General features: G+C 68.5%; 56 protein-coding genes and 3 pseudogenes (1 of these 59 running past the window's edge). 30 read left to right on the top strand and 29 right to left on the bottom strand.

Annotated features, from left to right (window positions below; all coding sequences use genetic code 11):
• Positions 1-490, top strand: a pseudogene (locus tag ON34_RS21845) (mannosyltransferase); its annotated part reaches 800 nt to the left of the window's first position; the annotation flags it as partial.
• Between the two features lie 228 nt (positions 491-718).
• Here the strand turns inward: ON34_RS21845 and ON34_RS21840 are convergent.
• Positions 719-1,018, bottom strand: a complete 300-nt coding sequence (locus tag ON34_RS21840) for a 4a-hydroxytetrahydrobiopterin dehydratase (RefSeq protein WP_040782319.1) — start codon at positions 1,016-1,018, stop codon at positions 719-721.
• A 50-nt stretch (positions 1,019-1,068) separates the two neighbouring features.
• The gene (locus ON34_RS36835; protein WP_085997124.1) at positions 1,069-1,245 is read right to left on the bottom strand and encodes a hypothetical protein; all 177 of its coding nucleotides are present in this window, start codon (positions 1,243-1,245) and stop codon (positions 1,069-1,071) included.
• Between the two features lie 155 nt (positions 1,246-1,400).
• Between ON34_RS36835 and typA the strand changes: the two genes are divergently transcribed.
• From typA to ON34_RS21810, 6 genes are all read left to right on the top strand, one after another.
• Positions 1,401-3,299 carry a translational GTPase TypA gene (gene typA / locus ON34_RS21830; RefSeq protein WP_040782313.1) on the top strand — a complete coding sequence of 633 codons (1,899 nt, stop codon included), beginning with the start codon at positions 1,401-1,403 and terminating at the stop codon, positions 3,297-3,299.
• A gap of 957 nt (positions 3,300-4,256) precedes the next feature.
• Positions 4,257-5,984 (top strand): ABC transporter family substrate-binding protein, encoded by a 1,728-nt coding sequence (locus ON34_RS21825; protein ID WP_051022954.1) that lies wholly within the window; start codon positions 4,257-4,259, stop codon positions 5,982-5,984.
• Positions 5,966-6,868, top strand: a complete 903-nt coding sequence (mshB, locus tag ON34_RS21820) for an N-acetyl-1-D-myo-inositol-2-amino-2-deoxy-alpha-D-glucopyranoside deacetylase (RefSeq protein WP_245548130.1) — start codon at positions 5,966-5,968, stop codon at positions 6,866-6,868. The genes ON34_RS21825 and mshB overlap by 19 nt, the downstream gene beginning before the upstream one ends.
• A 180-nt stretch (positions 6,869-7,048) precedes the next feature.
• Entirely contained in the window at positions 7,049-8,518 is a 1,470-nt protein-coding gene (locus tag ON34_RS21815) for an amino acid permease (RefSeq protein ID WP_040782308.1), read from the top strand.
• A gap of 36 nt (positions 8,519-8,554) precedes the next feature.
• A complete protein-coding gene (locus ON34_RS36830; RefSeq protein WP_169333890.1) occupies positions 8,555-8,713 on the top strand; it encodes a hypothetical protein in 159 nt (52 codons plus the stop codon).
• The gene (locus ON34_RS21810) at positions 8,710-9,138 is read left to right on the top strand and encodes a hypothetical protein (RefSeq protein ID WP_040782305.1); all 429 of its coding nucleotides are present in this window, start codon (positions 8,710-8,712) and stop codon (positions 9,136-9,138) included. The genes ON34_RS36830 and ON34_RS21810 overlap by 4 nt, the downstream gene beginning before the upstream one ends.
• 32 nt (positions 9,139-9,170) lie before the next feature.
• Here ON34_RS21810 and ON34_RS21805 read toward each other — a convergent pair whose 3' ends face one another.
• Positions 9,171-10,784 carry a PH domain-containing protein gene (locus ON34_RS21805; protein ID WP_040782303.1) on the bottom strand — a complete coding sequence of 538 codons (1,614 nt, stop codon included), beginning with the start codon at positions 10,782-10,784 and terminating at the stop codon, positions 9,171-9,173.
• Positions 10,785-10,851: 67 nt separating this feature from the next.
• Complete coding sequence (locus tag ON34_RS21800; protein ID WP_040782299.1) at positions 10,852-11,349, bottom strand: PH domain-containing protein; 498 nt, start codon at positions 11,347-11,349, stop codon at positions 10,852-10,854.
• A gap of 222 nt (positions 11,350-11,571) precedes the next feature.
• Between ON34_RS21800 and ON34_RS21795 the strand changes: the two genes are divergently transcribed.
• From ON34_RS21795 to pruA, 4 genes are all read left to right on the top strand, one after another.
• The gene (locus ON34_RS21795; protein WP_040782297.1) at positions 11,572-14,172 is read left to right on the top strand and encodes a bifunctional FO biosynthesis protein CofGH; all 2,601 of its coding nucleotides are present in this window, start codon (positions 11,572-11,574) and stop codon (positions 14,170-14,172) included.
• A gap of 207 nt (positions 14,173-14,379) precedes the next feature.
• The gene (gene fdxA / locus ON34_RS21790; RefSeq protein WP_014987978.1) at positions 14,380-14,703 is read left to right on the top strand and encodes a ferredoxin; all 324 of its coding nucleotides are present in this window, start codon (positions 14,380-14,382) and stop codon (positions 14,701-14,703) included.
• Between the two features lie 8 nt (positions 14,704-14,711).
• Positions 14,712-15,821, top strand: coding sequence for a succinyldiaminopimelate transaminase (gene dapC, locus ON34_RS21785; protein WP_040782290.1), 1,110 nt, complete (start codon positions 14,712-14,714; stop codon positions 15,819-15,821).
• Between the two features lie 365 nt (positions 15,822-16,186).
• Positions 16,187-17,821, top strand: a complete 1,635-nt coding sequence (pruA, locus tag ON34_RS21780) for an L-glutamate gamma-semialdehyde dehydrogenase (protein WP_040782288.1) — start codon at positions 16,187-16,189, stop codon at positions 17,819-17,821.
• Between the two features lie 18 nt (positions 17,822-17,839).
• Here the strand turns inward: pruA and ON34_RS21775 are convergent, their stop codons facing one another.
• Positions 17,840-18,703: an oxygenase MpaB family protein gene (locus ON34_RS21775; RefSeq protein WP_040782285.1), complete on the bottom strand. Its 864-nt coding sequence runs from the start codon at positions 18,701-18,703 to the stop codon at positions 17,840-17,842.
• Between the two features lie 167 nt (positions 18,704-18,870).
• Between ON34_RS21775 and ON34_RS21770 the strand changes: the two genes are divergently transcribed.
• The gene (locus ON34_RS21770; protein WP_040782284.1) at positions 18,871-19,503 is read left to right on the top strand and encodes a TetR/AcrR family transcriptional regulator; all 633 of its coding nucleotides are present in this window, start codon (positions 18,871-18,873) and stop codon (positions 19,501-19,503) included.
• Between the two features lie 22 nt (positions 19,504-19,525).
• Here ON34_RS21770 and ON34_RS21765 read toward each other — a convergent pair whose 3' ends face one another.
• Entirely contained in the window at positions 19,526-20,242 is a 717-nt protein-coding gene (locus ON34_RS21765) for a hypothetical protein (protein ID WP_040782282.1), read from the bottom strand.
• 94 nt (positions 20,243-20,336) lie between these two features.
• A complete protein-coding gene (locus ON34_RS21760) occupies positions 20,337-21,188 on the bottom strand; it encodes an oxygenase MpaB family protein (protein WP_040782281.1) in 852 nt (283 codons plus the stop codon).
• A gap of 124 nt (positions 21,189-21,312) precedes the next feature.
• Here ON34_RS21760 and ON34_RS21755 point away from each other — a divergent pair, with 124 nt between their 5' ends.
• Positions 21,313-22,731, top strand: coding sequence for an acyl-CoA synthetase (locus ON34_RS21755; protein ID WP_174372061.1), 1,419 nt, complete (start codon positions 21,313-21,315; stop codon positions 22,729-22,731).
• Between the two features lie 41 nt (positions 22,732-22,772).
• Positions 22,773-23,165 (top strand): PPOX class F420-dependent oxidoreductase, encoded by a 393-nt coding sequence (locus ON34_RS21750; protein ID WP_040782280.1) that lies wholly within the window; start codon positions 22,773-22,775, stop codon positions 23,163-23,165.
• A 32-nt stretch (positions 23,166-23,197) separates the two neighbouring features.
• Here the strand turns inward: ON34_RS21750 and ON34_RS21745 are convergent, their stop codons facing one another.
• Entirely contained in the window at positions 23,198-25,402 is a 2,205-nt protein-coding gene (locus ON34_RS21745; protein ID WP_245548129.1) for an ATP-binding cassette domain-containing protein, read from the bottom strand.
• Positions 25,403-25,420: 18 nt separating this feature from the next.
• Positions 25,421-25,654 (bottom strand): annotated as a pseudogene (locus tag ON34_RS38585) (FHA domain-containing protein); the annotation flags it as partial.
• A 601-nt stretch (positions 25,655-26,255) separates the two neighbouring features.
• On the opposite strand from ON34_RS38585, the gene ON34_RS21740 reads away from it, so the two are divergent.
• On the top strand, positions 26,256-27,182 hold the full coding sequence (locus tag ON34_RS21740) for a DMT family transporter (protein ID WP_063821721.1): 927 nt from the start codon (positions 26,256-26,258) through the stop codon (positions 27,180-27,182).
• Between the two features lie 176 nt (positions 27,183-27,358).
• Here ON34_RS21740 and ON34_RS21735 read toward each other — a convergent pair whose 3' ends face one another.
• Positions 27,359-28,048, bottom strand: coding sequence for an esterase/lipase family protein (locus ON34_RS21735; protein ID WP_040782277.1), 690 nt, complete (start codon positions 28,046-28,048; stop codon positions 27,359-27,361).
• 178 nt (positions 28,049-28,226) lie between these two features.
• Positions 28,227-28,541, bottom strand: a complete 315-nt coding sequence (locus ON34_RS21730; protein WP_040782276.1) for a hypothetical protein — start codon at positions 28,539-28,541, stop codon at positions 28,227-28,229.
• Positions 28,542-28,822: 281 nt separating this feature from the next.
• On the opposite strand from ON34_RS21730, the gene ON34_RS21725 reads away from it, so the two are divergent.
• The 4 genes from ON34_RS21725 to ON34_RS36215 all read left to right on the top strand — a co-directional run bounded on the left by ON34_RS21725 (position 28,823) and on the right by ON34_RS36215 (position 31,358).
• A complete protein-coding gene (locus tag ON34_RS21725; RefSeq protein WP_051022952.1) occupies positions 28,823-30,022 on the top strand; it encodes a helix-turn-helix transcriptional regulator in 1,200 nt (399 codons plus the stop codon).
• A 65-nt stretch (positions 30,023-30,087) separates the two neighbouring features.
• A complete protein-coding gene (locus tag ON34_RS21720; RefSeq protein WP_040782404.1) occupies positions 30,088-30,642 on the top strand; it encodes a flavoprotein in 555 nt (184 codons plus the stop codon).
• 189 nt (positions 30,643-30,831) lie between these two features.
• Complete coding sequence (locus ON34_RS21715; RefSeq protein ID WP_051022951.1) at positions 30,832-31,164, top strand: hypothetical protein; 333 nt, start codon at positions 30,832-30,834, stop codon at positions 31,162-31,164.
• A 20-nt stretch (positions 31,165-31,184) separates the two neighbouring features.
• Positions 31,185-31,358, top strand: a complete 174-nt coding sequence (locus ON34_RS36215) for a hypothetical protein (RefSeq protein WP_157172371.1) — start codon at positions 31,185-31,187, stop codon at positions 31,356-31,358.
• Between the two features lie 168 nt (positions 31,359-31,526).
• Here ON34_RS36215 and dapD read toward each other — a convergent pair whose 3' ends face one another.
• Both dapD and ON34_RS21705 read right to left on the bottom strand, forming a co-directional pair.
• Entirely contained in the window at positions 31,527-32,474 is a 948-nt protein-coding gene (dapD, locus tag ON34_RS21710) for a 2,3,4,5-tetrahydropyridine-2,6-dicarboxylate N-succinyltransferase (RefSeq protein ID WP_040782274.1), read from the bottom strand.
• Between the two features lie 63 nt (positions 32,475-32,537).
• Entirely contained in the window at positions 32,538-32,993 is a 456-nt protein-coding gene (locus ON34_RS21705; protein ID WP_040782272.1) for a MarR family winged helix-turn-helix transcriptional regulator, read from the bottom strand.
• An 87-nt stretch (positions 32,994-33,080) separates the two neighbouring features.
• On the opposite strand from ON34_RS21705, the gene ON34_RS21700 reads away from it, so the two are divergent.
• The 7 genes from ON34_RS21700 to ON34_RS21670 all read left to right on the top strand — a co-directional run bounded on the left by ON34_RS21700 (position 33,081) and on the right by ON34_RS21670 (position 40,729).
• On the top strand, positions 33,081-34,028 hold the full coding sequence (locus ON34_RS21700; RefSeq protein ID WP_040782270.1) for a quinone oxidoreductase family protein: 948 nt from the start codon (positions 33,081-33,083) through the stop codon (positions 34,026-34,028).
• A 199-nt stretch (positions 34,029-34,227) separates the two neighbouring features.
• Complete coding sequence (gene dapE / locus ON34_RS21695; RefSeq protein ID WP_040782399.1) at positions 34,228-35,331, top strand: succinyl-diaminopimelate desuccinylase; 1,104 nt, start codon at positions 34,228-34,230, stop codon at positions 35,329-35,331.
• Positions 35,332-35,582: 251 nt separating this feature from the next.
• A complete protein-coding gene (locus ON34_RS21690; protein ID WP_040782394.1) occupies positions 35,583-36,392 on the top strand; it encodes an LOG family protein in 810 nt (269 codons plus the stop codon).
• Positions 36,389-36,946, top strand: coding sequence for an LOG family protein (locus ON34_RS21685; protein ID WP_040782391.1), 558 nt, complete (start codon positions 36,389-36,391; stop codon positions 36,944-36,946). Before ON34_RS21690 ends, ON34_RS21685 begins: the two co-directional genes overlap by 4 nt.
• Positions 36,947-36,963: 17 nt before the next feature.
• The gene (locus tag ON34_RS21680; protein WP_040782268.1) at positions 36,964-38,733 is read left to right on the top strand and encodes a long-chain-acyl-CoA synthetase; all 1,770 of its coding nucleotides are present in this window, start codon (positions 36,964-36,966) and stop codon (positions 38,731-38,733) included.
• A 176-nt stretch (positions 38,734-38,909) separates the two neighbouring features.
• Complete coding sequence (folP, locus tag ON34_RS21675; protein ID WP_040782267.1) at positions 38,910-39,794, top strand: dihydropteroate synthase; 885 nt, start codon at positions 38,910-38,912, stop codon at positions 39,792-39,794.
• Complete coding sequence (locus tag ON34_RS21670; RefSeq protein ID WP_040782265.1) at positions 39,791-40,729, top strand: glucosyl-3-phosphoglycerate synthase; 939 nt, start codon at positions 39,791-39,793, stop codon at positions 40,727-40,729. Before folP ends, ON34_RS21670 begins: the two co-directional genes overlap by 4 nt.
• Positions 40,730-41,060: 331 nt before the next feature.
• Here ON34_RS21670 and ON34_RS21665 read toward each other — a convergent pair whose 3' ends face one another.
• The 8 genes from ON34_RS21665 to sigE all read right to left on the bottom strand — a co-directional run bounded on the left by ON34_RS21665 (position 41,061) and on the right by sigE (position 47,860).
• Positions 41,061-41,393 carry a hypothetical protein gene (locus ON34_RS21665; protein WP_040782264.1) on the bottom strand — a complete coding sequence of 111 codons (333 nt, stop codon included), beginning with the start codon at positions 41,391-41,393 and terminating at the stop codon, positions 41,061-41,063.
• Positions 41,394-41,612: 219 nt separating this feature from the next.
• Entirely contained in the window at positions 41,613-42,689 is a 1,077-nt protein-coding gene (locus tag ON34_RS21660; protein WP_040782388.1) for an XdhC family protein, read from the bottom strand.
• Positions 42,690-42,777: 88 nt separating this feature from the next.
• Positions 42,778-43,245: a hypothetical protein gene (locus ON34_RS21655; protein WP_040782262.1), complete on the bottom strand. Its 468-nt coding sequence runs from the start codon at positions 43,243-43,245 to the stop codon at positions 42,778-42,780.
• Between the two features lie 593 nt (positions 43,246-43,838).
• Positions 43,839-44,696, bottom strand: coding sequence for a hypothetical protein (locus ON34_RS21650; RefSeq protein WP_040782259.1), 858 nt, complete (start codon positions 44,694-44,696; stop codon positions 43,839-43,841).
• A gap of 52 nt (positions 44,697-44,748) precedes the next feature.
• Positions 44,749-45,165, bottom strand: a complete 417-nt coding sequence (tatB, locus tag ON34_RS21645) for a Sec-independent protein translocase protein TatB (protein WP_040782256.1) — start codon at positions 45,163-45,165, stop codon at positions 44,749-44,751.
• Between the two features lie 33 nt (positions 45,166-45,198).
• On the bottom strand, positions 45,199-46,734 hold the full coding sequence (locus ON34_RS21640; protein ID WP_040782252.1) for a S1C family serine protease: 1,536 nt from the start codon (positions 46,732-46,734) through the stop codon (positions 45,199-45,201).
• 10 nt (positions 46,735-46,744) lie between these two features.
• Positions 46,745-47,143, bottom strand: coding sequence for a hypothetical protein (locus ON34_RS21635; protein ID WP_040782250.1), 399 nt, complete (start codon positions 47,141-47,143; stop codon positions 46,745-46,747).
• A gap of 57 nt (positions 47,144-47,200) precedes the next feature.
• Positions 47,201-47,860: an RNA polymerase sigma factor SigE gene (sigE, locus tag ON34_RS21630; protein ID WP_245548126.1), complete on the bottom strand. Its 660-nt coding sequence runs from the start codon at positions 47,858-47,860 to the stop codon at positions 47,201-47,203.
• A gap of 279 nt (positions 47,861-48,139) precedes the next feature.
• Here sigE and ON34_RS21625 point away from each other — a divergent pair, with 279 nt between their 5' ends.
• The 3 genes from ON34_RS21625 to ON34_RS21615 all read left to right on the top strand — a co-directional run bounded on the left by ON34_RS21625 (position 48,140) and on the right by ON34_RS21615 (position 49,595).
• Positions 48,140-48,778, top strand: a complete 639-nt coding sequence (locus tag ON34_RS21625; protein ID WP_040782247.1) for an O-methyltransferase — start codon at positions 48,140-48,142, stop codon at positions 48,776-48,778.
• 110 nt (positions 48,779-48,888) lie between these two features.
• Positions 48,889-49,122 carry a hypothetical protein gene (locus ON34_RS21620; RefSeq protein ID WP_040782244.1) on the top strand — a complete coding sequence of 78 codons (234 nt, stop codon included), beginning with the start codon at positions 48,889-48,891 and terminating at the stop codon, positions 49,120-49,122.
• Between the two features lie 248 nt (positions 49,123-49,370).
• Positions 49,371-49,595, top strand: coding sequence for a hypothetical protein (locus ON34_RS21615; RefSeq protein ID WP_157172370.1), 225 nt, complete (start codon positions 49,371-49,373; stop codon positions 49,593-49,595).
• Here ON34_RS21615 and glgC read toward each other — a convergent pair.
• Positions 49,592-50,806: a glucose-1-phosphate adenylyltransferase gene (glgC, locus tag ON34_RS21610; protein WP_040782239.1), complete on the bottom strand. Its 1,215-nt coding sequence runs from the start codon at positions 50,804-50,806 to the stop codon at positions 49,592-49,594. The genes ON34_RS21615 and glgC overlap by 4 nt on opposite strands.
• A gap of 137 nt (positions 50,807-50,943) precedes the next feature.
• On the opposite strand from glgC, the gene glgA reads away from it, so the two are divergent.
• The gene (gene glgA / locus ON34_RS21605; RefSeq protein ID WP_040782384.1) at positions 50,944-52,101 is read left to right on the top strand and encodes a glycogen synthase; all 1,158 of its coding nucleotides are present in this window, start codon (positions 50,944-50,946) and stop codon (positions 52,099-52,101) included.
• Positions 52,102-52,116: 15 nt separating this feature from the next.
• Here glgA and ON34_RS21600 read toward each other — a convergent pair whose 3' ends face one another.
• The 7 genes and pseudogenes from ON34_RS21600 to ON34_RS37040 all read right to left on the bottom strand — a co-directional run.
• Positions 52,117-52,992 carry a putative RNA methyltransferase gene (locus ON34_RS21600; RefSeq protein WP_373291959.1) on the bottom strand — a complete coding sequence of 292 codons (876 nt, stop codon included), beginning with the start codon at positions 52,990-52,992 and terminating at the stop codon, positions 52,117-52,119.
• On the bottom strand, positions 52,993-53,160 hold the full coding sequence (locus ON34_RS34820) for a DUF3117 domain-containing protein (RefSeq protein WP_011211259.1): 168 nt from the start codon (positions 53,158-53,160) through the stop codon (positions 52,993-52,995).
• A 156-nt stretch (positions 53,161-53,316) separates the two neighbouring features.
• Complete coding sequence (locus ON34_RS21595) at positions 53,317-53,895, bottom strand: DNA-3-methyladenine glycosylase I (protein WP_040782237.1); 579 nt, start codon at positions 53,893-53,895, stop codon at positions 53,317-53,319.
• Positions 53,892-54,212 (bottom strand): DivIVA domain-containing protein, encoded by a 321-nt coding sequence (locus ON34_RS21590; protein WP_040782234.1) that lies wholly within the window; start codon positions 54,210-54,212, stop codon positions 53,892-53,894. The genes ON34_RS21595 and ON34_RS21590 overlap by 4 nt, the downstream gene beginning before the upstream one ends.
• A 50-nt stretch (positions 54,213-54,262) precedes the next feature.
• Positions 54,263-55,399: an Mrp/NBP35 family ATP-binding protein gene (locus ON34_RS21585; RefSeq protein ID WP_040782231.1), complete on the bottom strand. Its 1,137-nt coding sequence runs from the start codon at positions 55,397-55,399 to the stop codon at positions 54,263-54,265.
• Between the two features lie 19 nt (positions 55,400-55,418).
• On the bottom strand, positions 55,419-56,282 hold the full coding sequence (locus ON34_RS21580) for a lytic transglycosylase domain-containing protein (RefSeq protein ID WP_040782229.1): 864 nt from the start codon (positions 56,280-56,282) through the stop codon (positions 55,419-55,421).
• 506 nt (positions 56,283-56,788) lie between these two features.
• Positions 56,789-57,203 (bottom strand): annotated as a pseudogene (locus ON34_RS37040) (hypothetical protein); the annotation flags it as partial.

Below are 57,203 nucleotides of genomic sequence, written 5' to 3'. Positions count from 1 at the left end.
CGCACTGAGCCGGATCCTCGGTCACGACGTGGAATCCGGGCCGTGGTGGATCGCGGCCGTGCTGCTGGTCGCGGTGCTGGGATTCCTGGCCTGGCGCGCCTTGGCGCCGGACGACCGGCTCGGCACCTTGATCGTGGTGCAGCTGTTCGGGCTGATGATCTCGCCCATCTCGTGGTCGCATCACTGGGTGTGGCTGCTGCCGACGGTGCTGTGGCTGGTGTACGGGCCACTGCGTTCGGTGGCAGGGGCGCGCGTCATCGCGGGATTCTGGGTGGTGACCATGCTCGTCGGCGTGCCGTGGATGCTGTCCTTCTTCCAGGACTCGATCTGGACCATCTCGCGTCCGGGTGCGCTGGCCTGGCTCGGCGCCGTCGACGTGCTCGGTGTGCTGGTCTTCTACCTCTGGGTGATCCGCTCCGGGCGCCACCGCGTGCGGGCGGCCCCGGAGGACATTCGCGTATCCGCGGAAGGCCGGGCGCGCGGCGCATAGACACAGTCGCCTGCGGCCGGGCGCGGCACCAGTTCCCGCGGGAAGTATCCAGGGTTTGCGCCGCGAATACGACATTCCGGCCCGACCACTCGAGTGAAGTGAGGGCGAGCGGCTACCGTCCCGGCTCGCGTCCGAGTGGTCGAGGCGCAAGCGACGAAGTCGCACGGGGCGGTCACTCGGACACGCGCAAGTGGGCCGCGAACACGCGGCGATGAGATCGCTGTGAATCTACATAATTCGTGCTGCCAGACGATCGATCTCGCGCGCCAACGCGACATCCAGCGCGGTGAGCCCGCCCGCCGAGTGGGTGGACAGGGTGAAGGTGACGTTGCGCCAGCGGATGTCGATGTCCGGATGATGGTTGGCGGTCTCGGCGACCTCGGCGACCTGCCGCACGAGTTCGATGCCCGCGGGAAATGTGGGCGCTTTCACGGTGCGGACCAGGCTGTCGCCTGATCGAGCCCACTCGGGCAGCTCGGTGAGGGCCTCGGCGATTTCGATATCGGAGAGCAGTGTCTGCTGCGCCATAGCTCCTTTACTCCTCGCATCGGGCCGCCCCGAAAGGGTCGCGGCGCTGGTCAGGCTGCGCGCGCCTGCTTGAGTGCCTTCTTCAGATCCTTGCCGGTGATCCCGGCGGCTTCGCACTTCTTCATCCGCATGATGACAACGGGGCACTTCAAGCAGCGCGTCTTCTTCCGACAGCACTTCTTCTTCGGTTTCAGACTGGAAACCTTCTTCGCTTTGACCTTGCCCACGGCGGTTAGCATACCCTTAGTACAAAGCCTGAAACGTTGCGGGAACCCGACAGCCGGTAGGGTGTACCTGGCCGCGATGCCCGGTGAGTTTCGATTCTCCACCTGTTTGCAGGGGTCGGCCGAGCACCAACACCTAACAGCAGGAGGATTCAGGCGTGTCGTCTGCACGCGATTTTCGCAACGTCGCCATCGTGGCCCACGTCGACCACGGCAAGACGACGCTGGTCGACGCCATGCTGCGCCAGTCCGGCGCCTTCGCCGAGCGGGCCGAGCCCGTCGATCGCGTGATGGACTCCGGCGACCTGGAGCGCGAGAAGGGCATCACCATTCTCGCCAAGAACACGGCGGTGCACCGCCACCATCAGGACGGTTCGGTCACCGTCATCAACGTGATCGACACCCCCGGCCACGCCGACTTCGGCGGTGAGGTGGAGCGCGGCCTGTCCATGGTGGACGGCGTGGTGCTGCTGGTCGACGCCTCCGAGGGACCGCTGCCGCAGACTCGCTTCGTGCTGCGCAAGGCTCTCGCCGCGTCGTTGCCGGTGATCCTGGTCGTGAACAAGACCGACCGTCCCGACGCCCGCATCGAGGAGGTCGTCGAGGAGAGCCACGACCTGCTGCTGGATCTGGCCTCCGATCTGGACGACGCCGCCGCCGAGGCCGCCGAGCTCGCGCTCGACCTGCCGGTGCTGTACGCCTCGGGCCGGGAAGGCAAGGCGTCCAAGGAGCGTCCGGAGAACGGGCACGCGCCGGACGCGGAGAACCTGGACGCGCTGTTCGACGTGCTGATGGAGTACATCCCCGCCCCCAAGGGCGATCCGGCCGCGCCGTTGCAGGCGCATGTCACCAACTTGGACGCTTCGGCGTTCCTCGGCCGCCTCGCGCTGGTCCGCGTCCACAACGGCGAGCTGCGCAAGGGGCAGAACGTCGCGTGGATGCACGCCGACGGCGTCAAGCAGGTGAAGATCACCGAGCTGTTGCAGACCGTCGGCGTGGAGCGCCAGCCCGGCGAGGTCGCGGTCGCGGGCGACATCGTCGCCATCGCGGGCATCCCGGACATCATGATCGGTGACACCCTCGCCGACCTGGACAATCCGGTCGCGCTGCCGCGCATCACCGTCGACGAGCCGGCCATCTCGGTCACCATCGGCACCAACACCTCGCCGCTGGTCGGCCGGGTGCAGGGACACAAGCTGACCGCCCGTATGGTGAAGGCGCGGCTGGACCAGGAGCTGGTCGGCAACGTGTCGCTGCGCGTGCTGGACATCGGCCGCCCGGACGCCTGGGAGGTGCAGGGCCGCGGCGAGCTGGCGCTGGCAATCCTGGTGGAGACCATGCGCCGCGAGGGCTTCGAGCTGACCGTCGGCAAGCCGCAGGTGGTCACCAAGCAGGTCGACGGCAAGGTGCACGAGCCGTACGAAGAGCTGACCATCGACTGCCCCGACGAGTACCTCGGCGCGGTCACCCAGCTGCTCGCCGCGCGCAAGGGCAAGATGGTGCAGATGAGCAACCACGCCGCGGGCTGGGTGCGGATGGAGTTCATCGTTCCCTCGCGCGGCCTGATCGGCTTCCGCACCGACTTCCTCACCGAGACCCGCGGTACCGGCATCGCCAACGCGGTGTCGCACGGCTACGCGCCGTGGGCGGGGGAGATCCGGGCCCGGCACACCGGCTCGCTGGTGTCCGACCGGTCGGGCACGGTGACGCCGTTCGCCATGATCCAGCTGGCCGACCGCGGCCAGTTCTTCGTCGAGCCCGGCGCGGACACCTACGAGGGCCATGTCGTCGGCGTCAACCCGCGAGCGGAGGATCTCGACATCAATGTCACCCGCGAGAAGAAGCTGACCAATATGCGCAGCTCGACCGCCGACGTGATCGAGACGCTGGCCAAGCCGTTGCAGCTGGATCTGGAAGGCGCGATGGAGTTCTGCGCCGCCGACGAGTGCGTGGAGGTCACACCGGAGGTGGTCCGGGTGCGCAAGGTGATCCTCGGGCAGAACGAGCGTGCGCGCGAGCTGTCCCGGCGCAAGGCGCGCGACCGGGCGGCGCTGTAATCGTTTGCCGTGGAAGGGGATCCGGCGTCGTGGTGGCGCCGGTTCCCCGACCGGGGTTGCATGGTGGAGGCCGACTGCCTGCGTCGGGTCGTCGGTCGAGCGGATACCAGCGAATAGTCGCCTGGTCGCCCTGGGAGGACAATTCATCGCGACTTTCCGCGAAATTCACTATCGAGGACCATTCCGCAATGGTCGGATTGCTTCGTATCCGGATTGCGCTGGTTGGGTAGTCCATTCGCCGGGGATTGGTGAGGCCGGTGTTCAGGTTATTTCGGCGACCATTCGCTTGCTCGAGGGTCCTGCACCGATACGTGCCCTCCTGACTTATTCGAAGAATTGGTTTCGACCGCGGCCGCTGTCTTGCCGGAGCGGCGCGACCGGAATTTGCCGCCGAGTCAATTCGCCGAATAACGCCGGGCTCGGCGCAGCTCGGGAGGCTGTGCGCCGTATATCGGCCACCCATGCCGTGCATCCTGCATGCGGTTGCCTGTTCCACTAGGTGTGATAGCGCTGTTCGGCTCGGGAAACCTTGGTGTGCAAGACGTGTGACAGCCAGGGACCGAGGCGGTGTCTGTGCTGCGACCGCGCATGTGCGCCTGGGTTTCCTTCCCGTTCGCCGTGGCACCGCGATTGTGCACTTTCGCGCGCTGAGCCATCTGCCGACGGCTTGTCGGCGCTATTGCCGTGGATATGGATTGCGCTCGGCACTTGCGATTGCGAATGGCGGCTGTCGCGGATGCGCCGATTATTTGCCCACTGTCGACCGGGTTGGCGTGGCACCGCGTCGCGGATCCGGCGGTGCGCTTGCGGTTTCCTCTGGCCGTGATATCGGATCGGTATCCTCGATCACTCTCGTGACATCAGGAATCTGCAATCGGACCGGACTCTACGGTAGAGTTCCCGAGCGTGAAAGTGGGCGCAGGAAAACGCGCAGCGTGGCGCACGTTGTTGCCGACGATGGCGGTGCTGGCGCTGATCAGCAGCTGCGCGGCCAACCCGCCGCCGCCCATCGAAAGCACCGACAGCCCGAAGACCACGCCGGTCAAGCCCGCGGAGACCACCGTCGTCGTCGCCTTGGACACCATCGGGACGGCCTTCAATCCGCATCTGCGCTCCGACCAGTCCGCCGCCACCTCGGCCATCGCCTCGCTGGTGCTGCCGAGCCCGTTCCGTCCGGTGCCGAGCCCGACCACGCCGGGAGCGACGGCCTGGGTGCCGGACTCGTCGTTGCTGGTCTCCGCCGACGTGACCGCGCAAGAACCGTTCACCATCACCTACAAGTTGCGCAATGAAGCGTCCTGGTCGGACGGCGCGCCCATCGCGGCCGAGGACTTCCGCTACCTGTGGCAGGAGATGATCTCCGAACCCGGCGTCGTCGATCCGGCCGGATACCGGTTGATCTCGGATGTGAACTCGTCGGCGGGTGGCAAGACGGTCACCGTCGTGATGTCGCAGCCCTATCCCGGCTGGCGGGAGCTGTTCACGGATCTGCTGCCCTCGCATCTGCTGAAAGACGCTCCCGGCGGATTCGCTCGCGGGATGAACGGCCAGGTCAACGGCGTCCGGGTGTCCGGAGGCCCGTTCGGGATCCGCTCGGCGGACCCGGGACGCGACGAGATGCTGCTGGAACGCAACGACCGCTTCTGGGGCACCCCGGCCATGCCGGGCCAGATCCTGCTCCGCCGCGGCGGCACGACCGCGCAGCTGGCGGGGTCGCTGCGCACCGGCGACGTGCAGATGGCCCTGGTGCACGGCGGCGTCGCGACGCAGGCGCAACTGGGCGCGATTCCGTCGGTGCGGACCGCGATCATGCCGCAATCTCGTGTGCTGCAGCTGGTGCTCAACGGGCGCAAGGGCGAGCTGAGCGATCCGCGTGTTCGCTCGGGCGTGCTCGCGCTGCTCGACCCCAACCTGCTGGCCACGGTCGGCGCGCAGACCGGCAATTGGGTGGAGCCCGCTCGTGCGCAGGTGCTCGCGCCGTCCGATCCCGGTTACGCTCCGACCGCGCCGCCGCGGCCATCCCCGGACGAGGCGTTCGCGCTGCTCGCCGCCGCGGGATACGGCCGGGCGCCGGAGCCGCCGCCGGCTAGTTCGCCGACCTCGCCCGCGCCGCAACCGCGCACCGTCGGCAAGGACGGCAAGCCGCTGGCCGTGCGCATCGGCGCAGTCGACAAGGACGCCACCGCGCTCGCGGTGGCCAATACCGCCGCGGACCAATTGCGCAGCGCGGGCATCGACGCGACGGTGCGCAGCGTCGCCGCCGACGAGCTGTACGGCAAGGAATTGATCGAGGGCACGGTCGACGCCATCGTCGGCTGGGAGGTGGCCGGTTCGGACCCGGCGACGGTGCTGGCGTCCCGTTACGGATGCCCGCCGCCCGCGCTGCCGGGGATCACCGGCACGGCGCAGGCCATCGCCGAGGCGGCGCAGCGCGCGCCGAGCAACCTGTCCGGCGTGTGTGATCCCACCCTGCAGCCCGCGATCGACGAAGCGCTGCGCGGCGTCGACGTGGGCCGGGTGGTCGCCGAGGCCGAGCCCAAACTGTGGGCCATGGCGACGGTGCTGCCGATCGTGCAGGACAACGCGGTCGCCGCCTCCGGCCCCCGGGTGGACGGCGCCTCGCTCAGCGGAGCCATCCAGGTCGGCATCTTCGGCGACGCGTCCCTGTGGCGCAGGATCCCGTGACCTCGGCGGCGACGGGCGGCCTGCTCCTGGTGCACGCCCACCCGGACGACGAATCGATCACCACCGGAGGGACGATCGCGCACTACCGCCGTCGCGGCGTGCCGGTCACCGTGATCACCTGCACCCTCGGCGAGGAGGGCGAGGTGATCGGCGACGAATGGGCGCTGCTGGCCGCCGACCATGCCGACCAGCTCGGCGGCTATCGCGTCCTCGAACTGACCCGGGCGCTGGCCGCGCTGGACGCGGGCCCGCCGCACTTTCTCGGTGGCGCGGGTCGCTGGCGCGACTCCGGCATGGCGGGCACCCCGGCCGCGAACAAACCGCGGGTGTTCGTGCGCTCCGGAGATGAGGCGGTACAGGCCCTCACCGACGTGGTGCTGCGGTTGCGGCCGCAAGTGGTGGTCGGCTATGACCCCAAAGGCGGGTACGGCCACCCCGACCACATCCGGGCGCACGAGATCACCACATCGGCCGTGCACGCCGCGGCCGACCAGGGCTGGGACACTCCGAAGTTCTATTGGACGGTCACCGACGCGGACATGCTGCGGCTGCACACGGCCGCGCTGGCCCGGCGCACCGTCGAGGGCTTGCCCGGCGCGCTGCCGCCGGGCTGGCGGCTGCCCGCCGAAGGTGAGCTCGCGAGCGTGCCCAGCCACGCGGTGACCACCACGGTCGACGTCTCCGACGTGCTGACGGCCAAGCGTGCCGCACTGCGGGCGCACGCCACCCAGATCACCGTCGCGCCATCCGGGCGGGAATTCGCGCTGTCGAACAATGTCGCTCAACCGGTGCTGCCGGAAGAGCACTTCATCCTCGTGCGCGGGCCGCGCGGGCCGCTCGGGCCGGACGGGCGCGAGCACGACCTGTTCGCGGGTTTGGACTGACGGAATCCAGGCGGGCAAAACACCGCTGATTTCCGCACATTTCGCATAATCCGCCCTCCGGTCCGGAAAACCTCCGCCACGGCGATTTCTCATCGCTGGAGGGTGCCCGCGCGGGCTATTCGTGCGCCGGGTACCGTTCCGGTGATTTCCGGGACAGCGACATGGAGGATCCGGCGTTTCATGACAGCGGTCGGCGACAAGACCCACCTCACTATCGAGGACCACGGATACCACAAGAGCCTGAAGCCGCGACAGCTGCAGATGATCGCGATCGGCGGTGCCATCGGCACCGGCCTGTTCCTCGGCGCCGGTGGGCGGCTGGCCAGTGCCGGACCCGGATTGTTCCTGGTCTACGGGGTATGCGGCTTCTTCGCGTTCCTGATCCTGCGCGCGCTCGGCGAGTTGGTGCTGCACCGGCCATCGTCCGGTTCGTTCGTCTCCTACGCACGTGAGTTCTTCGGTGAGAAGGCCGCTTTCGTCGCGGGCTGGATGTACTTTCTGAACTGGTCGATGACCGGCATCGCCGACACCACGGCGATCGCGCAGTATTTTCACTACTGGTCCGGATTCACCCATATTCCGCAGTGGGTGCTGGCGCTCGTCGCGCTGGTCCTCGTGCTGGGCGTCAACCTGATCTCGGTGAAGTGGTTCGGCGAAATGGAATTCTGGGCCGCGTTGGTAAAGGTGTTCGCGCTCAGCGCATTTCTCATCGTCGGCACGATCTTTTTGATCGGCCGGTTCACCGTGCAGGGCAGTCCGACCGGACCGAGCGTGATCGCCGACCATGGCGGGCTTTTCCCGACCGGTCTCCTGCCTCTCGTCGTGGTCGTGTCCGGCGTCGTATTCGCCTATGCGGCAGTCGAATTGGTCGGCACTGCGGCGGGGGAGACGGAGCGGCCCGCCGAAGTCATGCCGCGTGCCATCAACTCGGTGATCGCCCGGATCGCGGTCTTCTACGTCGGTTCGCTGGTGCTGTTGGGGCTGCTGCTGCCGTACACGCACTACACCGCCAAGGAGAGTCCGTTCGTGACCTTCTTCACCATGCTCGGCGTCCCCGGCATCGGCAGCGTGATGAATCTCGTGGTGCTGACCGCGGCGTTCTCCAGCCTGAACGCCGGGCTGTACTCCACCGGACGCATCCTGCGCTCGATGTCGATGAACGGAAGCGCGCCGAAATTCACCGGCGTGATGGGCCGCAATGGCGTTCCCTACGGCGGCATCCTGCTCACCAGCCTGATCGCGCTGGTCGGCATCGCCATCAACGGCGTCGTCCCGGACCGCGCCTTCGAGATCGTGCTCAACATGGCCTCGTTGGGCATCGTCGCGTCATGGGCCACCATCGTTCTGTGCCAGCTGCGACTGTGGCGCTGGTCCACGCAGGGGCGCATAGAGCGTCCGGCGTTCCGCATGTTCGGAGCGCCCTACACCGGGCTGCTCACGCTGGTGTTCCTGGTCTTGGTCGTCGTGCTCACCGGATTCGACTATCCCGTCGGGACCTGGACGGTCGCGACCCTCGCCCTGATCATCCCCGCGCTGGTCGTCGGCTGGTTCGCCGCCCGCAAGCGGGTGCTCGCCATCGCGGCGGGGCGCGAGGGGCACACCGGCGCCTTCCCGGTGGTCGCGAACCTCCCGCTGGACGGCGAGAATTGATCATGCGCGCGGGAACACCAGAATAGACTCGGCAGTATGTACAACTGGGAGCTCCAGAACGCGATCGCGGCGTTCGTCGACAGCATGAAGCCGCACTGGCAGGAACAACACGACCTGTATATGACGGTGCTGTACGCGTTTGTCGACATGCAGAGCCACCTGTTGACCCTCCTCGGTTATCCGCCGGTGCCGTGACGACGAAAGTCGACGATCAGGCTCCCGCCGCATCCGGCGCCGCTCGTCTCGCGGTCGGCCGCGTCCTGGCCCAGGTGATCCTCGTTGTCCTGGTCCTGGACGGCCTGCTCACCTTGTCGATCGAGGTGTTGTATCTGCCGACCTATCTGGGAGCCACCGCGTTTCCGATCACCGCTGTCCTGGCCGGTGCGGTGAACGTGCTGCTCGTCGCGGGCGTGCGGACGCTCACCCCGCGCACCGCCGCCATGGGGCTTCCGCTGGCCGCGTGGGCGCTCGGATTCCTGGTCTGCGCGAGCGTCGGCCCGGGCGGCGACATCCTGCTCGGCAGCGATTGGCGCACCGCGCTGCTGCTGTTCGGCGGATTGCTCCCGCCGCTGGCCTACATCTACTTCCAGATGAACGCCCACGTCTTCCGTCCGCGCTGAACTCAGGGAAGCCCGACCGCCAGGGGTGCGGGTCAGCGTATGCCGAGCCGCCCCGGTGTGACGGCCTCGATGAGCTCCCATGCCTGGTCGATCGGGATGTCGACCACCGCGTAGCGCTTCTTGCCCGCCGCGGTCGCCGCGACCACCGTGGCGACTCCGGCGCGGCGCTGGAAGAAGGTCTGACGCACGGTCCAGCCGATCACGCCGGGCGCCTCCAGGCAGTCCCGGTCCCGGTCCAGCGATCCGGAGCGGGTGATCAGCCAGGCCGGGCTGGTGGCCGTGCGGGGAAGCACGGCGTGGCCGAGGCCGCGGTAGCGGTCTTCCGCCACTGCGAGCGCCACCGGAACGGCGAGGCCGTGCAGCAACCACCACCACGGCGAATAACCCGCCCCGGCAAGAGCGAGGTAGGCCAGCACGACGGCGAGGAAAGCGACCGGGGCGAGTGCGCGGGTGTACCTGCGACGCCGTGCGGCCGGGCCGTGCGCGATCAGCGGCGCGCTGCCCGGCGCCGGACCGGCGTCCGATGCCCCGGCGCCACTGGGAATCGCATCCGCCGGTGCGGGAATATCGTTGTCGCGCAGCTCGTCCGGGGCGAGCAGATGACTCAGGGTGTGCTCGACCGCGCGGCGCGGCGCCTGCGGCAGGATCTTCTGCCGCGGATTCTCGCCGGTCATGATCGCCTCGAGCTCGGCGCCGCCCGCCAAGCGCAGCAGCAGCGGTTCCTTCACCGTCGCCCCGCGCAGCCGGGCCAGATCGAGGGTGATCTGCCGCGTGGTGAACAGGCCGTGGCGCAACTGCAAGGTCTTGCCGTCATCGCTGACGCGCAGCCCGAAATAGGTGGTCAGGTAGTGCGCGCACGCGGCGGCGCTGACCACGAGGACGACGGCGCACAGCAGCGCGGCCCCGGCGAGCGCCAGTGCGAGCGCGCCGCCGTCTTCCACATCGTGCACCGCGTCCGACCGGAACACGATCTCGCCGAGTCCGTACTGGAACGCGACGCCAACGATCGGGGCGACGATCGCGAACCCGGTCAGCGACAGCGGGGCGTACCGGACCCATGCCGGACGCCAATGCCCGATCTCGCGCTTGGGCGTTCGGATCGTGGCGAAACCGGCGGATGTGTTCTCCGGCAGTACTTTTGGTTCCTCGACCTCGCCCGCCGTGTGCGCGAGCAGCGCGGCGCGCAACGGCGGCACGACGCGCGCGTCCAAGGCGTCGAGCTTGAACTGTTCACCGGAATCCGCCTGCTGCCCCGTCCCGATCGCCAGCACGACGAGCCCGAGTACCCGATGCAGCAGATCCGCTTCGATGTCCACCGACCGGATGCGCGAGCGTGGCACCGACAATTTCTTGCGCTCCAGCAACCCGGTGCGCAACTCGACGTGCGTCGGTCCGACCCGGTACGTCGTTGTGAACCAACGGGTGAGCGCGAACCCGACGATCAGCACCACCGGGATGATGCTCCACACATGGTTGCCGCTGCTCGTACCGAGAATCACCGAACCGACCAGCACCGGGATGAACTTCACGACTTCGGTGATCGGATGGACCAGCAGCATCCGCTTGTCGAGCCGCTGCCACGGCTGGCCCTCCTGCGCGGCGCCCACCTCGTCCGGGTTCGCGGTTCGCTCGCCGGGGTCACTCATTGTCGCCCCTCGGTGGCACTGCGTGCCACCACGCGCGAGTGCTCGTCCGAGTTCGCCGGTCGCCCGTTCATGTCGCGTCCCCGCGGTGCTGGGCGGCGATCCGGGTCAACCGCGTCACGGTCTCTTCGGCGACCGGCAGATCGAGGGCGCTGATCTGCACCGCACCCGCGGAGGAGGCGGTGGTCACGGTGATCGTGGCCAGGCCGAGCAGACGCTCCAGGGGTCCGCGTTCGGTGTCGACGGTCTGCACCCGCGAGATCGGCGCCACCCGGCTCTCCTGGCTGAGCCAGCCGACCCTGGTGTACACCGCCTCGTCGGTCACCTCCCAGCGGTGCACGGCGTACCGCCACCACGGCACGACGCCGACGTTCAGCACGGCCAGCGCCACCGTGACCAGGAAGACGCCGAGTTGCCAGCCGCGGTGCGCGGAGTCGAGCATCGCCCACACGATCAGCGCCGCGAAGGGGATCACCCAGGCCAGCGCCGCCTGCACGGTCCACAGGAGCTTCGCCTTCGGGCTCGGGCGCCAGGCCGGGTCGGCCAAGATCGTGCGCGACTGCGACATGCTGCCATGGTTGCACGATCGCGCACCCGCTGTCGCAGGCAATCGTCCGCGGACCGCGGCGACGCGGTGCTCGCCGACGCCACCCCGGAATAGCCTCGGGCGCCGCGCAGTTGTCAACGCTCGACGGCGCCCGCGTGCAGCGCGGGCGCCGCAGTGAGCGCGGCTGGTCCGCTTCGCCTCACTCTCGAGCACTGGAGGGAGACAGTTCCGGATGTGTAGCGCATGATCGAGGGCGTGACCGACCTACCGAACCCGAGCGTCCCGCCGTCGCAGCCCAGTCCATCGGCCATGCGCCGGGCACTGCGCAGGGCCCGCGACGGTGTCACGTTGAACGTGGACGAGGCCGCGGTGCTGTTGCACGCGACCGGTGACGACCTCGCCGACCTCTGTCGCAGTGCCGCGCGGGTGCGCGACGCCGGGCTCGCCTCCGCGGGTCGTCCGAAGACGATCAGCTATTCCCGCAACGTCTTCATCCCGCTGACGCGTCTGTGCCGGGACAAGTGCCACTACTGCACGTTCGTCACGGTGCCGGGCAAGCTGCGCGCCGAGGGCAAGGGGATGTTCCTCGAACCCGACGAAGTGCTCGACATCGCACGCCGAGGCGCGGCGCTCGGGTGCAAGGAGGCGCTGTTCACGCTGGGTGACCGGCCCGAGGACCGCTGGCCGGAGGCCGCGCAGTGGCTCGACGAGCGCGGCTACGACTCCACGCTGGACTACCTGCGCGCCGTGTCGATCATGGTGCTGGAGGAGACCGGCCTGCTGCCGCACCTGAATCCGGGTGTGATGTCGTGGGAGGAGATCGCGCGGCTCAAGCCGGTGGCGCAGTCCATGGGCATGATGCTGGAGACCACGGCGACCCGGCTGTTCACCGAGAAGGGCAACTGCCACTACGGCAGCCCGGACAAGGATCCCGCGGTGCGGCTGCGCGCCATCACCGACGCGGGCCGCCTCTCGGTGCCCTACACCACCGGCATCCTGGTCGGCATCGGCGAGACGATGGCCGAGCGGGCCGAGTCGATCATGGCGATCCGCAAGCAGCACAAGGCTTTCGGGCACATCCAGGAAGTCATCATCCAGAACTTCCGCGCCAAGGACGACACTGCGATGCGGGACGTGCCGGACGCGGGCCTGGAGGAATTCCTCGCCACCATCGCCGTCACCCGCATCCTGCTCGGACCCGACGTCCCGGTGCAGGCGCCGCCGAACCTGGTGTCGCATGCCGAGTGCCGCGCGCTGATCGAGGCGGGCATCGACGACTGGGGCGGTGTGTCGCCGGTGACGCCGGACCACGTGAACCCGGAGCGGCCGTGGCCGAACCTGGACACGCTGCGCGAGATCACCGAGGCGGCGGGCTATCAACTCGTCGAGCGCACCTCCGCGCACCCGAAGTACGTGCGGGCGGGCAATCCGTGGGTCGATCCGCGCATCGGCGCGCACGTCGCGGCGCTCACCGACCCGGCGACCGGGCTGGCGAATCCGGACGCGATGCCGGTGGGTTTGCCGTGGCAGGAGCCGGACGAGTCATGGGAATCGACCGGACGCGTCGATCTCAACACCGCCATCGACACCGAGGGCCGCAACACCGAGCACCGCAGCGACGCCGGGCTCGGCCAGGACGTGGTCGGCGCTTTCGGCGACTGGGACACGATCCGGGAACAGGCGCGTGATCTCGCCGTCGCGACGCCGCAGCGGCTGGACTCCGATGTGCTCGCCGCGCTGCGCGCCGCCGAACGCGACCCGGCCGGGCTCAGCGACGCCGAATACCTCGCGCTGGCCACGGCCGACGGCGCCGAACTCGAGGCGGTCGCCGCGCTGGCCGATCAATTGCGGCGCGACACGGTCGGCGACGATGTCACCTATGTGGTGAACCGGAACATCAACTTCACCAATATCTGCTACACCGGGTGCCGGTTCTGCGCCTTCGCCCAGCGCAAGGGCGACGCCGACGCGTTCACGCTGAGCATGGACGAGGTCGCCGACCGGGCGTGGGAGGCGCACGTCGACGGCGCCACCGAAGTGTGCATGCAGGGCGGCATCGACCCCGACCTGCCGGTCACCGGGTACGCCGACCTGGTGCGCGCGGTCAAGCAGCGAGTTCCGTCGATGCATGTGCACGCGTTCAGTCCGATGGAGATCGTCAACGGCGCCTCGCGCGGCGGCCAGAGCATCCGGGACTGGCTGGTCGCCCTGAAGGAAGCCGGTCTGGACACCATTCCCGGCACGGCCGCGGAGATCCTGGACGACGAGGTGCGCTGGGTGCTCACCAAGGGCAAGTTGCCCACCTCGGCGTGGATCGAGGTGATCACCACGGCGCACCAGGTGGGCATCCGGTCCAGCTCGACCATGATGTACGGCCACGTCGATAATCCGAAGCACTGGGTCGGGCATCTGCGGGTGCTGCGCGGAATCCAGGACGAGACCGGCGGTTTCACCGAATTCGTGCTGCTGCCGTTCGTCCACCAGAGCGCGCCGCTGTACTTGGCCGGCGCCGCGCGTCCCGGCCCGACGAACCGGGACAACCGCGCCGCCCACGCGCTGGCCAGGATCATGCTGCACGGCCGGATCCGGAACATCCAGACCAGCTGGGTCAAGCTCGGGACCACCGGAACCCGGGTGATGCTGAACAGCGGCGCCAACGATCTGGGCGGCACGCTCATGGAGGAGACCATCTCCCGGATGGCCGGATCACAGCACGGCTCGGCGAAGACCGTCGCCGAGCTGGTCGAGATCGCCGCGGGCATCGGCCGCCCGGCCAGGGAGCGGACCACGACCTACGGCGTGCCGCAGCACAAGATGACGGCGCTCCCCTTGACGGTGGGGTGAACGCGAATCGGCGGCGTGCGGTGATGAGCGAAGCCGCTCGGGGACGGGGCACTCGGCGACCCGGCCACCGCGCCGGTCGCTCGGCCCCAGAATCTAGTGCGTACCACCCTGAGTTAGGGCAGGCTGACCAGTAGTAACGTGGGGTGCCGGGATAGGGTTTCGCCGGGCGGACTATCCCGCAGGCGAGGACAGACTAGGAGAGCGGCAGTGCCGTACATCATCGCTGAACCGTGCGTTGACGTGAAGGACAAGGCATGCATCGAGGAATGCCCCGTTGACTGCATCTACGAGGGTGGTCGCATGCTGTACATCCATCCCGACGAGTGCGTGGACTGTGGTGCATGTGAGCCGGTGTGCCCGGTGGAGGCGATCTTCTACGAAGACGACACCCCGGACCAGTGGAGCGGATACGTGAACGCCAACGTCGATTTCTTCGACGAGCTGGGTTCACCCGGAGGCGCGACGAAGGTCGGCAAGGTCGACTACGACCCGCCGTTCATCAAGGAACTGCCCCCGATGGCGAGCGAGTGAGATCTGACGTGTCACCGCGTGGCCGGGTCAGTGGTCGGCTGCCCGATTTTCCCTGGGACACCATCGCTTCGGTCAAGCTGAAGGCGGCCGCTCATCCCGGCGGGATCGTCGATCTGTCCGTCGGCACCCCCGTCGACCCGGTCGATCCGCTGATCCGCGCGGCGCTGAATTCGGTCGCCGAAGTGCCCGGATACCCGACCACGCACGGCACCCCAGAGCTCCGCGCGGCCGCGGTCGACGCGCTGAAGCGGCGCTATGGGATCACCGGTCTCGATCCGGCGGCGGTGCTGCCCGCGATCGGCACCAAGGAACTGATCGCCGGGCTTCCCCGGCTGCTCGGTCTCGGCCCCGGCGACCTGGTGGTCGTCCCTGAGGTCGCCTACCCCACCTACGAGGTCGGCGCGCTGCTGGCGGGCGCGCAGGTGCTGCGCGCAGACGGGCTGACCCGGCTGGGTCCGCAGACGCCCGCGCTGATCTACGTGAACTCGCCGTCCAACCCGACCGGCCGGGTACTCGGTGTCGATCACCTGCGCAAGGTGGTGGCGTTCGCGCGTGAACGCGGCGCGATCGTCGCCTCCGACGAGTGTTACCTGGGACTGGCCTGGGAGGGTCGCGCGGTCTCGCTGCTCGACCCCGAGGTGTGCGACGGCGATCACACCAACCTGCTCGCGTTGCATTCGCTGTCCAAGACCTCCAACCTGGCCAGTTACCGCGCCGGATTCGTGGCGGGCGACCCGACCCTGGTGGCCGAGCTGCTCGAGGTGCGCAAGCACGCGGGCATGATGGTGCCCTTCCCGATCCAGGCCGCGATGACGGCCGCGCTGAGCGACGACGCCCACGAGGCGCAGCAGCGCGAGCGGTACCGGGCGCGCCGCGAAGTGTTGCGAAAGGCGCTGCTGGAGGCCGGTTTCCGGATCGATCACTCGGAGGCGGGCCTGTATCTGTGGTCGACGCGCGGCGAGCCGTGCCGCACCACGCTGGACTGGCTGGCCGACCGCGGCATCCTCGCCGCGCCCGGCGACTTCTACGGCCCCGCCGCCGCCGAGCACGTGCGGATCGCGCTGACCGCCACCGACGAGCGCGTCGCCGCGGCCGCCGAACGTCTCACCGCGGGCTGAGGTTGGGCGGTTGCGGATCGCGCTGATCGCGATCGGCGAGCGGGTTGCCGCTGCGGCCGAACGTCTCACCGCGGGCTGAGGTTGGGCGGTTGCGGATCGCGCTGATCGCGATCGGCGAGCGGGTTGCCGCTGCGGCCGAACGCATGTACACGGGCAGAGCACGTGCGGATCGCGCTGATCGCCGCTGACGAGCGCATCGCCGCGGTGACGGAACAGCACGCCGCGGGCTGACGCTCGCGGCTGGACGAAACCGGTCTGGGAACGCCGCCCCTGCGCGGCAACCGCTGTCGCGAGAGATGGTCGGGCCGGTCGAAACCGGTGTGTCGGCGGCCGCGCGCGTCGGGCCGGGAGAGCTAGCCTGAAGTATGGACGCTGTCACGGTTGTCCCCACGCCGAGCAATGAGCCGGTGCACTCCTACGCCCCGGCCACCCTGGAACGAGAGCTATTGCTCGGCAAACTGGCCGAGTTGTCCGCCGAGCCCGTCGACGTGCCGCTGGTGATCGGCGGCAAGCACCGGCCGGGCATCGGCGAACGGCACGACATCGTCGCGCCGCATCGGCACCGACACGTGCTGGGGACCTACACCGACACCACGCATTCGGAAGCACACGGAGCCATCGACGCCGCGATGGCGGCCGCCCCCGGTTGGCGGGCGCTGCCGTTCGAGGAACGCGCCGCGGTGCTGTTGCGCGCGGCCGACCTGTTGGCAGGCCCTTGGCGGGAAACTCTCGCGGCGGCCACCATGCTCGGGCAGTCGAAATCGGCGCAGCAGGCCGAGATCGACGCGCCGTGCGAATTGGTCGACTTCTGGCGGTTCAACGTGGCCTTCGCGCGCGGCATCCTCGCGCAGCAGCCGCAGTCCAGCGCCGGGATGTGGAACCGGATGGACTACCGGCCGCTCGAGGGGTTCGTCTACGCCATCAGCCCGTTCAATTTCACGGCGATCGCCGGTAACCTGCCTACCGCTCCGGCGCTGATGGGCAACACCGTCGTGTGGAAACCGTCGCCCACCCAGACCCTGTCCGCCTTCTACACAATGCGGTTGCTGGAGGCGGCGGGGCTGCCGCCCGGCGTGATCAATATGGTCACCGGGGACGGTGTGCGGCTGTCGGAGGTGGCGCTGACCGATCCGCGGCTGGCCGGTATCCACTTCACCGGTTCCGCGAAGACGTTCCAGTATCTGTGGCGGCAAGTCGGCGCGAATATCGGCCGCTACCACGGCTATCCGCGTCTGGTCGGGGAGACCGGCGGCAAGGACTTCATCGTCGCGCACTCCTCCGCCGACCCGGACGCGTTGCGCACCGCCCTGATTCGCGGCGCCTACGAGTATCAAGGCCAGAAATGCTCGGCGGCCTCGCGCGCCTATATCGCGCGGTCGGTGTGGCGTGCGATGGGCGACGACTTCCTGCACGTCGCCGAGCAACTGAGCTATGGCGATGTCGCGGATCTGTCGAATTTCGGTGGGGCGCTGATCGATCGGCGTGCGTTCGACAAGAATGTGGCGGCCATCGAGCGCGCCCGGGATGCCGGTCTCACCATTCCGGTCGGCGGCCGCTATGACGATAGCGAAGGCTGGTTCGTCCGGCCCACCGTGTTGCTGACCGACAACCCGCACGACGAATCGTTCGCCACCGAGTACTTCGGGCCGATTCTGTCGGTGTACGTCTACGACGACGCCGAACCCGGCGCCTACAGCGCGATTCTCGCCGAAGTCGAATCTGCCGCACCCTACGCCCTGACCGGCGCGGTGTTCGCGCAGGACCGAAACGCGATCGAACAGGCCGACGCCGCTTTGCGATTCGCGGCGGGAAACTTCTACGTCAACGACAAGCCGACCGGCGCGGTGGTGGGCCAGCAGCCGTTCGGCGGGGCCCGCGCCTCCGGCACCGACGACAAGGCGGGCTCGCCGCTGAACCTGCTGCGCTGGGTCGCGCCGCGCACGATCAAGGAGACCTTCGTTCCCCCGGTCGAATACCGCTACCCGCACATGGACACGTGAGACACGCCCCTGCGCGGCCTAGACCAGCGGTTTCCCTAGACGCATCCGGATGCGCAGGTCGAGCAGATAGGCGTTGAGCGGGAACATCCGTACCGGCCTCGGCAGTCGAGTGTGCACCGCCGCGATGGCCCCCAGCAGCCGATCGAAGCGACGCTGATCGCGCTCGGTCCAGCTCATGCCCATCTCGTCGCGCAAGCGCTGGGGCAGTAGGCCGGTGACGACGAACCGTTGCAGCTTGGCGAAGACCACCTGCACCGGACGCGGCATCATCTTCAGGTCGATCAGATCGTCGAAGTAGTCCCGCAGGGCCGGTTCGATGGCGCGCTGCTTCAGGTTCTCATCCCAATACCGCTGGAATTCCGCACGATTCGCGGGCCACATCTCCGGCCGCATCTGCAGCGTCGTGCCGAGGCGCGCGGCATAGTGATAGAAGGCCTCGGCGGTGGCGGTGTCCATCGGGCCGTGCATGCGGGTGTAGAGATCGTCGATGCCCCAGTACAGGCAGGCGGCAACCCACAGTTGCAGGTTCGGGTCGAAGGCGTTGTATTTCACCGGACTCGCCGCGGTGGAGCGCACCGGGCGATGTGAGACGTTGACCGCCGCACGATAGGCGGCGCGTTCGTCGTCCGAACCCAGCAGCGCCACCGCGATGTAGGTCAGTGTGGTGCGCAGCCGCTTGAGCGGGTGCAGGGTGACCTTGCCGCTGTCGACGGTGCTCTCCAGGACGCCGCGGCCGACCGGGCGCAGGCTCAGCTGCACGATGACGTTGGCGGTGCCGCCGAGGAACGCGGCGATTCCGTCCATGTACTCCGCGACGGTCTCCGGGGTCAGAATCAGCTCCGGATCCGGCTCGTGCTCGGTGGTGCCCAGCGGCGCGGTCATCGTTGACCTCGTCTTTCGGTATCCGCCCGACTAGGAGCCGAGCAATGAGAAGATTATGCCCTCACCTTCTCATCGTCTTGGCGGTCTGTCAATCGGGCGCGGAGCCGCCGTGATGGTATGCGATGCTGGAAGTGTCATTGTTTCGCCGACGCGGAGAGGGTCGAGGCATGGCCACGCTGACCAGACTGCTGCCGCTCGTGCGCAGCGCGGCACCGGAGGACCCCAATCAGGCCCGTGTGCTGGACGCGGCGCTGGTGGCGTTCCTGGACTTCGGCATCAAACGCACCAGCATGGTCGAGGTCGCGCGCCGCTGCGGGCTGTCGCTGGCCACGCTCTACCGGCGCTTCGCCAGCAAATCCGATCTGATCAAAGCCGTCGGGCTGCGCCAGACCCGGGAGTTCATCGAGGACGTCGACGCCGCGCTGCAACGGCAGGTCGATCGGGACGCGAGCGCCGAGGAGCAGATCGTCGAGCTGTTCGCCGCGTTCATCAATGGCCTGCGTGGAAACCGGCTGATCCACCGCCTGCTGGCGACCGAGCCCGAGCTCGTGCTGCCCTACCTCACCACCGAAGGCGCGCCCGTCATCGAACTCGGCCGCGACTACCTCGCTGAGTTCATCACGCGGTTGCAGCGGGAGGGCAAGCTGCCGGAATACGACCCGGAGCCGTTGGCCGAGATGATCGCCCGCACAGCGCTTTCGCTGGCGCTGACCCCGCAGACGGTGATCCCGCTGGGCGACGACGCCGCGATCCGGCAGTTCGCGCGCGACCACGTGGTGGTGTCGTTCCGGGTGCCCTAGATATCGCTCATCCCCCGCGTGCTCAGCGGAACTGCGGGAGCCCGCTCATCATCGCGCCGAGCGCGGCGAGCACGTCGGCGGTCTGCTCGGCCGCGGTGCCGCGGGTGTGCGCCGTCACCGCGAAGCCGTGACCGTAGGACGCCGAAGCGACCTCCGGCTCGCCGAAATCCGACCAGCCCCATTTGGTGCCGAGCACGAACGGCCAGCGCGCGGTGCCCCAATCCTGTTCGGTGCCGTCTTGGGCCATCGAACCCGCGGCGGCCATCCACTCGAAGATCGGCGATCCGGGATCGGTGCGCAGTTTGGCGACCAGGAAGTCGGACACGTTCGCGACGCTCGTCGCTCCCGCGCCCCAGCTGGGACCGGGAACCGTCTCGGTGAGGCCGTACTCCTGCGCGATGGCGGCGACCGCCTGCGGATACTTGGCCTCCATCAGGCTCGCGGCCCCGTCGTCGGAATAGCGGATCATCCGTTCGGCCAAGCCGCGGTCTTCGGCCGACCCGTCGCCGTGGCGCAGGGCGTAGTCGGCCATGAACAACTTGGCCAGCGACAGGCTCGAGCGCGATTCGTGTTCGTTGGCGGTGCCCCACCCGATGCCGAAGATGGTGCGCACGGAGATCGCGGTGCGAGGCGGCACGGACTCCGCGCCACTCTCCTCGGGTTCGGCCGCCGCGACCGGCGCGAACAGTGCCAGGCACGCGCCCGCGATGAGCGCGGTCGTCGTCATGCGATAGCCCATCGTTCCTCCTGGCTCGTCAGAGGGAATCGGACTGCTGGAGGAGCGATTGCCCAGCGATTGCCGGAATGAAACGGGTGGACCCGACCCGGTCGTCTCAGACCAGGCGCAGGCCGAGCCGCCGCCGGATGCGCATATCCAGCAGATAGGCGTTGAACGGGAAGACGCGGATCGGCCGCGGCAGCCTGGCCTCCGCGGCGCCGACGGCGCGCAGGATCCGGCCGAGCGCGCGTTCGTCGCGTGCGGTCCAGGCCAGGCTCATTTCGTCGCGCAGGTGCTGGGGCAGCAGGCCCGTGACGAAGAAGCGGTGTAGCCTCGCGAACGCCAGTTGCGCCGGTCGCGGCAGCATCCGCAGGTCGATGAGGTCGTAGAAATAGGCGCGGACGGTCGGGTCGATGCTGGTCTCGGCGAGGTTCGTGGCCCAGTACTCGTCGAAGGCGCGCCGGTCGGCGGGCCACATCGTCTCGGGCATTTGCAGCGTGGTGCCCAGCCGGGCGCCGAGCCGGTAGAAGGCGTCGGCGGTCGCCTCGTCCATCGGGCCGTGCATCCGCTCGTACAGATCCTTCGCGCCCCAGTGCAGGCAGGCCGCGACCCACAGTTGCAGAGCGGGGTCGAAGGCGTTGTAGCGCACCGGACTGGACGCGGTCGAATGGACCGGGCGATGCGCGACGTTGACCGCATCTCGGTAGGCGGCGCGCTCCTCGTCGGTGCCGAGCATCGCCACGGACAGATAGGTCAGGGTGGTGCGCAACCGTTTGACCGGGTGCAGCATGACCTTCCCGCTGTCGACCGTGCTCTCCACCACGCCGTAGCCGACCGGCGGCGCGCTCAGCTGCATGATGACGTTCGCGGTGCCGCCGAGGAATCCGGCGAGGCCGTCGATGTACTGCCCGATGTCGAAGGAGTCCGGCGATTCGGGCCGATGCGTCGCGCGAAGTGGCCTGGTCATCGTTGACCTCGCAGTGCTGAGAAGGCTATGCAACAACTTTCTCACCGCGTCAGCAGGGTGTCAACGAGCTGCGGGGCGTGGATGTCGCCGCTACGCCGTGGAACCGACGAAGTAGCGTGGTCGAATGCCGTTCGCCCCGCCGCTGCTGCTCAGTTCGCTGAACCCGCTCGCCGTCGCAGGCGGCGCGGACATCCCCGACGCCGTGACCATCGACGGGACCACCCTCTCGCGCAGCGACCTGCTCGGCGCCGCCACTTCGGTGGCCGAACGCGTCGCGCGTGCGGAACGGGTGGCGGTGCTGGCCGAACCGACCGTGGAGACCGTCCTCGCGGTGGTCGGCAGCCTGATCGCGGGCGTCACGGTGGTGCCGGTGCCGCCGGACTCCGGAACCGCTGAGCGCGCGCACATCCTCGCCGACTCCGGCGCGCAGGCGTGGCTCGGGAAGGCTCCGGAGGACAGCGAGCTGCCGCGGGTGCCGGTGCGGCGGCACGCGAGGTCGTGGCACACCTATCCCGAACCCGATCCCGGCACAACGGCTTTCGTGTTGTACACGTCGGGGACCACGGGTCTGCCCAAGGGCGTCGTGCTGAGCCGGGGCGCCATCGCGGCGGGTCTGGACGCGCTCGCCGACGCATGGGCATGGACCGCGAACGACGTTCTGGTACATGGACTTCCGCTGTTCCACGTGCACGGGCTGGTCCTCGGCCTGCTCGGCCCGCTGCGCGTGGGCAGTCCGCTCGTCCACACCGGCAAACCGACTCCGCAGGCATACGCGGCGGCCAAGGGTTCGCTGTACTTCGGCGTGCCCACCGTGTGGTCGCGGGTGGTCGACGACCCCGACGCGGCAAAGCAATTGTCCGACGCCCGGCTCTTGGTTTCCGGAAGCGCGCCGCTGCCGGTCCCGGTGTTCGAGCGGCTGCGTGAGCTGACCGGGCACGCGCCGATCGAGCGCTACGGCATGAGCGAAACCATGATCACGCTCTCCACCCGGGCCGACGGCGAGCGCAGACCGGGCTGGGTCGGCACGCCCGTGCGCGGGGTGCAAACCCGGCTCAGGGACGAATCCGGCGCTCCGGTCCCGCACGACGGCGAAAGCATCGGCGGTCTCCAGGTGCTCGGCCCGATGCTCTTCGACGGCTATCTGAACCGTCCGGAGGCGACCGCGGAGTGCTGGACCGAGGACGGCTGGTTCCGGACCGGCGACGTCGCCGTCATCGACCCGGCGGGCTTCCACCGCATCGTCGGCCGGGAATCGGTGGACCTGATCAAGTCCGGCGGCTACCGCGTGGGCGCGGGCGAGGTGGAGACGGTGCTGCTCGGCCACCCCGCGGTCGCGGAAGCCGCGGTGGTCGGCCTCCCCGACGACGACCTCGGCCAGCGCATCACCGCCTTCGTCGTGCTGCGCGACGCGGCCACCGAGCGCGAGCTGATCGACCATGTGGCCGAACAGCTTTCGGTGCACAAACGCCCGCGCGAAATCCGCGTGGTGGACGCGCTGCCCCGCAACGCCATGGGGAAGGTGCAGAAGAAACTGCTGAGCTGAGCGGTTGACCTCGAGTCAGCTCGAGGTTCTACCGTCGCCCCATGACCACGACTCTGACCCCGGAACAGATCGACTACCTGCACACCCAGCGCCTCGGCCGCCTGGCCACCGTCCGCCCCGACGGCACACCGCAGAACAACCCGGTCGGCTTCCGCTACAACGCCGACCTCGGCACCATCGACATCGCGGGCTGGAACATGGGCGCCTCCCGAAAGTTCCGCAACCTCACCACGAACCCCCATGTCGCCTTCGTCGTCGACGACATCGCCTCGGTCCAACCCTGGCGCGTCCGCTGCCTGGAAATCCGCGGCACCGCCGAACCGCTCACCGACGTGGACCCCTACATCTCGGGCGTCTCCCGCGAAATGATCCGCATACACCCGGATCGCGTCATCGCTTTCGGCTTGTCAGGCGAAGCACTCGACAACGCCTGATCGCTCCGAGCGGCTTCGCCGTCGTCGCGGCGTCACAGCCGCGCCTGGCGGGCGCCGCGGCGCCGCGGCCGCAGCTGATACAGGCGGTACCAGGCCAGCGCGAGGAAGACGACCCCTAGACCCGCCGTGACTCCCATGTCCAGCAGCCACGTGCCCAGAGTGTGTTTCCACAGTGGGTCCGGTGCGCCCGTGTGCGGTGAGAGTGTGTCGAGATCGAGCGTGGCGGCTCCTGCGCCGTAGCCCCAACGGGACGGCGACAGGTAGGACAGTTGTTCCAGAACGGGAGTGCCGGGCAGCCGCACCAGACCGCCGGTGAGCACCAGTTGCGCCATCGACAGCACGATCAGCAGTGGCAGCGTCTTCTCCGAGGTGTTCACCGACACCGACACCAGCAAGCCCAGCGCCAGCGACGCGATGCCGAGCATCGCCATCGCCAGGATCAGCTCTAGTTCGACCGACGTGAATATCCCTTTGGCAGGCATACTCTCGCCGATGGTGCCGATGAAGAACAGCACCACCGACTGAAGGATGGTGATCACGCCCAAGACCAGGAGTTTGGACATCAAGTAGACCCCCGACGACAAGCCCGCCGCGCGTTCTCTGCGGTAGATCGTCTGCTCTTTGACGATCTCGCGAATCGAGTTGCCGGTGCCGACGAAGCAGGCGGCGAATATCAGGATCATGAGCTTGGTCGGGGCATCGGTGTTGGTCCCTGGCGCCCCGGTGAAACCCTCGCCCGAAGGTATCGCGGCGATCAAGCCACCGAGAAGCAGCGGCATCACGCCGAGCAGCGCCAGATAGCTTCGGTCCGAGGCGATGACCGCCAGATATCGTCGGCACAGTGTGCTGAGCTGGCTGAACTTGGATTGCGGCGCGGGCGGCGGCGCCGGTGGGGTCTGCACTTCCGCTGGGCCGACGTCGTCGGTCAGTCCGGTCGCCACGTGCTGCTGGAAGCGTGGCGAAGCGCGGAATTCACCGGCCCAGTCGCGCTCGTCCTCGCGGTCGAACGCCTGGAACACCTCGGCCCAGCTGCGCTGCCCGAACTGCCGTAATCCCTCCGCGGGCGGCCCGTAATAGGCCAGCCGCCCGCCGGGCACCAGAACCAGCAAGCGGTCACAGGCATCGAGATTCGCGACGCTGTGCGTGACGACGATGACGGTCCGCCCGTCATGCGCCAGCTCGGACAGCATCTCCATGACCGTTTTGTCCAGGCCCGGATCGAGGCCGGAGGTCGGTTCATCGAGGAACAACAGCGACGGCTTGGTGAGCAACTCCAGCGCGACGCTCACGCGTTTGCGCTGCCCGCCCGAAAGCCTATCGATGCGGGTATCGGCGTGCCGGGCCAAACCGAGTTCCTCTAGGACCTCGTCGACCCGCTGCTCGCGCTCCTCGCTGTGCGTGTCACCGGGGAACCGCAGTTCGGCCGCGTAGAGCAGTGCCCGCCGCGTCGGAAGCTGGCTGTGCAGGATGTCTTCCTGCGGGACCAGCCCGATCCGGTGCCTGAGCTCGTCGTAATCGGTGTACAGGTCGCGTCCGTCGTAGCGGACCGTCCCCTCCGTCGCGGGCCGCAACCCGGTGACCGCGCCGAGCAGCGTCGATTTGCCCGCACCACTCGGCCCGATGACCCCGACGAGCGAGCGCTCCGGGATGGGGAAGCTCACCTCGTCGAGGAGCACCTTGCCCTCAGGTGTCCGCACGGTGAGGTTCTGCACCGAGACCGACACGTCGCCGGTGTCGACGGACTCGCGCAGTTCGTCGCCGACCAGTCGGAAGGTGGTGTGCCCCATGCCGATCAGATCGGAGTCGGAGAGCTCGACGGAGTCGACCCGGGAGCCGTTGACGTAGGTGCCGTTGTGGCTGTCGAGGTCGACGATCCGGTACCGGCCCGCGTCGGTCACCCGCAGCTCGGCGTGATGGCGGGAGACCATGAGGTCGGGTACGACGATGTCGTTGTCGGCGGCACGCCCGATCCGGAGCGTGCCCGATGTGATCCGGACGACCGCGCCGGGGTGTGCCGCCGTCGAGGACGCTCGCGAAACCCGCCGGGGCAGGCCCGGTTCGAATTTGGTGACCGTTGCTTCATCGTCGAGGTCGTAGCCGGGATCGGGGACGACCATCGTGTCTCCGCCGATCTCGCCATCGGAGTCGTGGCCGGGTGGTGCCTCCAGCGAGCAGGCCAATTGTTCACCGTCCACGGCGTGACCGAGCTGGAACGTCTCGTCGTGATCGATCACCATCCGCCCGACCCGGTGACCCTCGAAAAAGGTCCCGTTGAGGCTGTCGGCGTCCTCGATTTCCCAACCGCCGGAACTCCGCTCGAGGACGGCGTGCACGGAAGATACGCGGGGATCATTCACGACAATGTCGGCTGCTGGATCCCGGCCGATATTGTATGCGCCTCCAGCGCGTAGGCGATAGACGCGTTCTCGCGTCTGCACCACGAGTACCGGTGCGTCGGGAAATTCCGTGGAAGACGGTTCATCCGACATAGCGCGAGTATACGACTGTGCCGCACTGTCGCCGCAATAGTCGGCCGCTCGCCAGCCCGTCGCGGTGTCCGCTTTCCTCCCGCGTCGCGCCTCTCCAATCCCCCGTTGAGCAGCATAAATAGATCCGGAGAACGGCTGGGTAGCCACATCCGGCCCGGCGAATGGGCGGCGAATCCGCCGAACGGCCACCTGATCACGTCGGGCGAAGAAAATTCACGGTGAATTCGCGATCCGCGCCCGATCGCACAGCTATCGTAGGTAGACGCAAGGTCGAGGTTTAGTGTTTCCCAAATTGCTTCCATCGCGCGAATTCTGTTACTCCAGGCCGAGAGCGGGGATGTCGATATAGACCGGCTTTCGCTTCCTGAGCGGCGGTAGAACCACTGTTATCTGCCGTACACACGGCACGCGTTGCCGCAACCTTCGCACACGTCGATGGCATCCCCTGCACTGCGGACGATTACGGGCGGCACCAGCGCTCCAGCCCTGCCGATCGCCGATTTCGCCATGTCGAGCGCACACCGGAATGCGGCACCCGCAAGGCTTCTCGGTGGAGTGCGGAGCACCGCGGCACGGCGCGGCCCCGGAGTAGGCTACCGGCGTGTCGTCCTCACAGGTCGCCATCGTTTTCGCCCTCAGCGCGGCCGTGTGTATAGCGCTCGGGGCGGCGATCCGCCAGCGTGCCGCCGCACGAACAGTCGACATGCCTGACTCGGTCACGGCCATGGGTGGCCTGCTCCGGTCCTCCGATTGGTGGCTGGGGACGCTCGTGGGCGTCGGTGGATTCGCCTTCCAGGCGGCCGCCTTGGGCAGGGGCGCGCTGATGCTCGTGCAGCCCCTGCTGGTGCTGTCGCTGCTGTTCGTGCTGCCGCTCGGCGCATGGCTCAACGGGCGCTCGGTATCGGCTGGCGAGTGGGTATGGGCGCTGGCGCTGACCGCTGGGATCGCGATTCTGGTGGTGGTCGGCGATCCCCGGCCCGGTCGGCCGCACGCCGAGACGTTGCACTGGGTAATCGTAGTGATCGTCGCCGCTCCCTTGTTCACCGCCGCGCTGCTCGGTGCCCGTGCGTGGCCGGGGCCACGGCGGGCGGTACTGCTGGGCCTGATCTCCGGTGCGCTGTTCGGGCTCGCCGCCGTGCTCGTCAAGGGCGTGATGGCAACCGCGAGCCGGGGCGCGAACGCGGTGCTCGTTTCGGCCGAGGCATACGCGCTGGTCGTCGTCGGCCTGGCCGCCACGGTGGTGCAGCAGTACTCGTATCGGGCCGGAAGCCTGCACGCGTCGTTCCCGGCGGCGACGGTCGTCGAACCGGTGGTGGTCGCCACCCTCGGATTCCTGGCGCTCGGCGAATACCTGGACGTGAACATCGAGTTGGTCGCGGTGCTGGCGGCCGCGCTCGCGACGGTAATTCTCGCGACGGTCGCGCTCGCGCGCGGCAAAAGCGTCGACGCCATCCCGGCCGACCCCGGCCCACCGGGCCACACGCCACAGTGGGACATGCCGCCTCGGCTTCGCCGCGACAGCTCGTAGCGGTGGAAGCGCACCGTTCGGCTCTGGCCGCCAAACCCCCTGGGCCTGCTCACGCTGGCGACGACGCCGACAACACCAAGCCCGGCTTTGCGCTCCCGATGTCGCGGCCATCCACGGACCAAGGATTCGGCCCCGCCTCGCGGATGCGAGACGGGGCCGGGCTGGGGCTCAGCCGACTACTTCACGAAGTCGCGCACGCCCTCGAAAACCGTCGACGACGACAGCAGCGCGATGTGGCCGATGCACGCCGTCTGGGTGTTGGTGGCGCCACTGAGAATGGTGCTCTGATCGGGGTTGATGATCTCGTCGCACGGTGACCACCAGGTGCCGTAGTTGACCCGGCCGGGGGTTTCGTCGGTGCTGTTGAGTTCGGTCAGGAAGGCTGAGCCGGCCCGCATCTCCACGCAGGAGGCGTCGAGGCATCCGTTGGCGGTGTCGGTGCCGTGATTGGGGCCGGCGATGGAGACCCAGTCGTCGACGAAATCGAGGCCGTTGAGCTTCTTCAGGTACCAGCGACTGTTGAGGCCGCCCATCGAGTGGGTGACGATGTCGACTTTGGCCGCACCGGTTTTCGCGCGCAGCGCATCGACCTGCGCTTTCACCTCCAGCGCGATGTCCTTGTTCGACTGGGTGCTGTCGTAGCTGAATCGTGCCATCTCGTCCGCGGAGTACCCCGCGTCCAGGAATCGGCCCCACATGTAATTCCAGTCCGACGCCGATCCCTGCCATCCGTGGACGAAAAGGATCGGATCCCGCGCCGGCGCCGCAGCCGCCTGCGGCGTGGCGATGCCGAGTGAAGCGGTAGCCGTTGCGACGAGGGTGATCGCGGCCATCCCGATGCGGCGCGTGATCGAGGTGATGTGCATGAATTGAACTCCGATCTGCTCGCTGCACTGCGAGCAGGGCAGAAGATAGCGTGAGGGCTCACGCGAGGGACTATGAAACGTGATTTGTTCAACCTGCCGTTAGGTTCTTACATCTAGCGCGTATTCCGCGGTGAGATCGCGGGAGAACCTGTGCCGTGCCGACGGTTACCGCATCAACTCAGTAATCCCGTGACGTGTCCGGTTTCATGCGGCCCGCCTCGATCAGCGTTTGCCGTGCTGCTGCCTTGCGTGGGCAGTCTTGGACGCGGCATTCCCGGTGGCGCTGCATGGTGGCGTGCGCCTCGGGCACGCTGAGTGGATACTCGGGCGCCTCATGCGGCCAACCTTGCGGCCACAGCCGGGCGTCGGCGGGCCGCGCATCCCCGGCCTCGATACGGTGACGCTCGGCTCGCCACTCGGCCTGCACACGGTCGATGATCGCCTGCGGCGATGTCTCGTCCGGCTCGGCTTCTCGCCACCAGTTGAACCCCATCCTTTACGCCTTCCGCAGTTCGACGGAAGTCGTCCACGGCCTGCGGTGACCGCTGTGAGTAAGTCTTCTGCCCATCCCGAACCCCTGCTTCCTGGTCGCTCCAAGTGGTGAGCACCCGCCGCCGGGGAAACCGGTGAAAGTTCGGATCAACCCGGCGGCGGGGCTACCAGAAGCGTCCTGCGACCAGGGAATTCGCGCTAGCGTTGCACTGTGGCCAAGGCGTTGCCAAATGATTCGTCGATGCTGCAACGCTGCTCAGGGCGGTCTGGAGAGGGGGCTGGATGGAGAATTGGGAAGCGTTCGGAGCTGAGTTGCGACGGCTTCGAACGCAGGCGGGTCTGTCGGTCAGAGAACTGGCGCGCAGCCTCAGCTACGACCCAGGCGCGGTCTCGCGTTTCGAGAACGGCCGTCGCAAACCCCCGGCGGATATCGTTCGGAAGCTTGATCGCATCCTCGAATCCGACGGGGCACTCGCGGTCATCTATGAGAGTCTGGTTGTCGCGTCCACCGATGTCGATCATTCGAACTTGTTGCGCTCGCATGAGTCAGCTGCCTTGGCGGAGCGGCGCTACATCGATCGCGGATTGGTCAAGGACCTTTCGAAGCTGCTGTCGGAGACTCGACGGCTGGAGGACCAAGTCGGATCCAAACTTGTTCTGCCGCTGGCAGTTCGGCAAACTCGGGTGGCGTCAGCGCTAGCCGTCGAGGCTCGGAAGTCGGCGCGCGCCGATATGGTCGACGTCGCCGCTGGATGGCAGCAGTTCACCGGATGGCTCCATGCCAGTCTCGGATACCATGCCGCCGCAGTCCAGCACTATCGCGCGGCGCTCGAACTGGCTACCGAGAGCGGCAACCGGGACATGATCTCCACAGCGCTGTCGATGCGGGGTCACGTCGCATGGATGGCGGGCGAGGTCGGCACGATGATCGGCTTGTCTCGAGCGGCACAGCGTGATGGCGACGCACTGAGCCCTACCGTCCTCGCGCTGGCCGTTCAGCAGGAAGGTCGTGGACATGCGATCGAGGGTGATCTCGACGCGATGGAAGCCAAACTCGATCAGGCCGCCGAACTCGTAGCGCAAGGCGACCGCGAGCAGCCCGATGCCCAATACTTCTACTCCGACTCGTTCATCGAAATGCAGCGCGGCTTGGCATATCGCCTGGCTCGGCAGTGGGACAAGGCCGTCGTATCGCTCAACCGAGGCCTGGCGGGATTCGATCCCGACACACTCACCTCCGAGTGGGCCACCTGGTACGTCGCGGAGTTGGCATGCGCGCTCGCAGGTGCCGGGGAACCCGAAGCCGCATGCGCTCGAGCGTCGGACGCACTCCGAGTCGCCGTTGCGACGCCAGGATCCAGGCTGCCCAGATTCATTCGAGCGCTCCACCGCGAGATGTCCGCCAAATGGAAGACCAACGACGCCCTCGATGCCCTGGCAGAGGAACTGCGTCAGGTCCGCACGAAAGAAGGGAATATCTAGCGGTCGGAACGGATTTGCGATCATTCCTGTGGGCGCAAGGCGGTCGGCGTTGAGACGATGTGGTCGTGAACGAGAACGGAGCTCCCGTCCTGTACGCGATCGTGACTGGGGCGCGCGTCGCCCAAGACGTCGACAAGTTGGTTGATCTGGCTAGCGCAGACGGTTGGGATGTGTGTGTGATCGCGTCACCGAACGGCCTCCGGTTCATCGACGCCGATGCTCTTGCCGCGAGGACCGGCCATCCGGTGCGCAGTGAGTACAAGAAACCTGATGCCCCGGATGTCCTGCCGCCAGCCGACGGAATGATCGTCGCGCCGATCACCTCCAACTCACTCGCGAAATGGGCGGCAGGTATCTCGGATACCTTGCCGCTCGGCCTGCTGGTCGAAGCCGTTGGGCTACGGCTACCAGTGGTGGCAGTGCCCTTCGCAAATCGAGCACTGCTCAGCTTCCCCGCCGTGCAGGATGCGGTGCACAAGCTCTCAGAGTGGGGCGTGACCATGCTGACCGAAGATTCACCACACGAGCCGAAAGCAGGCAACGACTACATCAACCGCTTCCCATGGGCCGCCGCATGGCGAGCGCTGCTCGATCACCCTCGGTTGTCGGTTGACCTATAGCGCTGTTTCGTGGTGCTCGACCGGCGCATGGTCCAGATCGAGATGGTGGCAGCCGAGCTGACCATCCAGCCGGTTCGTCTCGGCGCCGCCGACACGAAATCCTAGACAGCGCAATACAACTCGTCGACGCTCCAGCGTGCCTCGTCACTGATTCCTGTCTGTGGGCATGGGTACACTCTCCCCGAGAACATGGTCGACGCGGCCAACGGCGATCTGTACATTGACCTGGTAATGGCCGTTCTCCCGAAGGCGGCCCGGCACTTCTTGGAGAGCCTCATGCCGACCACCGGAACGCACAAGTACAGAAGCGAGTTCGCTCGGCATTACTACTCCGAAGGCAAGGCGGAGGGCGAGGTCCTTGGTGAGGCCAAAGCGCTGCTCAGGGTTTTGCGCAGTCGTGGCATCACGGTGCCCGAGCCGACCGAGACTCGGGTCCGAGAGTGCACTGATCAGATCCAGATCGAAACCTGGCTCGACCGTGCCTTGACCGCCCGCGACCTCGACGAAGTCTTCAGCGATTAGGCGACCGTATCGGAACTCATGTGAGCATCGATGTCGAACTCCGCGAATACAAGAGCGAGTTCGCCCGGCGTTACTACTCCCGGGGTGAGGCCGCGGCGCTGTTGCGCGTTCTGCGGACGCGCGGCTTCACGGTGTCGGAGGCCACCGCCGGTCGCATTGCCGAGTGCACCGATCTCGATCCGATCAACACCTGATAGACCGGGCCGTCACCGCCAACAGTCTCGATGAGGTCTTCGCGGACTGCCCGACGCCGTAGTGCATTCGCGTCAGCAGGCGGGCAGTCGATCACGCCCGGAGCCGTTGCCGGACGACGCTGCTGACCTGAAGAAAAGCTCAGCAGCGTCCGGCGTCCCCGAGATCCCTCAGTCGTTCGCGTGCAGGTCGGCGTTGAGTTCGATGCCGGTGCCCTTGCGGGGGACCACCTCGACCGCGCCGGTGGTGGAGTTGCGGCGGAACAGGAGGTTGTCGCGGCCGGACAGTTCGGCGGCCTTGACCACGGTGCCGTCGGGGGTGGCGACCTTGGTGCCCGCGGTGAGGTAGAGGCCCGCCTCCACGACGCAGTCGTTGCCGAGCGGGATGCCGAGGCCGGAGTTCGCGCCGAGCAGTGAGCGTTCGCCGATGGAGATCACGGTGGTGCCGCCGCCGGACAGCGTGCCCATGGTGGACGCGCCGCCGCCGATGTCGGAGCCGTCGCCGACCACGACGCCCGCGGAGATGCGGCCCTCGACCATGGACGCGCCGAGGGTGCCCGCGTTGAAGTTCACGAAGCCCTCGTGCATGACGGTGGTGCCGGAGGCGAGGTGCGCGCCGAGGCGGACGCGGTCGGCGTCGCCGACGCGCACGCCGGAGGGCAGCACGTAATCGACCATGCGCGGGAACTTGTCAACGCTGTACACCGTGACCGGGCCGCGGGCGCGCAGCTTGGCGCGGGTGGCTTCGAAGCCCTCCACCGCGGCGGGGCCGTGGTTGGTCCACACCACGTTGGTCAGCAGGCCGAACTGGCCGTCCAGGTTCACCCCGTGCGGCTTGACCAGGCGATGCGACAGCAGGTGCAGGCGCAGGTAGACGTCGTGCGCGTCCACCGGGGCGGCGGACAGGTCGGCGATCGTGGTGTGCACCGCGATCACGTCGACCCCGCGGGCGTCGTCGAAGCCGAGCAGCGCCGCGTACTCGGCGGGCGCCTCGTCCAGTCGCTTGGTGCCGGTCTCGGAGAACTCGCCCAGCTGTGGGTTCGGGTACCACGTGTCCAGCACGGTCCCGTCCGCGGTCACATTGGCGATGCCGACTGCTGCTGCTCCCTGGATGCTCACGTCACTAGAGGTTACCCACCCGCGTCGGACGGGCGTGCGGCTGCTCCGGTGCGCACGCTTCGATCAGCCGGTATGGGAGGTGGGTGTCTGCTCGATGAGAGTGGCTGTGGCGCGGTCGAGGAATTCGCAGAACAGCTTGTGCTCCTCGGGGGTGAAGCGGTCGGTGAGGGCGCGTTCGAGCACGATGACTTGCTGGTAGGCGCGATCGAGCAGATCACGGCCCGCTGGGGTGAGCGTCGCGATCATGACTTTGGCATGCACGGGAGACGGATTCCGGGCGATGAGTCCCTTGTTCTGCATCCCGGCCAGCACGGTGGCCATGCTCTGCTGGGTGACCCCGCAGGCGCGGGCCAGTTGAGCGCCGGACATGTCGTCCTCGCGCGACAGGGTCAGCAGCACCGCGTATTGGGTCATGGTCAGCCCGTAGGCGCGCAGCACGCTCTCGTGATGGCCCATCAGCGCCTGTTCGGCGCGACGGATCCGGGTGCATACGTACTCCTCGACAGGCACGTCCGTCATATCACAACTCTCTAAGTTGACTCAGGTATCTGATAATGGTTGAGTTCCTGTATCAGGATACTGAGTCGAGACAAAGGGTTGTATGTGATGAAAGCTGTTGTTCTGGACGCCGACGACCGGTTCCGCCTCTCGGACGTGCCCGAACCCGCGCCAGGTCCGGGCGAGGTCGCGATTCGGGTCTCGTACGCGGGGGTGCAGTACGGCGACGTGCTGGTGCGTGCGGGGCACTTCCCGATCCCGCGCCCATTCGTGCCGGGTTTCGAGGCCGCCGGTGCGATCGTCGCGGTCGGTGCCGGTGTGGACGAGGCGCGCCTCGGTGAGCAGGTCACCGCGCTGATCGGCGGGGGTGGTTACGCCGAAGTGGTGACCGCGCCCGCGGTGCTGGCGATCAACGCCGCTGGCGTCGGCCTGCGCGATGCCGCCGGGTTCGGGTGGATCGCGCCGACCGCATACGACCTGATCAACACCGTCGCTCACGTACGGGGTGGGGACAGCGTGCTGATCCATGCCGCCGCCGGTGGCGTCGGCTCGCTGGCCGTTCAGTTCGCCGCGGCCGCCGGTGCGGAGCGGATTGTCGGAGTGGTCGGCGACGCCGGTCAGGTCGACTACGCCCGCCGTTTCGGCTACCACGAGGTGCTGGTGCGGGAGCAGTTCCCGGATGCCATCGGCGACGAGAAGTTCGACGTGATCCTGGATCCGATCGGCGGCCCCACCCGCCTGGCGAATCTGGCGCGGCTGGCTCCGCACGGCCGGGTCGTGGTCTACGGCAACATCGCCACCTTCGAACCGGTCACCGTGTCGGCCAACGACCTGCTGATGCAGGGCCAGTCGCTGTTGACCTACAACAGCAACCTGGCCAGCCGGACCCACTCGGAGCGCTTGGCCGACAGCGCCGCCCACGCCATGGCGATGGTTGCCGACGGGTCGGTGCGCATCGACGTCACCGCCGAATACGCCCTGGCCGACGTCGAGACCGCGATCGCGAACCTGGCCGACGGAGCGACCCGCGGTAAGAGCATCGTCCGCGTCGGGTGAGATCCGGTGGCGTCGATTCGGCGGGGGACAGCCCGCCGAATCGGCAACCGCCCTGGCAGCGCGCCCGGTGGCACAAGGCGCTGACGAAGCTCCGGCGCTCGAGCACCCGAGGGAGCCAGCCGAACGAGTGATACACCGCAATCCCGTCTGGAGACGTGGTGCGCGGGCACGGCTGGTCGACCGCCGTAGGGTGAAGGGCGTGACCATCGACCTGCATGCCGACCCGATCACGTTGACCGCCGCGCTCGTCGACATACCGAGCGTTTCGCTGGGTGAGGCGCCCATCGCCGACGTGGTGGAGCGGGCGCTGCGGGAGCAGACGGTGGGATTCGAGGTGCTGCGGCACGGGAACGTGGTGCTGGCGCGCACCGATCGCGGGCTGCCGACCCGGGTGATCCTGGCCGGGCACCTGGACACCGTGCCGATCGCGGACAACGTGCCCAGCCGCTTCGCCATGAACCCGGGCGGCGAGCAGGTGCTCTACGGGTGCGGCACGGTGGACATGAAATCCGGTGACGCGGTGTTCCTGCACCTGGCCGCGACGGTCGCCGATCCGGTGCACGATCTGACCTTGATCTTCTACGACGGCGAGGAGATCGCCGCGGAGTTCAACGGACTCGGCCACATCGAACGTGACCTGCCCGACTGGCTCACCGGCGACCTCGCCGTACTGGGCGAACCGTCGGCCGGGTGGATCGAAGCGGGTTGCCAAGGCACGCTGCGGGTTCGGCTGGGCACCTCGGGCCTGCGGGCGCATTCGGCGCGGGCGTGGCTGGGCGACAACGCCATTCACCGATTGGCTCCGATCCTGCAACGGCTGGCCGAGTACCGGGCGCGTGAAGTCGACATCGACGGCTGCGTCTATCGAGAGGGGCTGTCCGCGGTCCGCGTCGCGGGCGGCGTGGCGGGCAATGTGGTGCCCGACGCCGCCGAGGTGGACGTCAACTTCCGTTTCGCTCCCGACCGCACGGTGGACCAAGCGGTCGAGCACGTGCGCGAGGTGTTCGACGGACTCGAGCTCTCCTTCGACGTGACCGACTCCGCACCCGGCGCGCTGCCCGGACTGACCGCTCCGGCGGCCAAGGACCTCATCGCCTCGGTGCAGCGGCACGGTGGTGGCGGCGTGCGCGCCAAGTACGGCTGGACCGACGTATCCCGGTTCGCGGCCCGCGGCATCCCCGCCGTCAACTTCGGTCCCGGCGACCCCAACCTCGCGCACAAACGCGACGAGCACGTCCCGGTGGACCAGATCACCGCCGTCACCGCCATGTTGCGCCACTACCTGACCGGCACCGCGGGCTGAGAGACCTGACGCGCGACCGGCCGGTGTCGCAACACGCTCACGTCCCGGGCCGGAGGGATCATCGCGTCGGCCCCGGACGAAGCGCGGTCGGTTGGGCCGAACAGCATGCTGCCAGCACGATCCCTGTCACAGCCGCTAGCCGATGGCGCAGATTGCGGTTGCGTCTCACCGGCGCTGCGCCGGGCTGAACGCCGGACGACTTCTCACGTCCAGCCAGTGTGTGATCGTTTCCGGACGGTAGCGTGGAACGCATGTCCACCGACGCCGCCGACCGTGAGGTCACCACCAAGCCGAAGTCGACAGCGAAGTTCCGGGGGCCGATCATGTTTCGCCGCGACCGCAAGGACGGCATCTCCACCGCTGACCGGAATCTGCTGGACCAGCGCGGCGACACGGACTGGGTGCACACCGACCCCTGGCGCGTGCTGCGCATTCAAGCCGAGTTCGTCGAGGGATTCGGCGCGCTCGCGGAGGTGCCCCGCGCGGTGACCGTCTTCGGTTCCGCGCGCACGCCCGTCGACCATCCCGAGTACCAGGCGGGCCTGGCGATCGGCGCCGCGCTGGCCAGGGCCGGTTTCGCGGTGATCACCGGCGGCGGGCCCGGCGCGATGGAGGCGGCCAACCGCGGCGCCTGCGAGGCGGGCGGGTACTCCATCGGCCTGGGCATCGAGTTGCCGTTCGAGCAGAGCCTCAACGAGTGGGTGGATCTGGGCATCAACTTCCGCTACTTCTTCGTCCGCAAGACGATGTTCGTGAAGTACTCCCAGGCGTTCATCTGCCTGCCCGGCGGTTTCGGCACCCTCGACGAACTGTTCGAGGCGCTGACCCTGGTGCAGACCCGCAAGATCACCCGTTTCCCGATCATCCTGTTCGGCAGCAGGTACTGGGCCGGGCTGGTCGACTGGCTGCGGGATTCGCTCGGCGGCTCCGGCAAGATCTCGCCCGGTGACCTCGGCCTGCTGCACGTGACCGACAGCGTCGAGGAACTCGTGAGCATCATCCAGGCCAACGTGGAAGCGGGCGGCGCCGACGACGCGATCGGTACGGAGGACGAGTGGTGAACGACGAGCCCTTCGCCGTGTGCGTCTATTGCTCGGCGAGCACCACCGACCCCGACCACCTCTCGCTGGCCGCGCGGGTGGGCACCGAAATCGCCCGGCGGGGCTGGCAATTGGTGTCCGGCGGCGGTCACGTCTCGATGATGGGCGCGGTGGCCACCGCGGCACGCGCCGGTGGCGCGAAGACCATCGGCGTCATCCCGAAGCACTTGGTGCACCGCGAGGTCGCGGACGTCGACGCCGACGAACTCGTGGTCACCGACACGATGCGCCAGCGCAAGCAGGTGATGGAGGACCGCGCCGACGCCTTCCTCACCCTGCCCGGCGGCATCGGCACGCTGGAGGAGTTCTTCGAGACCTGGACCGGCGGCTATCTGGGACAGCACGAGAAGCCGGTTGTTGTGCTGAATCCCAATGGATTCTTCCGCGGTTTGTTCTCCTGGCTGGATGAGTTGTACGACCGAAAGTTCGTGCCCCAGACAGCGTTGTCCCGGATTACCGTGGTGACCGATCTCCCGTCCGCGTTCGCGGCACTGGAGGCGCCGCGTACCGCTTGACGAGGAGAACTGAAGACGTGAGCAGCAACGCACGCTCGACGGTGAGCCTGGCCGATATCATCCGCAATCTGCCCGCCATCGCACTGGACGTGCCGGGAATGCTGCGCAACGCGCGCGAGATCCTGGTGCAGCCGGAGTCCAAGGCCTCGATCGGGCTGTACTTCCAGCGCCGCGCCCATCGTCATCCGGATCGTCCGTTCCTGCGGTTCGAGGGCGCGACGTACACCTACGGCGAGGCGAACGCGCAGGTGAACCGCTATGCGAGCGTGCTGGCGGCGCGCGGTGTGCGGCGCGGCGACGTGGTCGGCGTGCTGATGACCAACCGGCCGGAGACCCTGTTCGTCGTGCTGGCCACGGTGAAACTCGGCGCCACCGTCGGCCTGCTCAACCACCACCAGCGCGACCGGGTGCTCGCCCACAGCTTCGGCTTGCTCGGCAGCGTGCTGACCGTGGTCGGCGCCGAATGCGCGGAGGCGATCAACTCGCTGCCCGAGCCACTCGACAACCTCTTGGCGGCCGACGAACTCCAGCGGGCGGCCGAGAGCGCCGACGACGCCGACCCGCCCAGTTGCGGCGAGGTCACCGCACGCGAGCGTGCGTTCCTCATCTTCACCTCCGGCACCACAGGGCTGCCGAAGGCCAGCGTGATGACCCATCTGCGGTGGGCCAAGTGCATGGCCGGGCTGGGCGGTCTCGGCATTCGCCTGCGCGGCGACGACACCCTGTACTGCTGCCTGCCGCTCTATCACAACAACGCGGTCACCGTCGCGTTGTCGGCGGTGCTCGCCTCCGGCGGCGCCTTGGCCCTCGGGCGGGGATTCTCCGCGTCGCGGTTCTGGGACGAGGTCATTCGTGAACAGGCGACGGCCTTCATCTACATCGGCGAGTTGTGCCGCTACCTGCTCAATCAGCCTGCCAAACCGACCGATCGGCAGCACTTGGTCCGGCTCGTCGTCGGCAACGGACTACGCCCAGAACTGTGGGACGAGTTCGAATCCCGCTTCGGCATCGAGCGGATCGTGGAGTTCTACGGTGCCAGCGAGGCGAATATCGGGTTCGCCAACGCCTTCGGCGTCGACCGCACCGCGGGGTTCTGCCCACTGCCGTATGCCGTGGTGGAGTACGACGACGACATCGGAAAGCCCAAGCGGGACCACAACGGACGGCTGCGCCGGGTGGGCACCGGCGGCGTCGGCCTGCTGCTGGCCAAAGTGACCGACCGCGTCCCGTTCGACGGTTACACCGACAAGGCCGCCTCCGAGGCCAAACTCGTGCGCGACGGCTTCGAGCCCGGCGACATCTGGTTCGACACCGGCGATCTGGTGCGCGATCAGGGCTGGCATCACATCGCGTTCGTGGACCGGCTCGGCGACACGTTCCGCTGGAAGGGCGAGAACGTGGCGACCACGGAGGTGGAGCGCGCGCTGAGCAGGGCGGAGCCGATCGCCCAAGCCGTGGTCTACGGCGTGGACATCCCCGGAACCGACGGCAAGGCAGGCATGGCCGCCGTCACGCTGCACCCCGGCGCGGAGCTCGATCCCGCCGCGCTGGCGAAACTGGCCTACGATCAGCTCCCCGGATATGCCGTGCCCCTGTTCGTGCGCGTCGTCCCCGAACTGGAGCACACCTCCACGTTCAAAAGCCGCAAGGTCGAACTCCGCAAGCAGGGCTACACCCCGAATCCGGACAGCGCCCTGTACGTTCTCGCCGGACGCACCGAGGGCTACATCCCCGTCTACGACGATTACCCCGCCGACGTCGCCGCAGGACGCGCCCCGAAGAACTGACCGCTCAGCCACCAGGTTTCCGCTCGAGGCGGGGGAGCCTCCACCGGGCGACCTGAACGCAAATCCCGCGTTACTCGGCTGGTACGGTCTGCAGATCAGGAGTGGCGCCAGGAGCCACCGAATCCCCTGGCTCCCGACTGGTACGGCCTGAATTCGCGGAGAGGCGGGGGAGCGATATGTCGAGCTCGATTCCGGCGCGGTTTCCCACGCTGTGCGGGCGGTTGGTGGCGACGGATCGGGCGCTGGTGATGGCGATCGTGAATCGCACGCCGGACTCGTTCTACGACCGCGGCGCCACCTTCACCGACGCGGCGGCGATGGACGCCGTCGCCCGCGCGGTGGACGAGGGCGCCGACCTGGTCGACATCGGCGGTGTGAAGGCGGGGCCCGGCGATCTGGTCGACGCGGCCGAGGAGACGCGCAGGGTGGTGCCGTTCGTCGCGGCAATCCGCGCGCAATTCCCCGAGCTATTGATCAGCGTCGATACCTGGCGCGCCGAGGTGGCGCTGGCCGCGCTGCGCGAGGGCGCGGATCTGATCAACGACACCTGGGCGGGGGCCGATCCGGAACTGGTCGCGGTGGCCGCGGCCCAGGGTGCGGGCGTGGTGTGCAGTCATACCGGCGGTGCGGTGCCGCGCACCAGGCCGCATCGGGTCCGTTACAGCGATGTGGTGCGTGAGGTCACCGAGACGGTGGTGCGCGCCGCCGAGAACGCGCGTGCGGCGGGCGTGCGCGAGGATTCGATCCTGATCGATCCGACCCACGACTTCGGCAAGAACACCTACCACGGGCTCGAACTGTTGCGCGGAATCGACGTTCTTGTAAATACCGGATGGCCAGTCTTGATGGCGCTGAGCAACAAGGATTTCATCGGGGAGACTTTAGGTGTCGGTCTGTCCGAGCGGCTGGAGGGCACGTTGGCGGCAACAGCATGGTCGGCGGCGGCCGGCGCCCGAGTCTTTCGTGTCCACGAAGTCGCCGCGACCCGGCGGGTCGTGGACATGATCGCCGCGATCCAGGGCATCCGGCCCCCCGCACGAACCTTGCGAGGTCTGGTATGACATTCCAATCCTTCGAGCCCGCCTGGGCAACCACCAATACCTGGGACACCCCGAACTGGACGGTGGACGAGCTCGTCACCGCCAAAGCCGGACGCACCGTGTCGGTGGTGCTGCCCGCGCTGAACGAAGAGCGGACCGTGGCCGACGTGGTGGCCAGCATCCGGCCGCTGCTCGGCACGCTGGTCGACGAGCTGATCGTGCTCGATTCCGGTTCGACCGACGCTACCGCCGAGCGGGCTCGCGCGGCGGGCGCGGAGGTGATCAGCCGGGAGCAGGCGGTGCCCGAGCTGGAGCCGCTTCCCGGCAAGGGCGAGGTGCTGTGGCGCTCGCTGGCGGTGACCAGCGGCGACCTCATCGCCTTCGTCGACTCCGATCTGATCGACCCCGACCCGGCCTTCGTGCCGAAACTGCTCGGCCCGCTGCTGACGGTCGACGATATGCACCTGGCCAAGGCCTACTACCGCAGGCCGCTGCGGCAAGGCGGCGCGGTGGACGCGCACGGCGGCGGACGGGTCACCGAGCTGGTCGCGCGCCCGCTGCTCGCGGCACTGCGGCCGGAGCTGTCGCAGGTCTTGCAGCCGCTGGGCGGGGAGTACGCGGGCACCAGGGAATTGCTCACCTCGGTGCCGTTCGCGCCCGGCTACGGCGTGGAGATCGGGTTGCTGCTCGACACCTACGACCGGCTCGGGATGTCCGCGATCGGCCAGGTCAACCTGGGCGTTCGCACGCATCGGAACCGGCCGCTGGCCGATCTGGGAGTGATGAGCCGCCAGATCCTCGGCACGGTGCTCGGCCGCAGCGGCGTCCAGGACTCCGGCGCGGCGCTGACCCAATTCCCGCTGATCGGTGACGAATTCACCGCGCACCGCACCGAGGTGTCGCTGGTCGATCGTCCGCCGATGAACACTCTGCGGCCCGCGTGGGCGGCGGCCTGAGCGTCGGCACTCTGCTGCCGGGTTCGGTGTCGTGTGCGCCCGTGGGTGGTTGGCGGTGTGAGCGTCGGCGGTCTGCCGCCGGGTTCGGTGTCGTGTGCGCCCGTGGGTGGGTGGCGGCTTGGGGGTCCGCGCTCTGCTGTCGGATTCGATACCGCTCTGCGCTCGTCGTGTAGGCGGCGGCGCGAGCGTCGGCACTCTGCTGTCACGTCGAGCATTGCATCCGCGCCCGTGCCTTAGGCGGCGGTTCGAGGCGCTCCGCGACGCGGCCGGATTCGGCGTGGTGTCGTGCCCACGGCGTGTGGTGCGCCCACCGGAATGTCCTGGTTTCGAGTCAGACTCCCTTGGCCCGGGGGTCGCGCATGTACCCGGCTTCGATCAGCGTGCGGAAGGCCGCGTTCTTGTAGACGCATTCCGAGGGCTCGCAGATCCGGTGGCGCTGCATGAGTTCGTGGGCCTCCGCCACGGTCAGCGGCTCGGTGGGCAGTTGCTGTGGCCGCCCGATCGGGCAGGTCGGCAGCAGGGGGGTGACCTGCTCCGCGATCCCGTGCTCGGCGACGCCCACTCGGCGCCGCCGGGTCGCCGGACCGTGCAGCAGACCGATGGTGGCGACCAGACTTGCGGCGCCCGCGAGCGAGCAGAGGACGGCGATCTGGGTGGCGGTCACGGCGCATTCTCCTCTCGATGGGGCGGGCCTGGCAGAGCGTGGCGGGGCCGAAGCGCAACGCACCGTCACCTGGTCTAGCTAACTTTCAGCAAATCAAGTGTGGTCCGAACGGGCACGGCGTGCAAGGGGGAGAAAGCGCGCCACGCGACCGGCTGACGTGGCGGGTATTCCCGGCAAATCGGAATCCAATCCGCCTCGCGGGAAGAGACTTCGAGCGCGTCAGCGGTGGATGGGACCGTCGGTGCGGTCCAGCGGACGGGCGGACGCGTCGCCGCGCTCGGCCAGAATCTGGGCGGCGATGGAGATGGCGGTCTCGTCCGGCGTCCGCGCGTTCAGATCCAGTCCGACCGGACTCTTCAGCCGGGCGAGCTGGTCTTCGGTGATTCCGGAGTCCCGCAGCCTGGCGCTGCGCTCGGCATGGGTCCGGCGCGAACCGAGGGCGCCGACGAAGCCGACTCGCGGGAAGGCCAGCGCCGTGGCAAGGGCAGGCACGTCGAACTTGGCGTCGTGGGTGAGCACGCAGACCACCGTGCGATGGTCGATCCGCCCGGCCTGCTGTTCGGCGCGCAGATACCGGTGCGGCCAGTCCACCACCACCTCGTGAGCGGAAGGGAAACGGGCGGCGGTGGCGAACGTTTCCCGGGCGTCCACCACGGTGACCCGATAGCCGAGCTGGCGGCCGGTGCGGCTGAGCGCTCGGACGAAGTCGTTGGCGCCCGCCAGGATCATGCGCGCCGGGGCCGCGAAGACCTGCACGAACGTCCGTGGGCGCGGCGAGCCGTGCGGCGCGCACTCGTCGGCGCCGACCATGCCGCTGCGGCCCGCGTCCAGCAGTGCCCGCGCGTCGCGATCCACGCCGTGCCACGGTGCGGTGTCCCCGGGCAGCAGAAGTCTCCATTCCGGCGTGGCGTCCAGCGTGGTGGCCACGGCCACCGGGGCGCCGTCGTCGATCCGCCGCCGCAGCGCCGAGAGCAGAGGCAGCCGGTCGCCGGAGACCGGTTCGACGAACACTTCGATCTCGCCGCCGCAGCTCAACCCGACCGTGAACCCGTCGGCCTCGGCGTAGCCGAACCGGTCGGTCACCGCCTGCCCGCCCGCCAGCACCTCGTGTGCCGCCGCGACGACCGCCGCCTCGACGCACCCGCCGGACAGCGAACCGTGGACCTCGCCCGACGCGGCGACGATCATCGCCGCGCCCGGCTCACGCGGCCCTGCTCCCGTGGCATCCACAACGCGAGCCAGCGCGACGGGCTCGCGCCGCAGCAGAGTGATCAATTGCCCGAGTATCGCGCGCACCAGGAACCGATCCTCTCCCGAGCGGGTCCGGCCGGAGCGCATCGGGCCCGAGACGGTACGGCGAGTTTCCGCCGTACCGCCAGCCTAGTCAGGCGGAGGCGATGCGGCGCAGCATCTCCGCCGCGGCAGCCCTGCGTTGCGCCTGCACCGGGTCCACGTCGTCGGCCGCCCGCATGGGCGCGGGTTCGCTCGTCGCGCCGTCGTCGGTCACCGTGGACGCGGGTTCGCTCGTGGTTCCGTCGTCGTTCGTCACGGACGCGGGTTCTCTCGTCGCGCCGTCGGCATCCGCGATCGGGTATGGGAGCTGGCGACGGACCGGTGGCATGGTCAGGCGCGTCGTGCCCTCCGACCGGGTGTCTTCGCCGGACACCGTTTCGGCGTTCTCGGAGCTCTCCGGCGCGGGTGACGCGTCCTCCTGCTCCTTCGCGAGCCGGGCTTGGAGTTCGGCTACGGAGAGGTGGGTGCGCGATGACGTCGGCCGCAGCAGCATGGTGGCGACCAGGACGAGCAGTCCCGTCACCAGGATGGCGGCACCGATGAGCAGAAGCGGATTCACTATTTCCTCCTTGCCGGACGTCTCGCACGTCCGTTTGGCGGAGCTGGAGATAGGGCGCGTCGGTCTCGGCAGGCACCACGGGGTCGAGCGGCTCGCGCGTTATCTTTCAGCTATTTTAGCCAGCCTGCGTGGAGCGTGACATCGGCAGGTCGGGTGACCAGCACCACACCCCGGTTCGGCGCGGTACGGGCCCGCCGGATGCGAATGAACAGGCTTCTTGCGACGGCCCGGAGTGTCGAAGACCGTTCGTCTCCGCCGTCCCGTCAGCGATCGCTGGGGGTAGTGGCATCCGCACGTGTGTGGCGGGCGGTTTGCTGAATTCCGTTGTGCGACCGTATCCGACGCTCCCCTGAGCATGTGAACCGATGCGAGCAATCGAATCCGGCCTCTGAGACGGGGCTGACCCTCGAACTGCACACGGCGTGATGCAGGCCATGCGGCTCAGTGAACCGCCGTCATCCTCTTCCTGGATGACCTACCGTGCAGTAGATATTCGGCCTGCTCGCCGTATCGCGGCGACGTCCCTGGGGAATTCGGTGCCGACCCGGCCGATTGCGCTGGAGTCCTAGCCGTTGCTCCGGACATGCCGTGGCTCAGCGGCGCAGACCGGATGCGTGGGAGCGGATTTCGGGGTCGTGGCGGTAAACGGGCGTGAGCAGTTCGGCCTCGAGTGGTTCACCGGTGGCGCGGTCGAAGCGGCAGGCGATCAATACCGAGAACAGGTGGTTGCTCGCTCGCTCGTGCAGCGTGGCCAGCCGGGTGGCGAGCAGGCGGATCGCGCCGAGCGAGCCGGGCGGGTGCATGCCGTCGATCATCAGTACGGTGCCGCGGCCGTCGGGACGCGGAAGCCTGGCCAGATAGGCGATGTCGTGCGGTTCCGGGCCGCCCGGCCGGTACACCCGCCGGGCCGCCCGGTCCTCGATTCCCCGGCGCGTGTCGCCCACTCTGGCCACGGCGCGGCGCAGCCGCGGGTCGGCGGCGACCAATTGGCGCAGGCTGGGGGATAGTTCCGGGCCGCCGAGCACGATCAGTCCGTCGCGGCGCAGATCGACCGGGCGGCCGGGGAGGAAATGCTCGACCGCCACCGTGAAGCCGAGTTCGCGGAGTAGTTCGGCCAACCGTTGCGGCGCGGCCGGATCCGGTGCGCCGATCACTCGTCCTGCGCGCACCTCCGGGACGAGCACGGTGAGCGAACCGTGCCCGAAGAACAGTCCTTCCGGCGCGGGCCCCTGCGTGCTCACCTGATGGATGCGGGCACGGGAAAGGCCCGCCGCCGCACCGATTCTGGCGAACGTCCAGCCTTCGGCGTGGAGTTCGCGGATCACGGCACGCCGAATCCTGGTCAGTTCGTTGATGGTCTGCTGGGCCGCCGCCACCCCATCGGTGGCCGCTTTCAGTCGCTCGACCTTGTCCTCGATCGCGAACACGCGCGCCACGTCATCGGCCGACATGTGCGAAGTCTAGACAGCTGAACACCGCATGGTGTCTAGACTTCTTGACGGATCAGGTGGCGTCGGAGTCGATCGGGGGACGTTCGTTGCGCTCCAACGGCTTATCCAACTTCGGCATCGGATAGTCCGGCATACCGCTGTTCGTGCTGTACAGGTCCTTCGGGTCGGGCAATGCGCTGTGGAAATCCTTGAACAGCGAATCGTCGCCATTGAGAAGATGTTTGGTCACCATCGCGCGCGGAGTCATGCCGCGCAATTCGTTCAGGTCGGCCAGCGGCTTGCGCAGATCCTCGAATTCGGGCCCGAGTTCCTGGCGCAGCTGCGAGGTGGCGCCGCTGGCGTAGTCACGCACCTGCCGTAGGCTGCGCGTGGTCCAGCGCACGGCACCGGGCAGACGCTCCGGTCCGAGAATCACGAGGGCGGCGACGAGCAGGATGACCATCTCGCTCCAGCCGATGTTGCTGAACACGTAATCAGGCTACCCGGCGATCCGGTCGGCGGGTCAGTCGGATTCCAGCGTCACAGGCACGTCCACCTGCCTGCCATCCCGGATCAACTGCACGTTCACCGTCTCCCCGATCCTGTGCGACTGCACGGCGACCACCAGTTCGTCCGGACCGGTGACCTCGCGGTCGCCGACCTTGACGATCACGTCACCCTCCACGATCCCGGCCTTCGCCGCTGGACCGCCCGGCGTGACGTCGGCCACCGCCGCGCCGCTCATGACCTCGTTGGCCACCTGCTTGGTCCGCGCGCTCAGGCCGATGATCGGGTGGTGCACGGCGCCGTCACGGATCAAGGTCTGCGCGACCTCGGTCATCATGTCCACCGGGATGGCGAAGCCGAGGCCGACCGAGCCGCCGGTCTCGCTACGGATGGCGGTGTTGATGCCGATGACCCGGCCGTCCATGTCCACGAGCGCGCCACCGGAGTTACCGGGGTTGATCGACGCGTCGGTCTGCACCGCGTCGATGACCGCCTTCGTGTCGCTGCCCTCGCCCTCCAGCTTCACCGGCCGGTGCAGGGCGCTGACGATGCCGGAGGTGACCGTCTTGCTCAGGCCGAGCGGCGAGCCGATGGCCAGCACGTCGTCGCCGACCTGAACGTTGCCCGACTTCCCGAGCTGGGCGACGGTGAGATTCTTCACATCGACCTTCAGCACGGCCAGGTCGGTCTTCGGGTCGCGGCCGACGATCTGGGCGGGCACCCGGGTGCCGTCGGAGAACTGCACCTGGATCGCGGCCCGGTTGCTCTTGTCCTGGGCGGCCATCGAGATGACGTGGTTGTTGGTGACGATGTAGCCGCCGCCGTCGATGACCACGCCGGAGCCGGTGGCGCCGTTGTCGCCGACGGTCACCCGGATGGAGACGACCGAGGGCAGCACCGCGTTGGCGACCTGTGCGATGAGCCCGTGCGGGCGATCGCCGTCGCCGGTCTGCTCCAGGGTGACCTTGCGCGAGGTGAGCGTCGAGGCGGTTTCCGCGGTCAGCCTGCCGACCAGCCCGCCGAGCAGGCCGATGACCAGCGCGACCAGCGCGAGCAGGGCCAGCGCCTTGGGGGCGACACGGTCGCCGAACAGCACCTGGCGGGCGCTGAGCTTCTCGGCCTGGGGCAGGGCCTCCGGCTTGGGCGTGGGCACCGCGGGGGCGCCCAGCCGCGCGACGGCGTCGGGATCGCGCCACGGATCGGCGGGACCGGCGACCGGGGCGGCACCGCCGGCGGCATCGGGATCGCGCTGCAACAGCTCGGTGGAACCCTCGGGGCGGCCGAACGCCTCGGCCAGCACGGCGTCGGGCGGACGGTTCTGCGGTTCCGGGCCACTCTGTGCCGCGCCCGCGGTACGGGCGGAGGGCGGTTCGGCGAACGAACCGGACAGGCCGGACGGCCTGCGGAAGGCGCGCGCGGTGTGCGTGTCGACATGGGGCCGGTAGACCGGGCGCGGGCCGAGCACGGGCGCGTCCGGTGGACGGAGATTCCCGCGGTTGGCCGCCGAATCCGAGGTGTCGGCCGATCCGGAATTCGTCGATTCGGTGGTCACTCGGAAAACTCTACTTGCGCCACCAGGTTGTCCACCGAGTCGCGGTGAAGGAATCGGTCAGAAAACCGAAAACCGCGTCGTTGCGGGGTGTCTGGCCGCTTCCTGACGTGGGGGTGCGCGCGCTGGACGCGCCGCCGGGCAATTCCGCGAGCGGAATCCGGGTCAAGCTGTCGTGCAGTCCGGTGGGAATCGCGACGTTGCCCGCATGCCGCAAAGCGATGCGAGCCTGTTGCTGGGCATCGACTTCCGCCGCGCACTCCGGGCACAGCGAGAGGTGCTGAGCGGCGCGCAGGTACGCGTTCATCCGCAGCTCGCCGTCCACGTACGCCGCGATCGCCTCACTCGCCAGGTGTTCGGTGGGGCGAAAGCGAGGCGGACGACGACCGGACGTACTGAAGTCGCCACTCATTCGGTGCTCACCCTTCCAACCGACATCGACCGTGGGGCGATGCCGGCTTCCGACGAATCACCCTATGTTCGTATCAGCGGCGAACCGCTGCTCACTTCCATTATGCGCAAGGTAGTCGCGCAGCGCCTGCCGCCCACGGTGGATCCGACTGCGCACGGTGCCCAGTTTCACGCCGAGCGTAGCGCCGATCTCCTCGTAGGACAGGCCCTCGATGTCACACAGGACCACGGCCGCGCGGAACTCCGGCGCGAGCGAATCCAGGGCGGATTGCAGGTCGGGGTCGAGGCGGGCGTCGTGGTACGCCTGCTCGGGGCCGGGCCCCTCGGCGGGCACCCGGTCGTAGTCCTCGGGCAGCGCTTCCATCCTGATCCGGTTGCGGCGGCGGACCATGTCCAGGAACAGGTTGGTGGTGATGCGGTGCAGCCAGCCCTCGAACGTGCCCGGTTGGTAGCTGGACAGCGAACGGAACACCCGGATGAACGTCTCCTGAGTGAGGTCCTCCGCGTCCTGGGCGTCGCCGGAGAGGCGATAGGCCAGGCGATAGACCCGGTCGGCGTGCTCGCGGACCAGTTCGTCCCATGACGGCATGGCGGACCGGTCACCGGTGGCATCGAAGGCGGCGGTCCCGGTGAGCTCGGCGGGCTCGGAGACGGTGTCGGCTTCGACAGGCGGAATCTGCTCGGGAAGGGTGGCGTACTCACGCGCCGCATCGACCATGTGGATGGGGCTACCTCCTACTAGGGACCGCACAGGCGGGGACTCGCTCAGGGCCGGGTCACGGGCCTTCACGTACGGATACAACCGACATGCTGTATGTCGTTGTTCCCGCATCCTGTGTTAATACACGGTCGGTGGTCTTGCGTTGCCCATACTCTTTCTGGTCCTGATATGGCCGGGTTATGGAGATCCTGAGGGACACCTGAGAAAAATGGCCGTGGAATTGGCGGCGGCGCGTGTTGTCCGGAACGCCGAGACCACCCGCCCGGCGTTAGCCTCATACCCGTGGCATCGAATCTGGAGCGAAATCTCGCTTACGTGGAGGAATCCGTCGTGGAAGACGAGATCCTCGTCAGCGCGCGCGAGCGAGCCACCGAACTCGGCGTCGTGCCCGTGCCGCCCTCGGTGGGCGCGCTGCTGAGCATGTACGCGCAGTTGCTCGGCGCGCGGGCAGTGGTCGAGGTCGGCACCGGCGCGGGCATCAGCGGGCTGTGGTTGCTCGACGGCATGCGCGAGGACGGCACGCTGACCACCATCGATTCGGAGCCGGAGCACCAGCGCGCGGCCAAGGAGGCGTTCCGCGCCGCCGACATCCCGCCCGCGCGCACCCGTCTGATCAACGGGCGTGCGCTCGACGTACTGCCGCGGCTGGCCGACGGCGCCTACGATCTGGTCTTCATCGATGCCGCGCCGCTGGAGCATCCGGAGTACGTCGCCCAAGCGGTGCGATTGCTGCGCACCGGCGGGGCCATTCTGCTGCACAACGCACTGCTGGGCGGCCGGGTGCCCGACCCGGCGCAGCGCGATCCGGCGACCCAGGCGGTCCGCGCCGCGACCCGCGCGATCGCGGAGAATCCCGAACTCACCTGTGTGCTGATTCCGGTCGGTGACGGATTGCTTTGCGCCTCGCGCGGTTGATGATGCTCTTTCGCCTCTCCTGGGCGGGACGATAGTCGCCACGGGCGGAGTCGTTTTCGCGGCCGAATCGCGGGTATGCGCTGAGAAACAAGTCAGCGAGGTTATCGGTTATGCGTGAATTGGATCCCATTGAGATGGGTGCCCTGGGGCATGTCGTCACGGAGCGTCGGTCGAGTTGGCTGCGGCCGACCATGCTGGCTCTGGCGTTGGTGCTGCTGGGAGCCGTCTTGGTGCTGATCGTGGTCAGCAATACCGATTTCGACACCGGGCCCGCCAAAGTCACTCCGACGCAGGGGCCTTGCGAGCCGTTCTGCACCCAAACAGTCGCCCCGCCCGGGCCATAGTCGTCAGGCGCCGAGCCGATTTTCTCCGCGGTCGGCGCCCACTCGTATGTCCTTGCCATAGAGCATTTTCCAGACTTGCTCGGTTCTGATCGCCGTGGCGTAGTGCGGATGAATTGCCTGCCAAGCCGAGCGAGTTCGCGAATCCGCCTCCGTACGACCACGGTTCGGCGCATGCTTCAGCAGAGCGCGGGTGAGCAGGATACTGGTGGGGTCATGGTCTGAGTGGGCCGGAAGAGGGGTGCGGTGCCGTGATGATGTTCCTGTGGGACGAGGACGAGCGTCGCCCACGTCCGATCCACTGGGGCCGGACGATGGTGGCCTTCGCCGCGGTGCTGTTGTTCGCCGTGCTGGCGGTCTATTTGGTCAGCACCGCTGATTTCGGCGACGCCTCGAAGACGACCGTCCCGCGCACGCCGGGGCCCTGTGCGCCCTTCTGCATCGGATCCCCGGCCCCCGAGCCGGGCGGGCCCTAGACCCAGACGCCTTTGCCGACCGTCACCACGCCGCCGTTGCTGACGGCGAACCGGCCGCGGTCGCGCGCCAGGTCGACGCCGATGATCTCGCCCTCGCCGACCACCACGTTCTTGTCCAGGATGGCGCGCCGCACCACCGCGCCGCGGCCGATCCGGACGCCGGGCATGAGCACGCAACCTTCCACGGTGGCGCCGTCGTCGACCATGACGTTGGCGCTGAGCACCGAATTGCGCACCGTGGCGGCGGACAGGATGCTGCCGGCGCCGACGATGCACTCCTGCGCCAGCCCGCCCTGGGCGAACTTCGCCGGCGGCAGGTTCTCGGCCGCGCCGCGGATCGGCCAGTGCCGGTTGTAGAGGTTGAACACCGGATGCACCGAGACCAGATCCATGTGCGCGTCGTAGAACGCGTCGATGGTGCCCACGTCACGCCAGTAGCCGCGGTCGCGATCGGTGGCGCCGGGCACGTCGTTGTCGGCGAAGTCGTAGACGCCCGCCTGCCCCGCCGCCACCAGGGTCGGGATGATGTCGCCGCCCATGTCGTGGTCGGAGTCCGCGTTGTCGGCGTCCGCCTTGATCGAGTCCACCAGCACCTTGGTGGTGAAGACGTAGTTGCCCATGGACGCGAACGTGACGTTCGGGTCGTCCGGGGTGCCCGGCGGATGCGGGGGCTTCTCCAGGAACTGGGTGATGCGGCCGGACTCGTCACTGTCGATGCAGCCGAAGGCGCTCGCCTGGCTGCGCGGCACCCGGATGCCCGCCACGGTGACACCGGCGCCGGAATCGATGTGGTGGCGCACCATCTGCTCCGGGTCCATGCGGTACACGTGGTCGGCGCCGAACACCACGATGTAGTCCGGGTCCTCGTCGTAGATCAGGTTCAGCGACTGCATGATCGCGTCCGCGCTGCCGGTATACCAGCGCGGCCCGAGCCGCTGCTGCGCGGGCACCGGGGTGATGTACTCGCCCGCGAAGCCGGACAGCCGCCAGGTCTGCGAGATGTGCCGGTCCAAAGAGTGCGATTTGTACTGGGTGAGCACACACAGCCGCAGGAAGCCCGCGTTGACCAGATTGCTGAGCACGAAGTCGATGAGGCGGTAGGCGCCACCGAACGGAACGGCGGGCTTGGCGCGGTCGGCCGTGAGTGGAAAGAGTCGCTTGCCCTCGCCACCGGCGAGCACGATTCCTAGTACGTGCGGCTGGCTCCTCACATCTGCCAAACTACCGGGTAAAACGGTAGTGAGTGGCCCACGAGCAGTTGAACGTCTAGTTTGAATCGGTGAGTTTCGGCACGGATGGCGGACGCGCGTCGGTGGATTCCGGCGAGCGGGACCGGCTTCGGGTCGCGATGCTGACCCGCGAGTATCCACCCGAGGTGTACGGCGGTGCCGGGGTGCACGTCACCCAGCTGACGGCGCATCTGCGTCAGCTGTGCCAGGTGACCGTGCACTGCATGGGCGCCGACCGCACGGATGCCGTGGTGCACCAACCGGATCCGTCGCTCTACGCCGCCAACGCCGCGCTGCAGATGATGTCCACGCAGCTGCGGATGGCCGACGCGGTCGGCGAGGTGGATGTGGTGCATTCGCACACCTGGTACACCGGCCTGGCTGGGCACCTGGCCGGCACCCTCTACGGCGTCCCGCACGTGCTGACCGCGCATTCGTTGGAACCGCGCAGGCCGTGGAAGGCCGAGCAGCTCGGCGGCGGCTACCGGATCTCGTCGTGGTCGGAGCGCAACGCGGTCGAGCACGCCGACGCGATCATCGCGGTCAGCGAGGGCATGCGCCGCGACGTGCTGGACGCATACCCGTCCGTCGACCCGGACCGGGTGCATGTGGTGCACAACGGCATCGACGGGGGCGTCTGGCATCCCGGCCCGCCGTCCGAGGACGCGCCGTCGGTGCTCGCGCAGTTGGGCGTGCGCACCGACCGGCCGATCGTGGCGTTCGTCGGTCGTATCACCCGGCAGAAGGGCGTGGGACATCTGCTGGCCGCCGCCCGCGACTTCGATCCCGACATCCAGCTCGTGCTGTGCGCGGGCGCCCCGGACACCCCCGAACTCGCCGCGGAGACCACCGCGGCGGTGCGGGAGTTGCAGCGACGGCGCGGCACCGTGTTCTGGGTACGCGAGATGCTGCCGACCGAGCAGATCCGGCAGATCCTGGCCGCCGCGTCGGTGTTCGTGTGTCCGTCGGTCTATGAACCGCTGGGCATCGTGAACCTGGAGGCGATGGCCTGCGCGACGGCGGTGGTCGCCTCCGACGTCGGCGGCATCCCCGAAGTGGTGGCCGACGGCCGCAACGGCCGACTGGTGCACTATGACGCGGGCGCCGCCGAGGACTACGAGCACGCGCTGGCCGCCGCGGTGAACGAAGTCGCGGGTGACCCGGCGCTGGCCGCCGAGTTCGGCGCCGCGGGCCGCGCACGAGCCGTCTCCGAGTTCGACTGGTCGCGGATCGCGGCGCGGACGGTCGACGTCTACGACAAGGTCCGCAAGGGTTGAGGCACCGCCGAGCCGTCAGGCCGCCGGGCGGTAGGCGCCGACGACCACCGACGCGGTGACCTCGATGCTCTCCGGCAACCGCGCCAGACGCGCGTCGTCGGCGACCGCGTGATGCGCGGACGGTCCCATGCCGACGACGTTCGCGACGTCGGCTCTGGGCAGCTTCATCGAATACTCGACCAGAGTCTGTTCGACGGGCTCGAAATATCCCTCCATCGCGGCGTCGAGCCTGCGGTTCTTGTCCGGGTCGACGCGCACCATATCCAGCGGACCGACCAACTCGCCGAGGTGGCGTTCGGTGGGTGTGGCGACGACGAAGCGGCCGTCCTCGGCGAGCACTCGGGCGACCTCACCGGGATTGCGCGGCGCGAACACCGACAGCACGCTGTCGAGCGCGCCGTCGCGAATCGGCAACCCGAGCCAGGCGTCGGCCAGCACCGCCGCGGCGCGCGGATGGGCGCGAGAGCACCGCCGGACGGCCGGTTTGGCCACGTCCAGCGCGATGCCGACGGCCGGGGGAGCGGCGTCGAGCACCTGAGCGAGGTAGTAGCCCGTGCCCGCGCCGACTTCCAGCACCGCGCCGTCCTTCCGTCGCGCCGTGACGGCACGCGTCACCGCGTCGGCGATCGGCGCGAAGTATCCCCCCGTTTGGAAGGCGGCGCGCGCGTCGAGCATGGCCGCGGTGTCACCGGTCATCTTGGTCGACGCGCCGGTCAGGAGACTGACATACCCCTGTCTGGCGACGTCGAAGCTGTGCCCGCGCGCACAACGCAGCGCCCGGTCCCGCGGTTCGAGGGCGAGCGCCGGAACGTTCCGGTGCGCCCGCACACATTCCGGGCAGGCCAGGAGACCGGCGGCAACGGCGAGAGCCGAGTGCTCAGCCTGGGCCACTCAGCTGGTGACGCTCTTCAGTTCGTCTCCGAGCGCCGCCGCCTCGTCCGGCGTGAGTTCGACGACCAGACGCCCGCCACCCTCGAGTGGAACCCGCATAACGATTCCACGCCCTTCTTTGGTTGCCTCGAGGGGACCGTCCCCGGTGCGGGGCTTCATGGCCGCCATCCTCTGCTCCCTCCAGATCTGCGCGGTCTGCTGCGCACTTTCTTGGAACTCCAGTTGTCACCAACCAGCGAGCCCGCCGGCGTTTGGCGAGCTACACCCGTCCCATTCTTCCCTATCGCGGATGTGGACGGATAGCTGAGTTCGAAAACTGACCGGTCAGCCGGTGCCGGACACCCCGCTGCCCACCCAGCAGTCGGCCAGGTGATCATCGACCATTCCGGTCGCCTGCATCAGCGCGTACGCGGTGGTCGGGCCGACGAAGCGGAACCCGCGCCGTTTCAATTCTTTTGCCATGGCTACGGATTCGGGCGTGGTCGCGGGCACGTCGGCGCCGGTGCGCGGACGCGGGCGCGGCGGCGGGGCGAACGACCAGAGCAACTCGTCCAAGCCGATGTCCAGGCGCCGCGCGACCCTGGCGTTGGCGATGGCCGCTTCGATCTTGAGCCGGTTGCGGACGATGCCCGCGTCGGCCATCAGCCGGGCGACGTCGGCGGCACCGAACTCCGCGACGCGCTCGATCGAGAATCCGGCGAACGCCGCACGGAAGGCCGGGCGCTTGCGCAGGATGGTCAGCCAGGACAGGCCGGACTGGAACGCCTCCAGGCACAGCCGCTCGAACAGCGCGTCGTCGCCGTGCAGCGGCGTGCCCCACTCGTAGTCGTGATAGTCCCGGTAGAGCTGGGTCTCCAGCGGCCACGCGCAGCGAACCAGGCCGTCGTCGACAGGCGCGGTCATTTCGACTCCGGCGCGATCGGCGTCTGCCACCGCGCGGCCTGCGCCTCGGCCAGCTGATGCTGCAACTCGTCGATCCGGGCGGCCAGCCTGGCCAGCGCCCAATCCACCTCACCGGCCTTGTACCCCCGCAGCACCTGCTGGAAGCGTAGCGCCCGCACGTCGGCCCCGGTGATCCCCTCGACGGGCAGCACCGTGGCGGTGGTCCCCTCCGGCAGCGGTCCCAGCTCCTCCGACCGCCCGAACACCGCACTGGCGAGCAGGAACAGCACCGCGGCGACCAAGCCGACGATCAGCACGTACAGCAGCATGGTGAGCATGGTGTGATCCTATTTGCAGCCGGGCCGCGAACGGGCAGTGCTCGGTCTCGCTACAGGTGGCGGGTGGTGTCGATGCCGAGCGACATGCCCGCCAGGCCGCGGCGGCGGACGGCGAGTTTGTCGGCGACCTCGAGCAGCGCCTTGGCGGCCGGGTTCTCCGGGTCGCGCAGCACGATGGGGGTGCCTTCGTCGCCCGCTTCGCGCAGCGCCTGTTCGATCGGGATCTGGCCGAGCAGCGGGACGGTGGCGCCGACCGCGCGGGTCAGGCGGTCGGCGACCGCTTGGCCGCCGCCGGAGCCGTACAGGTCCATCCTGGTGCCGTCCGGCAGATCCAGCCAGGACATGTTCTCCACCACGCCCGCGATGCGCTGGCGGGTCTGCAAGGCGATCGCGCCCGCCCGCTCGGCCACCTCCGCGGCGGCGGGCTGCGGGGTGGTGACGACCAGGATCTCCGCGCCGGGGATCAGCTGCGCGATGGAGATGGCGACGTCGCCGGTGCCCGGCGGCAGGTCGAGCAGCAGGATGTCCAGGTCGCCCCAGAACACGTCGGCGAGGAACTGCTGCAACGCCCGGTGCAGCATCGGGCCGCGCCACACCACGGGCGTGTTGCCCTGGGTGAACTGCGCGATCGAGATCATCTTCACGTCGTGCGCGACCGGCGGCATGATCATCCGCTCGACCTGCGTCGGCCTGGCGTCGGTGCCGAGCATGCGCGGGATGGAGTGGCCGTAGATGTCCGCGTCCAGCACGCCGACCGACAAGCCGCGCGCGGCCATGGCGGCGGCCAGGTTCACCGTGACGCTGGATTTCCCGACCCCGCCCTTGCCGGAAGCGACCGCGTACACGCGGGTCAGCGAGCCGGGCTGGGCGAACGGGATGACCGGGTCGGCCGAGTCGCCGCGCAGCTGTTTGCGCAGCGCGGTGCGCTGCTCGTCGCTCATCACGTCGAGGTCGACGGTCACCGCGCCGACACCGGGCACGTCGGCGATGGCCTTGCTGACCCGCTGCGTGATCTCGGTGCGCAGCGGGCAGCCCGCCGTCGTCAGATAGATCTCCACGTGGACGTCGCTGTCGGCGCCGATCACGACGCTTTTCACCATGCCCAGCTCGGTGATCGGTTTGCGGATCTCCGGGTCGTCGACCTTCGCGAGGGCACCCCGCACATCCGATTCCGTAACGACTGGCATGGCAGGAATTTTAGGCGTGTCAAACTTTGGGCACTTCTCCGGCCCGTGGTGCGGCTTCCGTGCTGTAGGAGGTCGCGAAGGACATGACCTTCGCGACGTAGGCCATGGAGTGGTTGTAGCGCAGGATCGCCTTGGTCCGCTGAGCCGGATCGCGCATGTTCAAACCGCCGTCACACAGGTATCGCCCCGCGGTCAGCGCGGCGTCGTAGAGGTTCTGCGGATCGGCGATGCCGTCGCCGTTGCCGTCGGCCGCGTAGCGCTTCCAGGTCTGCGGCAGGAACTGCATCGGGCCGATCGCGCGGTCGTAACCGGCCAGGCCGTCCAGCGCGCCGTCGTCCGAGTCCCCGATCACTTGGTTACCCGCCAGCGAACCGTCGAGCACCGGGCCGTAGACCGGGCTCAGCGGATTGCCGTCGGCATCGGCCTTGCCGCCGAACGCGTGGGTGGACTCGACCCGGCCGATACCGGCCAGCAGCGACCACGGCATACCGCACACCGGATTCTCCGCGGCCAGAACACGTTCCGCGTTCTGGTATGCCGCGACGGCGACACCGGGAATGCCCATCGGCCCTGCGGGCAGTGTGGCGCGTTGCCGATCACTCGGGAGCGCAACGGTTTTCACTATCGGCGCCGCGGTAGGCGCGCGCTTCGCCATAGCGTGGGCGACGAATTCGGCGGCGGCCAGGGGCTCCGCGGTCTGCGGTCGCGCGCCGTGCGCGTCCTGATCGCCTTCCGGTGTCTGGACGGCGACCGCGAGGGGCGCGGCGTCACCGACATCGGAAGCGGACGTGACGGTGACGAGCCCAGCGGGAACCAGTCCGGTCAATGCGATAACGGAGCTCCGCCTGACAGTGGCAGGCGGCTGTTTTCGGTGACGCCCCACGGTGTGGTGACCCTCCCATGGCTCGCTGTGAGCCCTTCGTTATGGACGAAGGGAAGATTACCGCACCCGAGACCTTTTTGTTACTGCTTCGTGATCTCATAGCAGGTTTGAATCACTGTTGAGGAACCGGCGGCCCAGCCGGGGGATGACGATGCGAAATGGCCAGCGGTTGCTCGCCGGTCCCTGCGCTCGGATCACCAGGGCGGCAGGCAGCTTCCGGTCGACCGGGCCGGGTAGCCGACCGGGCGCCCCGGCGTAGGGTTCGGCCGAGGCCAGCGGCCCGGCAGCGCACCCGAAGGTTCGAATCACGATCGGGCACGGGCGATGTCGGGAGGAGGATGACGATGCCGAAAATCCAGCCGTGGGTTTCTCGCCGGTCCCGGCACTTGGACCCGCAGGGTGGCAGCCAGCCTCCGGATCGGCCGGGTAACCGTCCGGGCAGTGGCCCGGTGCCCGCCATAGTTTCGGCCGACGTCAGCGGCCCGGCAGCGCACCCGAAGGTTGAGTCACTGTTGAGGCGCGGGTGGTCCGGGGAGGGGGATGACGATGCCGAAGGGCAGGGTGATGCCGGGCGGAGGGGCGGGTGCGGGTGCGGGTTCGGTGGCCGGTTCGGGCTGAGGCTCGGTGCCCGGGTCCGGTTCCGGGCTGGTGGCGGTCGCAGGATTGCCGCCGGGCGCAGCCTCGGAGCCGGGGGTGCCCGGCGCGGCAGGTGTGGGCGCACCCGGCGTGCTGCCGGGTCCGGGAACGCCCGGCGTGCTGCCGGGTCCGGGTACGCCGGGGGCAGGGCTGCCGGTACCGACACCGGCCGGGATACACCCCGCGGCCTGCGGATCACCCGCCGGTTGCCCGGCGCTCGCGGCCGCGCCCGGATCGCCCGAGCGGGCAGCGCCCGGATCGCCCGCACCGGGTAGCTGCCCCGGT

It is taken from the genome of Nocardia pneumoniae NBRC 100136, assembly GCF_000308755.1.
Lineage (GTDB): Bacteria > Actinomycetota > Actinomycetes > Mycobacteriales > Mycobacteriaceae > Nocardia > Nocardia pneumoniae.
Note: the sequence above shows the minus strand (reverse complement) of the source record. Positions and strands in the feature narration are given on the sequence as shown.

Bases quoted from the DNA above. Each gene is read 5' to 3' on its own strand.
- ON34_RS21840 (WP_040782319.1), bottom strand. From the start codon at position 1,018: ATGGCGCAGCAGACACTGCTCTCCGATATCGAAATCGCCGAGGCCCTC.
- ON34_RS21825 (WP_051022954.1), top strand. From the start codon at position 4,257: ATGGCGGTGCTGGCGCTGATCAGCAGCTGCGCGGCCAACCCGCCGCCG.
- ON34_RS21815 (WP_040782308.1), top strand. From the start codon at position 7,049: ATGACAGCGGTCGGCGACAAGACCCACCTCACTATCGAGGACCACGGA.
- ON34_RS36830 (WP_169333890.1), top strand. From the start codon at position 8,555: ATGTACAACTGGGAGCTCCAGAACGCGATCGCGGCGTTCGTCGACAGC.
- ON34_RS21805 (WP_040782303.1), bottom strand. From the start codon at position 10,784: ATGAGTGACCCCGGCGAGCGAACCGCGAACCCGGACGAGGTGGGCGCC.
- ON34_RS21800 (WP_040782299.1), bottom strand. From the start codon at position 11,349: ATGTCGCAGTCGCGCACGATCTTGGCCGACCCGGCCTGGCGCCCGAGC.
- ON34_RS21795 (WP_040782297.1), top strand. From the start codon at position 11,572: ATGATCGAGGGCGTGACCGACCTACCGAACCCGAGCGTCCCGCCGTCG.
- pruA (WP_040782288.1), top strand. From the start codon at position 16,187: ATGGACGCTGTCACGGTTGTCCCCACGCCGAGCAATGAGCCGGTGCAC.
- ON34_RS21775 (WP_040782285.1), bottom strand. From the start codon at position 18,703: ATGACCGCGCCGCTGGGCACCACCGAGCACGAGCCGGATCCGGAGCTG.
- ON34_RS21770 (WP_040782284.1), top strand. From the start codon at position 18,871: ATGGCCACGCTGACCAGACTGCTGCCGCTCGTGCGCAGCGCGGCACCG.
- ON34_RS21765 (WP_040782282.1), bottom strand. From the start codon at position 20,242: ATGGGCTATCGCATGACGACGACCGCGCTCATCGCGGGCGCGTGCCTG.
- ON34_RS21760 (WP_040782281.1), bottom strand. From the start codon at position 21,188: ATGACCAGGCCACTTCGCGCGACGCATCGGCCCGAATCGCCGGACTCC.
- ON34_RS21755 (WP_174372061.1), top strand. From the start codon at position 21,313: ATGCCGTTCGCCCCGCCGCTGCTGCTCAGTTCGCTGAACCCGCTCGCC.
- ON34_RS21750 (WP_040782280.1), top strand. From the start codon at position 22,773: ATGACCACGACTCTGACCCCGGAACAGATCGACTACCTGCACACCCAG.
- ON34_RS21745 (WP_245548129.1), bottom strand. From the start codon at position 25,402: ATGGTGATCGATCACGACGAGACGTTCCAGCTCGGTCACGCCGTGGAC.
- ON34_RS21735 (WP_040782277.1), bottom strand. From the start codon at position 28,048: ATGCACATCACCTCGATCACGCGCCGCATCGGGATGGCCGCGATCACC.
- ON34_RS21730 (WP_040782276.1), bottom strand. From the start codon at position 28,541: ATGGGGTTCAACTGGTGGCGAGAAGCCGAGCCGGACGAGACATCGCCG.
- ON34_RS21725 (WP_051022952.1), top strand. From the start codon at position 28,823: ATGGAGAATTGGGAAGCGTTCGGAGCTGAGTTGCGACGGCTTCGAACG.
- ON34_RS21715 (WP_051022951.1), top strand. From the start codon at position 30,832: ATGGTCGACGCGGCCAACGGCGATCTGTACATTGACCTGGTAATGGCC.
- ON34_RS21705 (WP_040782272.1), bottom strand. From the start codon at position 32,993: ATGACGGACGTGCCTGTCGAGGAGTACGTATGCACCCGGATCCGTCGC.
- ON34_RS21700 (WP_040782270.1), top strand. From the start codon at position 33,081: ATGAAAGCTGTTGTTCTGGACGCCGACGACCGGTTCCGCCTCTCGGAC.
- ON34_RS21690 (WP_040782394.1), top strand. From the start codon at position 35,583: ATGTCCACCGACGCCGCCGACCGTGAGGTCACCACCAAGCCGAAGTCG.
- folP (WP_040782267.1), top strand. From the start codon at position 38,910: ATGTCGAGCTCGATTCCGGCGCGGTTTCCCACGCTGTGCGGGCGGTTG.
- ON34_RS21670 (WP_040782265.1), top strand. From the start codon at position 39,791: ATGACATTCCAATCCTTCGAGCCCGCCTGGGCAACCACCAATACCTGG.
- ON34_RS21650 (WP_040782259.1), bottom strand. From the start codon at position 44,696: ATGTCGGCCGATGACGTGGCGCGCGTGTTCGCGATCGAGGACAAGGTC.
- ON34_RS21635 (WP_040782250.1), bottom strand. From the start codon at position 47,143: ATGAGTGGCGACTTCAGTACGTCCGGTCGTCGTCCGCCTCGCTTTCGC.
- sigE (WP_245548126.1), bottom strand. From the start codon at position 47,860: ATGGTCGATGCGGCGCGTGAGTACGCCACCCTTCCCGAGCAGATTCCG.
- ON34_RS21620 (WP_040782244.1), top strand. From the start codon at position 48,889: ATGCGTGAATTGGATCCCATTGAGATGGGTGCCCTGGGGCATGTCGTC.
- glgA (WP_040782384.1), top strand. From the start codon at position 50,944: ATGCTGACCCGCGAGTATCCACCCGAGGTGTACGGCGGTGCCGGGGTG.
- ON34_RS34820 (WP_011211259.1), bottom strand. From the start codon at position 53,160: ATGGCGGCCATGAAGCCCCGCACCGGGGACGGTCCCCTCGAGGCAACC.
- ON34_RS21595 (WP_040782237.1), bottom strand. From the start codon at position 53,895: ATGACCGCGCCTGTCGACGACGGCCTGGTTCGCTGCGCGTGGCCGCTG.
- ON34_RS21590 (WP_040782234.1), bottom strand. From the start codon at position 54,212: ATGCTCACCATGCTGCTGTACGTGCTGATCGTCGGCTTGGTCGCCGCG.
- ON34_RS21585 (WP_040782231.1), bottom strand. From the start codon at position 55,399: ATGCCAGTCGTTACGGAATCGGATGTGCGGGGTGCCCTCGCGAAGGTC.